This window comes from Hymenobacter sp. UYCo722, assembly GCF_040547115.1.
GTDB lineage: Bacteria > Bacteroidota > Bacteroidia > Cytophagales > Hymenobacteraceae > Hymenobacter.
This window is the reverse complement of sequence record NZ_JBEPPC010000002.1, coordinates 115,343-171,949: the sequence shown is the minus strand read 5'-3', so window position 1 is coordinate 171,949 and position 56,607 is coordinate 115,343. Positions and strand designations below refer to the sequence as shown.

Here is a 56,607-nt window from a genome sequence, read left to right as displayed (position 1 = left end):
GCCCGCGTACCGCCGCTACGTGGCCAGCCTCACCCAGAATGCCGTGGCCGTCGACCTGATGTACCAGAACGCTTACGCGCAGCTACCCCCGGCCAACCGTACCCGCGTACGCGACCTGAAACTCTATTACGAGGCGCTGGGCAACGATGCCACCTCGCAGGACGAGGGCATTATCTACAGCCTGCGGGGCTTGCTCGATGCCAGTGAGGTGAAGCCCGGCATCCTAGAAGGCCACGAGATGTATCACCAGCTCCAGCCCCACCGCGACTTCGGCCCCATTGCGCCCGACGACCAGGCCCTGCTTTACTTCATGACCAGTATGCGGAACGAGGGCATTGCCGACCAGATTGATAAGGCCCCGACGATGGCCCTGCCCGACGACCCGCGCGGCATCCGGGACTGGCTCATGACTCCCGCTCCGCACTTCATCCACTGCCTGGATTCTGCCATTCAGGTGCGCGCGCGCGGGGGAGCCGCGGCCTCACTTCGGTGGTACCGGCAGCTGTCCAACGGCTCGAACGGCCATTTGCCGGGTTTCTTCATGTCGAGTGCCATCGTGCGCAACGGCTACGGCCGGCAGATGATTGCGCAGTCCGACAACCCCTTTGCCTTCGTGCTCCTTTATCAGAAAGCGGCTAAGAAGGACAAAACCCAACTCCCCCGTTTTTCCGAAACGGCTATTCGTTACCTCAAAGAGCTGGAGCGTAAGTACATCAAATCCCAGGCTGCCAAAGCTGCCGCTTGAGTTTAGCTGATTTGCGCTACTCCTCCGGTACCACTCCGTCCGCGTATTCCACCCGGCTCAGGAACAGGCCCCGGGCCGGGGCCGCGCCGCCGGCATCCACGCGCCGCTGGGCCCAGAGCAGCTCCTGAAACTGGCGGGGCGTCAGCTTGCCCCGGCCCACGTCAAGCAGGGTGCCCACCACCAGCCGCACCATGCCCCGCACGAAGCGGTTGGCCCGGATGCGGAATACCCAGCCGCCCGGCGCGGGGTGCCAGCCGGCGGCGGTGCAGTAGCAAACGTAGTGGTTTTCGCCACCTTTTACTTTCGAGAAGGACGTGAAATCGAACTGGCCCACGAGGTAGCCGGCGGCCTCGTTCATGGCAGCGATGTCCAAGGGCCGGTCTACGTACAGGGCCTGGTCGCGGCGGAAAGGGTCGGGCTGCGTCACCACGAAGTACTCGTAGTTGCGCTCCTCGGCCGAGAAGCGGGCGTGGGCATCGGCCGGTACGGGGTGCAGGTGCAGGGCCCCGATGTCGGGCGGCAGGGCCCGGCGCAGGCGATAGAGCAGCACGTCGAGCGGCAGAGTATCGGGCAGGTCGGCATCGAAGTGGGCCACCTGGTGGCTGGCGTGCACGCCGCTGTCGGTGCGGCCGCTACCCAGGCACCAGGTGGGCTGGCGCAGTATCTGCGTCAGGCAGCGGTCGAGGGCCGCCTGCACGGTGGGCATGCCCGGCTGAATCTGCCAGCCGCAGTAGGAGGTGCCGTCGTAGGCTAGGTGCAGGAAATAGCGCATGGTCCGCAAAAGTACGGCCGGAGTGCGCCGGCCGACCAATAAAAAGCCCCCGCTGCCTAATGGCAACGGGGGCTTAGCGGACATTGTCCGTCGTTGGGAACCAGCAAGCGGCTACTTCTGGCGGCGCTGCCGGAGACGGCGCAGGCCGTAGGCAACACCGCCGGCCAGCAGCAGCGAAGCCCCGCCGTCGAGCGGGATGGCCGTGGGACCAGTGGGCGAAGGGCCGCCGTCGGCTGGAGCCTGGGCAAAAGCCAGTCCTCCAATCAGCAGCAGGGCTAGGGTCAGGAAAATCGGTTTCAGGGACTTGTTCATATTAGTAAAAAGCAGGAGCAAGCAATGCGCGACGGGCGGGGCCCGCCACGCACCACTCAGCGTTATTGAATGACGACGCGCTTGGTCAGGGTGGTGGGTCCAGCCAGCAGGCGCAGCGTGTACACGCCAGCCGCCAACTCGCCCGTTTCCACGGTGAGCGTAGCACCGCTGGCGGGCAGCGCCGCCGACTGGCGGCGCACTACCTGGCCCAGGCTGTTCACCAACTCGGCCTGCACGGTCGAAGCGCCGCTCACGCCGGGCATGAGCACTGCGAAGCGGGCGTGGACCGGGTTGGGGTACAGTTCCACTTGCGCGGCCGTCAGGGCAGGAGCCGTGGCCAGGGCCGAAGCCGTGAAGCGCAGCGCGAAGCGGCCCACGAGTAGGGCAGTGGCCTGGGTGGCCGTTACGCTAAAGATATAGCTGGGCTGGGTGCGCAGGTTCACGGTCTGCCCGGTCTGAGCATCGCTCAGGAAGGCGTCGAGGCCAGCGGGCATGTTGTTCAGGGCCACGGCGGCAAAGGTGTAGGTGCCGGCGGCGGGCACACCCACGTTCAAGGTCAGCACGGTGGCGGCGTTGAACACGGAGCGGCCATCAATCGAGAGCGTCTCACCAGTGCTGGCCACGCTGGCCAAGTTCAAGCCGGTGGAGTTGGGCAGCTTACGGGCATCAAACGCGGCATCGAAAGCGGACGAGGCACCGGTTTCGGCATATGCGTAGAACGCGTCAGCCGTACCGGTGGTGCCGCGCAGGTCGAGCTGCACCAGGGAGCGGGAATCGGCCGTGCCGCGGCTGAAGGGCACCTGCGTCGTGGGGTCGGTCACGCGCTGATTGTTCTGGAAGTTGAGCGTGCCGCTGGTCTGGCCGGTCATCACCCGCACAAAAAAGCCCTGGCTGCTGGCCACGAAGCGGTTGGTAGCCGGGATGCCGTTGACGTAGTTGCGGTACGTGCCGGTGTACTGGTCGGCGCTTTCGAACACGTACATGGCGTTTTCCAGGTTGGTATTGGCCGGGGCCACCAGCGAGTAGTCAATCGGCGCGGGGTAGGGATTGCCCACTAGGTGCCAGCCGGCCTCGCTTTCGTTGACGCTGCCAGCCGCGTTGCGGGCTAGTGTGAGCGTACGGTTGCCGGTATTGAGCGTGCCAACAAAATCGACCAGCTCGGTGCCGGCAATGTTGACGGCGTAGCCGCGGCCCACGGCCAAGTTCAGGTCAATCTGGGGATTGCTGGCGCTGGGCACCACGAAGCCGCGGTCGAAGGGCGTGAAGGCATTGGTCAGGGCCACGCGGGCCTGGTCGTAGGCAAACACGGTAGGGAAGGGCATCACGGTGCCTGGCATGGCCGAGGCGTTGTACGTGTCGCCTTGGCTAGTTTGGGGAGTAAAGCCGGCCGTGGCCAGGTCGGCCACCGTCGAGCCGCTCACCGGGGCGCTGTAGTGGCGGTAGCCCAGCCCCGTGTTGGCCGAGCTGATGTAACGCTGCACGGTGGCCGTGTTGCCGCTCACCACGCCCGTACTGGAGTTCACAACCAGGGCCGTACCCGCAGCCGAAGAAAGCAAGGTTAGGGCCTGACTACCAAGCACCATGTTGCCGGTGCCGCCCACGGCCAAAACCTGCGTTACGCTAGTGGGCGCAGTCAAAATCAGGGCGTTGGCGTTGGTGGTAGTTAGGTTGCGCACCTGGGTGGGCAGGCCATTGCCAGTGGCCTGGGCCGCTGTGCCGTTGTATATGTATGTTGCGTCGTTGGAAAACGTGCGGCCACCCAGGGTTTGCACCGCGCCGGTAGCGCCGCTGGCCGTGATGCCCGCCGCGTCGCAGATGCTGAGCGTAGCACCGGCTGCCAGCGAGAAGGTGCCGGGGCCGGTTAGGGCTAGGCAGTTAGTGTTCAGCACGCCGCCCGAAGCCACGGTCAGTGCATTGTTAATCTGCACAGCGCCGGTGAGGGTGGCTACGCCTGTGCCAGTCACGGTAATGTTGTTGTACACGCCCTGCGGCACGTTCTGAGGAGTGGAAATCACCAGGTCGTTGGCACCAGGCAGAATGTTGCCGTATACGGTACTGAATACGCCACTGGGAGTGGTGTACACCGATACTACGTCCTGAAATGAAGGGTTACGGGCCAAATTCTGGCTCGTCGCAGTAGCAACCGTTACGGCGGGCTGGAAGGTGTTGCCTTGGTTATAACTGACGCGGAAACCCACACTGCCGCCATTGTAATAGCCGTCCACGAAGTTGCCAAATTCGTCCGATACCAACGTGCGACCCTGGGCATCGGAATTATTGGCCAGCACAATGCTAGGTGCCGTGCCGTTGGCAACGTTTATTTTATACCCCGTGTTGCCATTGTCTGAATTGCCGCCCCCAAAAATGAAGCTGCCCATCGGTCCGACAGATAGTGTGTAAGAAGAATAATAGATAAGCGCTGTAGCCGGGTTTATCGCAACGCTTGCAAAACTGGCCCCTGCGTTGGTGCTTTTAAGTAGGTAAAGAGTTGGGTCGTCGGCAACAACGTACACATCCCCGGTTTGCGGATGTGCGAAAACATCCGCATAAACATAGCTTCTGCTCATGGTCGTCGTCGAGAACGCGCCCATACCATTGCTGCCATTGCGGAAGAGCACACTCCCGCCCTGAGGCAGTACATATACGTTGCTACCGAAGCTGGAAATGTGTGCCGGGCCACCGCTACCCAGCGTCACCGGTGCCGAGAAGCTGGCCCCCGCAGTGGTGCTGTAAGAAAACCCTACGGTTGTACCATTGGACCACGCTACGTAGATGGTGCCGTTGCTGGCAGCGTGAATTTCGGCTTCTGAGTTTTGGGTTGTTATCAGCACCGAAGCCGAGTAGGACTGGCCGCGGGTCGTACTCTTGGCCACGCGAATGCCCGTCGAGCCCGAGAACACCACGTAGATGGCACCCGTATTGTCCACAGCCACGTTGCGGCTGGTGTTAGCCTGGCCAATGTTGTTGCCAGTACCGGCGTCGCTGACGGCCACTGCGGAATAGAGCGGTGCCTGTGCCGCGGAGGGCTTGGCAAAGAGGGCTACCAGCGAGCACACCATAAGGCCTCTACTGATGATGCGTTGTAGCTTTTTGGTCATAAAGGGGTACTGAGAAATGAAGGTGAATGGGGGAGAACTAAAATGGAAAAGGAAAAAGTAGCGACGTAAAAAAGCAGCGCTGCTCACTGGTAACGAACTCCGTCAACCCATAAAGCAGGAGAACAATAGCTGGCCGGTGATAACAGCCGTTAGGTAAAGGCGTCCAGCTTTCTCAGGCAGCCTTCCAGAAGAGTGTGCCGTGTCGAAAAAGCGAGAGCAGAATACTAAAACCTAGCAGTGGGATTATTACCACAAAGCACGGTGTAAAATCACGGCTATGCTACGATATGAACATGTTTATTTGGGGGCGGGTTGCGTGCGATTCGTGCTGCACTGATGCTATACTTGTCGGGAAGTAAAATGCGAGAACGATGTAGCGACGCGGCCCTTCGCGGCTCCCGTACGCGCCGTTGGATACTCGTTCGACGCGAAAGGTTGCGTCGCTACATCGTTCTCGCATTTTACTTCCCGACAAGTATAAATACCTGACATTCTTACGCTCGTTGCGGCGGTGAGCAGATTTGGCGCAACGGGTGTAGCAGCGGGCACGCCCGCTACCAGTGCCAAGTCTGAGGGTTACTAGGCTTGGTTTGTACCGGCCACCCCCGAGCGCGCGGCTCCCTACGCCCCAGTTGGTCGGGCGCAACTCGCAGCGCAGCATCAGGCGCGTGGAAAGGAAAGGCAGCCAGCAAGACCAAAACGCAAAATGCCCCACTGCCTACCCGGCAGCGGGGACTCACCCGAAAGGCGGCTCAGCACCGGCTACTCCACTACCACGCGCCGGGCCAACGTTGCACTGCTGGTTTGCAGCCACAACGTGTAGAGTCCCGGGGCCAGCCCGGCGGTTTAGACGCGGAAGCTGGCGGTCCCGCCCACGGCCGAGCAGCGCACCACTTGACCCAAGCTATTTAGTAGCTCGGCCGGGCCAGAAGCGAGCCCGGCCGGCAGCTGCACCGTGAAGCCGTCGTGGGCGGGGTTGGGTGAAACGACTACATCGGCGGCGGCGGGGCGGGCGGTGGCCAGGGGCGTATAGGTGCCGGTGTTAAGGAGCACACTTGCCGAACTGGTGCCATAGTTTGCCGTGATGATATCGAGTCGACGGTCCCCATTTAAATAAGCTAGGGGGTGTTTACAGTTAGGGACAACCTTTGGGCGTGAATAAAGACCGCAGTTTGTTGACCGATTCGCAATGGGAGGGGCTTTCGCCGCTCTTGCCTGGGCAAGCCCAATCGCCGGGCACGACGGCCCGCGATACGCGTTTGTTTGTGGAGGCAGTGCTGTGGCGGGCCCACTGCGGCGTGTCGTGGCGCGACTTGCCGGCCGAGCGGTTTAGGCCCTGGCACACGGTGTACGCCCGGTTTTGGCGCTGGCGCCAAGCCGGGGTGTGGCCCCGGGTGCTGGCCCAGGTGCAAAACGCGGCGGGTTTGCACCGGCTCATGGTCGACTCGACGGCCGTACGGGCGCACCAGGTAGCTGGCGGCGCGAAAAAAAAGACAGCCCCGTTGGCCAGGCGCTCGGCCGCAGCCGGGGCGGTTTCACGAGCAAGCTCCATCTCAGTTGCGACGTCTACGGCCGGATTTGCGCCCTGGCCTTGACGGGCGGGCAAGCCGGTGACTGCCCACAAGCCCCGGGCATGCTCGTGGGCCACTTACGGGCCGGGCAAGCCGTGTTGGCTGACCGGGCTTACGACGCGGATTATGTGCGCAACCGAATCGCGCAGGCTGGAGCTGAGGGCGTGATTCCAAGCAAGAAAAACCGGACAATCGCGGTCGCACACGATGCGGAGATTTATAAGGAACGAAACCAGATTGAACGCGCCATCAACGGCTTGAGACGCTTTCGAGCCGTGGCAACCCGCTTTGATAAGCGGGCCGCCAACTATTTTGCTGCCTGCTGCCTGCTGCCTGATTGCCGCCCTAACCTAGCTTTAATTGTTAACACTCCTTAGTTTTCAGTCTTAAAAAAAGTCAGAAGAAAGGAATAGAGCTAGTAGCCCTTCTCCTCTTCGGAGAAGTGGTTAGGCAATGAGGCGCACCTAGAGGGCAACAAAACAAGCACGCATCAACTCTGAGGCCGGGGGTGAGGCGACCGCCAGACCGCTCCTACAGCTTCTCGTAAATCACGGCTGCGCCCTGGCCCACGCCTACGCACATCACGGCCAAGCCGTAGCGCATGCCTTCGCCGCGGCGGTGCATCTCGTGCAGCAGCGTGGCCGTGATGCGCGCGCCCGAGCTACCCAGCGGGTGGCCCATGGCAATGCTGCCGCCGTTCACGTTCACTTTGGCCATGTCGAGGCCCAACTCGCGCACGCAGGCAATGCTCTGGGCGGCGAAGGCTTCGTTGAGCTCAATCAGGTCGATGTCGGCGATGGTGAGGCCGGCGCGCTCCAGCACCTTTTGCGTGGCGGGAATTGGCCCCAGGCCCATCACCGAGGGGTCGACGCCGGCCACGGCCGAGGCGACTACCCGCGCCAGGGGCTTCAGGTTGTAACGCTTCAGGGCTTCCTCGCTCACCATCAGTACGGCGGCCGCGCCGTCGTTGATGCCGGCCGAGTTGCCAGCCGTCACGGTGCCGCCCTCGGGCTGGAAGGCGGGCTTGAGGGTGGCCAACTTCTCCAAGGGCGAGAAGCGGGGCTGCTCGTCGGCATCGAACAGGGCGGTGTCGCCCTTGGGCCGGGGAATGAACACGGGCACGATTTCCTTGCGGAAGCGGCCTTTTTCGAGAGCGCGGGCGTATTTGCGCTGGCTTTCGAAGGCGAAGAAATCCTGCTCCTCGCGGGTCACATTGTACTGCTTGGCCACGTTCTCGGCCGTCTGGCCCATGGCGAAGGGGTAGTGCAGCTTGCTCAGCTTGGCATTGATGAAGCGCCAGCCCAGCGTGGTGTCGTGGGCCGTGAGCTCGCGCCCGAAGGCCGACTCCGACTTGGCCATCACGAACGGCGCGCGGGTCATGCTCTCGGCTCCGCCGGCCAGGTACACGTCGCCCTCGCCGCACTTTATGGCGCGGGCGGCGTCCATGATGCTCTGCAGGCCAGAGGCGCACAGGCGGTTCACGGTGTTGCCGGGCACGGTTACGGGCAGGCCGGCCAGCAGGGCGGCCATGCGGGCCACGTTGCGGTTGTCTTCACCGGCTTGGTTGGCGGCGCCGATAATCACGTCCTCAATGGCATTTTTATCAACGGATGGGTTGCGGCGCATGAGCTCGCGGAGCACATGGGCGGCTAAATCGTCGGGGCGGACGCTGCTGAGCGCGCCGCCAAATTTTCCAATCGGGGTGCGCACGGCATCCACGATATAAGCATTCGGCATTAGAGGGTATCAATAGCGGCGCAAGCGCCGGATGGGACTAAATTTGTGGCCCCGGCACAAGCCCGGGCCTTTTCTTTCACGACAACAAAGATGATACAAAGAATCCAAAGCGTGTTTTTACTGCTGCTGGCCCTGGCCATGCTGAGCCTGCTGGCGTTGCCGCTGTGGCACAAAATAGACCCCCTCACCGGCCAGGAGCTAACCCTCACGGCCTTCGGCTACGTGAGCAAGGGGGTGAACCTGCCCGCCAACCCCGGCCCGGTGTGGCTGATTGGCACGCTGGCCGCCGCCTCGGCCGCGCTGGCGGTTTATGAGATTTTCCAGTTCCGCCATCGGCTGCGCCAGCTGCTGCTGGGCACCGTCAACCTGCTGCTCATTACGGCCACGCTCGGGGCCGAATTCCTGTTCTACACCAAGGGCGAGCAGCTGCTCAACATCAAGCTCGAAGGCCAGATTATGATTGCCTTCTACCTGCCCACCCTGGCGCTGGTGCTAAACCTGCTGGCCAACCGCTTCATTCGCCGCGACGAGCAGCTGGTGCGCAGCGCCGACCGCCTGCGCTAAACTAGTCGTTCCTTGTGCCACTTGATGCGTGGAATGCAGGCAAACACAAAGGAGGGCCGCTGTCGTGACGACAGCGGCCCTCCTTTGTGTTTGCCTGCGGCGAGCTGGCCTAGCGTTGGGAGCTGCCGCGCATGGCGGCTTCCACCGTGCGGGGGCCGCTTTCGGTTTCGAAGGCAGTATACACGCGGTTGAAATTCTCCGGGTCGCTGACGTGCGAATAGGCGAACGTGGCCAGGTCTATCCGGCAGGCTTCGGAGTTGATGCTGCGCAGCAGGCGGCTCAGGTCATCGGCCCGCAGGCTGCGCTGGGCCAGGCCGTCCTTAGCGGCGGTCAGCTTGCTGGCTTCCGCGATGCGGCCCTGCACGGTGCTTACCAGCGCATCCACGTCGGGCGGGGCCAGCCGGCGGTAGCTGCTCGTGGCCGTGCCGGGATAGCTGCCGAGCGTGGGGCCGTTGTTGTAGCCGCCAGTGGGATTGTGAGGGTAGTTGCCGTAGCCGCCGTTCGGGTTGTTTGGGGTGCCGTAGCCGGGGCCGCCGTTGGGGGCCGGGGCGTTGTTGTAGCTGCCGTTGGGCGCGTTCGGGTTGTTGCCGTAGCCGCCGTTGGGGGCCGTGGCATTGTCGTCGCCGTCGTCGTCCTCATCGTCGTAACCAGTATTGCCGTTGTTGTACGGGTCGGTGGTGCCGTAGCCGTACTGGCTGCCGTAGCTACCGCCCTGGCCGTAGGGCGCGGGACTGTTGTAGCGCCCGCTGCCGTTGTAGTAGCCATTGCCGCCGCCGTAGCCGGGGCCGCACAGCGGCACGGCGTTCACCTGCTGCAGGCTGAGGGGCCAGCCGGGCCGGGCCACCAGCACAAACGAGGTTTCGAGGCCGGGCTGCAGCCACACGCGGCTGCGGAAGCGCACGGCCCCGCCGTAGGGCGTGAGCAGCGTGAAGTCGGCCCAGTGCGCGCCGGGCAGCAGCTGGTCGACGTGTACCTGCCGGGCCACGCCCCGCGTGAGGGGCCGCCCATCGAGCACCAGCCCAAAGGCCACGCCGCGCTCCGAAGTAAAGTTGACATTGGCCGGCACCGGCGGGTGAGCCAGCACGGGGGCGGCCAGCAGCCAGCCCACCAGACCCAGAAGTAGCGCTTTTTTCATGGCTTTCAACGAGAATTCCCGGCCGGAACTTCCGGCCGGGAATCCATTTCCAAAACCTGTGCCACGTTCGCGGGCGCTATTGCCCGAAGTGCGTCGCGTCGGCCCGATGGAAACCGAAACCGTTGCCCGTGGTCAGGCTCAGCTCGAAAACCGGTTGCCGCGTGGCGTAGTCGACTTCGATGATTTTGCCGCCCGTGCCGGTGGCCGTGGGTACCTGGTAGCCGGGGCAAAAGCGCACGTGGTTTACCTCGGGCAGGAATTCAACGCGCGACACGATGGACGAATACGTTTCGGCACCCCGGTCCTTGCCGTAAGTCCAGACCTGCTGCACGGTGTGCCGCACCGGGTCGATGCGGTAGGCTACGGCGCGGCTGTAGGTGCCGGGGTTGGGGTCGAAGTTGCGATGGGTGCCGTTGTCGAACAGCAGCCAGTCGCCGTTGGGCATGCGCCAGGGCGAATGCTGGTACCAGTTCCACTCGAAGCTGGCGTGGTTGGTAGTGCCCAGGGCCACGTCGGCGGCGGCAATGGGCTGGCCGCTGGCATCGAGCGGCGTGAGCAGAAACTTGTTCAGGTCTTCGCCCCGGCGGTTGCTGCCCCATTCCTTGTGGGGGGCCAGTATCCAGACAATGCGGTCGTCATAGCCTAGCTTCACCACCCCCTGAAAGCGGGCCGAAACGACTATCGTGTTGTCGGCCGGGTCGTAGGCCACGGCGTTGGTATGGGCCCAGTCCACGGGGTCGGGCTCCAGCGCATGGCGGTTTTCGTCGAGCAGTTGCTTCAGGTCCCACTCGTGCGTCACGCTGCCCGAGGTGCGGCTCAGCTCAATTATTACGTCTTCCACCGTTGGGCTGCCGTCGGGGTGCGTGCTGCCGGTTTTGTTCACGTTCACCAGAAAGTTGCCGTCGGGCTTTTCCACAACTTCGTGATGAAAGGTATAGCCGGGCATTTTCCAGGTGTTCAGCAGCTCACCCAGCGCGGTCACTTCGTACAGTTGGCTGGTCGTTTTATCGCCGAACAAGTAGTTGCCGTTGCGCAGGTGGCTGATGCCGCAGTCGTACGACAAGCGCTGCAGCACGGGGTGGGCGCGGAAGTCGAGCACCCAGCGAATATCGCCGTAGTTATCCACCACCAGCGGTATTTGCGGGCTGTTGGCGCTGAAGTTGCTCACCAGCGTGAGGGCGCTGCCCAGGCCGGCGGGGGCAGCGTGGTTGGGGCAATGGCGGTGGGTAGGTTGGGTGGCAAGGCCCCGGTCGTGATTTCCAGCGAGGTGGTCTCTACCCGCCAGCCATCTTCGGAGGCAAAGGTGACGTCGACGGTATTGGTGTAGTCGGGGTACAGGCCCAGCACGGGTATCTCGTGCGTGGTGCCGGTATCGCGGTAGCGCTGCACCACATCGGAAGCCTCGCCGTGCTTGCCGTGCACTACCACCGTGGTGGTGCCGGCCGCCGCGGTCTGGAAGGTCAGCTCTGCCGCCAGCGGGGCGTAGCCGGTGGGGTTGAGCACGAGGCTGTTGGTGGTGAGCACCAACGGGCGAACGGTGGGGGTGGGTGTCACCACCACATCGTCGTGGCGGCAACTGTTGAGCAGGCCCATAAAGGCCAGGCCGAGGTGTAAGACCCGGAAGCGCATGCAAGCAGAAATAAAGGAGAAAAGGGAAAATTCGGCGCGGCTGTCGGGGCCGCTCGCTGGTAGCTAGACTGCCGGTCGGCAGGCAGGTTTATTGCCCGTAGTAAAAAATATAGCGTTGGTGGAAAAGGGATGCAAAGCTATACTGCATTTGCGGCTTATTACCGCAAAATCGCCCAAAAAAGTAGTTAAACTGCCTGTTTGCCGGGTTCACCCATCTGCTCACCCCAACGCAAAACGCCCCCGCAACTAAAGTCGCGGGGGCGTTGCAGTCAGTATGGGCGAAGCCGTTTAGTTGGCTACCCTGGTCACCTTGAACTCGGTACGGCGGTTGCGCTGGTACTCCTCCTCACTGGTCGGCTTCAGTACGATGGGGCGGGTTTCGCCGTAGCCCCTCGCCGTGATGCGCGCCTTGTCGACGCCCTTGCTCACAATGTAGTCGACGGCGGCCTGGGCGCGCTGCTGCGAGAGCTTGAGGTTGTAGGCATCCTTGCCGCGCTGGTCGGTGTGCGAGCTCAGCTCGATGCTGATTTTGGGGTTGTCCACCAGCGTCTGCACCAGCGTATCGAGGCGAATGGCGGCATCGGGCCGGATATCGAACTTGTTGTAGTCGTAGAGAATGTCTTTGACTTCAATGGCTTTGGCCAGGATAATTTTGTTGAGCGTGAGCGAAACCGGCAGCCTCACGTCGTTCATCGGGTTGGGCAGCTGGGCCTGGCTGGGCTTGCGGCCGTTGGTGCTCAGGCTGGCGCGGGCAGCGAAGTCGCCGGGCCGCTCGGCCACGAGCGAGTAGTTCGTCACCGAATCCAGCATCACGCTGAACTTGCCGTCGGGGCCGCTTACGGCGGTCTGGCGCTGGCCGTTGGCACTGGTTACCGTCACGTTGGCACCGGCGATGGGCAGGGTGGTTTTGGCCTTGTCGTCGTGCTCCAGCACGGTGCCGTCGGCGTAAAAAGTCACCAGTTTCAGCGACTTCTTCTTGAACATGTACTCGTCGTCGGACCCCTTGCCGCCGGCCCGGTTCGAGCTGAACAGGCCGGTTTCGTTGGTGAGGGGTACCGGGGCAAAGTCGTCGGCGGGGCTGTTCACGTCGGCCCCCAGGTTCACGGGCTGGCCGTTTTTCACCATAAAGATGTCGAGCTTGCCCACGCCGGGCCGCCCATCCGAAGCAAAATACAGGGTGCCATCGGGGGCCACGCCGGGGAAGTTGTCGTTGCCGGCCGAGTTGATGGTTTCACCCAGGTTTTCGGCCGGCGAGAAGCGCCCGTTCGGGCCCAGGGTGGCGCGGTACAGGTCGTTGCCGCCCTGCCCGCCCTTGCGCCCCGAGGCGAAGTAAAGCGTGGTGCCATCGGGGGCGAACGCCGGCGAGAAATCGTCGGCCGTGCGGTCGTTGATGTTGGCCAGCATGGGCTCGCTCCAGGTCCCGGCCTTGTAGTACGAAATCCACAGGTCGACGCTCTGCAGCGTGGTTTTGCTGCCATCGGGGCCCTGGTAGTCGTTTTTCCGGCCGGTATTCGAGCGGGCAAATACCATGGTGTGGCCATCCGGCGTGTAGGTGGCGCTGGCTTCGAGCCGGGTTTCGGAGTTAAACGGGCCTTCGAGCTTGCGGGCGGTGCCGCCGGTCATGGCAGCCGCGTTGTCGAACTTGATGGCGTATAGGTCGGTGTAGCTTTCGCCATTGCCCAGAAATTTCTTCTGGTTGTCGCGGCCCGAGGCGAAGACCAGCTCGCCGGTGCTGGCCATCATGCTGCCGCCAAAGTCGGAGCTCGGTGAATTGAGGGCATCCACCGGCATCACCTCGTAGGCGTTTTTGATGGCGGCTACCTCCTTGCTGGCCAGCGCGTTTTTGCCCTCGGCCTCGGCCCGGGCGGCCAGGGTGCGGTTGCCGCCGCTAGCGGCGTAGGCGGCGAATTGGGCCGCCGCTTCGTCGTACTTCCCATTGGCGCGCAGGGCCTCAGCGTAGTAGAAGCCCGCGTCTGCATTCTTTACCTTGCCACCGAGCGCCTCTTTGTAGAAAGGCTCGGCCAACTCGACGCGGTTCGAGAGCCGGTAGGACTCGCCGATGCGGTAGTTGGCAATAGCGGCGTTCTGGCCCTTAGCTACTTCGGCTTTGTAGAGCGGAATGGCCAACTCGTATTGGCCCCGGGCAAACGGCTTGTCGCCCTTGATACCGCCCGAAGTGGCGCAGCTGCTTAGCAGCGCGACCGAGCCGGCCGCGACGCAGGTAAATAATAGCTTACTCATAGGTGGTCGGAGGGAAGGAAAGAAAGCAATCAGGGAAGGCAGTTCGAGGCCAACCCTTTGGGTTAGCAATAATACTACGTTTAGGTAGGATTCAAGTAAGCGCTGGCGTTTGAACTACCGGCCCGAAGTATCGAGCCAGCCAGGTAGTACCAGCCGGGCAGGGCCAATGCTGGTTCAGCGCACCTTTCGTAGCTAAGGTATTGTCGAAATATAAGGTTTCGGGCGTTATGGCTCCACTGGCTACGGCGTCTTTTAGCATTCGCCGGTCGAGTAGTTGAACCTGGCCGTGCTGCAAAAAAGCCAGCCGCGACTTCTCCAGCAGTTCCAGGCCCAGGTGCTGTTCGAGCTGGGCCACAAACCGTACCGACGCGTCGATGGAGCAGCCGCTGGCCCCGGCCACGGCCTCATCGAGCCCCAGCACCAGAAAATGCTGATGCAGCACTTCGGCCGATGCCAGCAGGTTGCGGCCGTGGCTGGTCCATTCCTCGGCAAACCGGGCCAGGGCGGGTAAAGTACCGATGGTTTCGGTACTGGTCAGCGGGCGGCTGGCCTGGTAAATCCACACGCGGGCGGTGGCGGGCAACTGGTCAAAAGCAACGTACATATGTCTGAGCTGCAGATTTATCGGATTGAGCGGGTTAGTCGGGTTTTGTGAGATTCCTGGCCTCACACCTCAGCGGAGCCGCCACATTACCCAACAAAAATGCCGCATAAAAATTGCGCCGCCGACCCGCCAATTGGCAGGTCGGCGGCGCAAGGTCGGCCACAAAATCCGAGCAATCCGCTCAGTCCGATAAATCCGCGGTTAGCTACGCCTTCCTTCGGGTCAGACTACGCGTTGATGCCTTCGGCCGAAGCCACCAGCTCGGCCAGGTCGAACACCTGCACCTTGCTTTCCTGCTCCTTGTTCTTCACGCCGTCGCTCATCATCGTCATGCAGAAGGGGCACGATACGGCAATGATGCTGCCCTGCAAATCATGCGGGCCGGGGGCACTGGTTTCAGTTTCCACGCCGCCGAGGTTGGCCAGCGCCTCGGCCTTGCCGCTGAGCGTGGCCAGCGCTTCCTCGGTGCGCTCGATGTTAATTTCCTTCTTGCCCGGCTCGGCTTCTTTCCACATCTGGGCCCCGCCCGCGCCGCAGCACAGGCCGTTGGCGCGGCTGCGCTTCATCTCCACCAGGTCGGCGTCGAGGGCAGCCAGCACATCGCGCGGGGCTTCGTAGATGTTGTTGGCGCGGCCCAAGTAGCAGCTGTCGTGGAAAGTGATGCGGCGGCCTTTGAAGCTCTCGCCGCCGGTCACGCCTACCTTGCCCTCGTTGATGAGCTGCTGCAAATACGTGCTGTGATGAATCACCTCGTAATCGCCGCCCAGCGCCGGGTATTCGTTCTTGATGGTGTTGAAGCAGTGGGGGCAGGCCGTCACGATTTTCTTGATGCCGTAACCGTTCATCGTGGTGATGTTCTGCATGGCCTGCATCTGGAACAAAAACTCGTTGCCGGCGCGCTTGGCGGGGTCGCCGGTGCAGCTTTCCTCCAGGCCAAGTACGGCGTAGTTGGTGCCCACGTGGTCGAGAATGCGCACGAAGGCGCGGGTCACGCGCTTGTAGCGGTCATCGAAAGCGCCGGCGCAGCCCACCCAGAACAAGATTTCGGGCGACTCGTTGCGGGCCGCCAAATCGGCCATAACGGGAACGTTGATTTGCTTTTTGGAGGGAGCTTCAGGAGTGGTTGGGGACATGGTAGGGATGGACAACACGACTGTCATCCTGAGCGCAGCGAAGGACCTTATCACGTCCGAGCAGCAGTGAGTAATAAATCAGACAAAAGCAGCGGTGATAAGATGCTTCCTTCGTCAGCATGACAGGCAGGCTAGGCCAATGCGGGCTGGCCTGATTTCTCCGTCGCAAACAACTCATCGGCCCAGTTGAACCGGTCCGAGGGCGAGAAAGCCCACGGCGCGCCGTTGTTCTCAATGTTGGAGAACATGACGTTGAGCGAGTTGGGCGCGGCCGACTCTTCCAGGACCAGGAAACGGCGCATTTCAATAATGCTCTCCAGCGGGTTGATGTTCACGGGGCAGCTTTCGACGCAGGCGTTGCAGGTGGTGCAGGCCCAGAGCTCCTCGGGGGTTACTTTGCCGCGCAGCAGCGTCGCGTTGGCCAGGTCGGTAATGGGCTCGTGCTTGGCCTCGGCTCCGTACACATTCGGCCGGTAAATGAGGGGCGAGTTGTACTTCTCCTCCATCCGGTCGCGCGTGTCCATGATGATTTTGCGCGGCGACAGCAGCTTGCCCGTCAGGTTGGCCGGGCACACCGAGGTGCAGCGGCCGCACTCGGTGCAGGAGTAGGCATTCATCAGGTTGGTCCAGGGCAGGTCGTCCACGTCCTTGGCCCCGAAAGGCGTGGGGGCCAGGGCCGAGCCGTCGGGGGCCGTGGGGGCGGGCGGCACCACGAAGCTGGGGTCCATCATGGCCTTCACCTCGTTGGTGATGCTTTCCACGTTCGAAAACTGCCCCTGTGGCACCAGGCGCGAGTACCACACGTTCGGAAACGCCATGATGATGTGGAAGTGCTTCGAGCTGGGCAGGTAGTTGAGGAACAGAAAGATACCGATGATGTGAAGCCACCAGCCCAGACGTTCCAACACTTCGAGCGTACCCACATTGGTCGGTAGCAGGCCCACCAGCAGGTTGCTGATGGGGAAAGTGCCGGCCATGGGCTCGCCTTCCATCTGGTGCAATTTCAGGTCGGCCGTGTTCATAAAGAACAAGGCCACCATCAGCACCACTTCGACGTAGAGAATGATGTTGGCATCGAGCTTGGGCCACAGGCGTAGCTCAGGGCCGGTGAAACGCTTGAGGGGTGGGTTGCTGTTGCGGCGCCACCAGAACGCGGCTACTGCCACAATCACGAGCGCGGCCAGAATTTCGTTGGTCGCCATCAGTACATCGTACACCGGCCCCAAGAACTTGAGGGCGCGGTGGAAGCCGAAGATGTTGCCAAAAAGGCCATCGATGACAATCTCAATCACCTCGATGTTGATGACCAGAAAGCCCACGTACACCACCAGGTGCAACAGGGCCGGCGTCAGGCGCTTGAACATTTTCTGCTGCCCAAACGCTACCAGCAGGGTTTTCTGAAACCGTTCGGCGGCGTTGCCGCTCATGTCGCGGTCGCGCCCGACGAGGATGTTGGCCCGGATTTTCCGGACCTGCCAGGCGAAAAAGCCAAAAGCCGCTACCAGCAGCAGTAGAAAGAGGATGGATTGCAACATGGCGTAAAGGTAAGGAGGCGGGAACGTTTGGGGGTGCAATATACTCGGCATGCCGAGTACTTTTCGAAAAATCCTCGTCTGTCCAACACTTTTTTTTGACCAGTTGTTGCACCATTGCGTTGGATTCGTACCTTTGCGGTCCCCAAAGCGCCTTCGGGAGCAGCGGGGAAACGGCAACATAGCTCAGTTGGTAGAGCACAGCACTGAAAATGCTGGTGTCGTTGGTTCGATTCCAACTGTTGCCACGAAAAACCCCTTTACGGCTTGTAGAGGGGTTTTTTGTTTGCCGGGGTAGATGTCCGCCCTGTGTTCTCTGCTATTTGGGGTGGTGAGGCGGAGGCGGGGCAAAAATTGCAGTAGTTCGGCTTTGTGACAGCCCGAAAAGTTGTATTTGCCAGCTCCGCCTGACACATAGAATCCCCGCGTTCCTCCGTAGAGGGCGCGGTTTTTTTATTGGTGGGGCAGGGCCAGGGCGCTTCGCACTAACGTACCGAAAACCGGTTGTTTAGGCAGCGCGTGTCGCGTGGGCGTGTTCCAAGCGCCTTAAGGTTTCCTTATAATGTAGCCGTAGCCCCGGCGACTGCGTTTAATCTGGACCGCAGTTGATGAACTCGCTTACGAAGGAGTACGTGCCATTTGGCTGCATCGGTAGCCAGGCAACCGCAGTTGCGATTTTTGACCCGTAGCAATCCAAAGCGCTGCCGTTTGGTTATTGATTGGTGCGCTGCTTACGGCTTGCCCAAATTTGAAAATCTTAGAGGAAACCACAATTAATAACATGAGCCACGACAAGACCGACACCAAAACATTCGAAATGGCCGGCAAATGTCCCTTCGGCGGCGACCGCATTGGCGGCGCAGAAGGAGCGTCGCCTACTCTCTCCGACTGGTATCCCAACCGGCTGCGGGTGGAGCTTTTGCACCACAATGCCCCGGGTGCCAATCCACTCGGTGAGGACTTCAACTATGCCGAGGCGTTCAATGCGATTGACCTGCCCGCGCTGAAGGAAGAAATTAAGGGTTTCCTGAACTCTTCGGTTGATTGGTGGCCGTCGGACTACCATAACTACGGGCCGCAGATGGTCCGCATGGCCTGGCACTCGGCTGGCACCTACCGCATTGCCGACGGCCGGGGCGGGGCGGGGGAGGCGCTTCAGCGCTTCGCGCCTATCAACAGCTGGTGGGACAATGGCAACACCGACAAGTCGCGCCGCCTCATCTGGCCCATCAAGCAGAAGTACGGCAGCTCCCTGTCCTGGGCCGACCTTATCGTGCTGACCGGCAACTGCGCGCTGGAAATCATGGGCTTCCCCACCTACGGTTTCGCCGGCGGCCGCCACGATGCCTGGGAGGCCGACGACAGTACCTACTGGGGCCCCGAGGTGTGGGACGGCCATCAGAAACACACGCCCGATGAGATGGTGACGCGCGACAAGCGCTGGCGCGGCCAGAACGGCGATGCCGACTACGACCTCGAAAACCCGCTGGCAGCTTCTTTCCAATCCCTGATTTATGTGAACCCCGAAGGCCCCTACGGCAAGGGCGACCCGATGGGCTCGGCCCGTGATATCCGGATTACGTTCTCCCGCATGGCCATGAACGACGAGGAGACCGTGGCCCTCATTGCTGGTGGCCACGCCTTCGGCAAGAGCCACGGCATGGTGCCGGCGGCCGAAATCGGGGCACAGCCCGAGATTGCCCCGATTGAGGAGATGGGCATGGGCTGGCACAATCCCAAGGGTACGGGCAACGCCGAGTTCACGATGACCAATGGCATTGAAGGCAGCTGGACGCCGAACCCGACCCAGTGGGACAACGACTACCTCGTCAACCTGTTTAAATTCGAATGGGAGCAGACCAAGAGCCCGGCCGGTGCCCTGCAGTGGACCCCGATTGACAAGAACGCACCCAAGACGCCCGACGCCCACATCCCCGGCCAGATGAACGCCCTGATGATGATGACCACCGACATCGCCCTGAAGGAGGACCCCGAGTACCGCAAGGTGTGTGAGAAATTCCTTAACGACTTCGACGCGTTTACCCAGGCTTTCTCCAAGGCTTGGTACAAGCTGACCCACCGCGACATGGGCCCGCGCGAGCGCTACCTCGGTCCCGAGAAGGTGAACGAGAATGACCTGCTCTGGCAGGACCCCATTCCGGTGGCCGATTACGCCCTGGTGGAAGCGGCCGATATCTCGGCGCTTAAGAAGTCCATCCTGGCTGCGGGTGTTTCGGCTTCTGACCTGGTATACACCGCCTTTTCTGCCGCGGTTACGCATCGCAGCAGCGACAAGCGGGGTGGTGCCAATGGCGGGCGGCTCGCGCTGGCCCCGCAAAAGGACTGGGCGGTGAATCGCCGGACGGTGCCGGTTATCGCGGCCTTGCGCCCGGTAATGGAGGCGTTCAACGGCCCGCAGAAGGGTGGCAAAAAGGTGTCGCTCGCCGACCTCATCGTGCTGGGCGGTTGCGCCGCGCTCGAAAAAGCGGCCGCCGATGCGGGCGTCGCGACCGAGGTGCCCTTCACGCCGGGCCGGCGCGATACGACGCAGGAACTCACCGACATTGAGATGTTCACGTGGCTAAAGCCCGTGGCCGACGGATTCCGCAACTACCTCGACGAGGGGTTAGAGCAGATTTCGCAGGGCGTGGCCCCGGAGGAGCTATTTCTCGATAAGGCGCAGCTGCTTTCGCTCACCTCCCCCGAGTGGGTAGCACTGGCGGGCGGCCTGAAGGCGATGAACGCCAACTACGACGGCTCGGCTCACGGCATTTTTACCGACCGCGTTGGGGTGCTGACCAACGACTTCTTTACGGTGCTCACGAGCATGGACTTCGAGTGGAAGAAAACGGACGAGAAGGGCATGACATTCTCGCTCGACGACCGCAAAACGGGGGCTCGGCGCTTCACCGCGACGCGTGCCGACCTCATTTTTGGCTCCAACAGCCAGCTGCGGGCAGTTGCGGAAGTGTACGCCGGCAGCGATGGCCATAAGCGCTTCGTGAAAGCCTTCGTGAAAGCGTGGGATAAGGTGATGATGCTCGACCGTTACGACGTGAAAGTCTGAGGCCGAGCCATTTTGCAATGAGCCTCTCGCGGGAACGTCTGCGGCCTGCGGGATAATTGCTTTTACGTCCCGCGCCCCGGTGCGGCAGGCGCGGGCATTGGGCTTGAGGATGCGGACCAGCGGATACTTCCTTTTCCGCTTCGTCAGATTGGAGCATCGGCTTTCGACTTACCTGAGTCGAAAACCGATGCCCGAGCTGAAGCGTTACTTCTTCTCACTAGTTGGGGTCGGTTCCGTTTCGGGAGCGGCCCTTTTTTTGGGCGGAAGCGGCTGTTTCAGCGGCTGGGTGCAGCGAAGGAGCATTCATTCGTGTTCGGGCCACGCTTCAGGGCCGGCTGGCTGTGCTGGTTTTGGTTGTGGGCCTGCGGCTGCGAAGCCCGCCCGACGTGCAAACGGTGCGGCCGATGAGCGGCAAAATATTACGTCTATACCGCAGGCTGAATACCGCAAACTGCTTCTCAGCGTTTGTGATGGCCGTGCGTTGCCCGTGCATGTGGCCTTTCTGGCCCTTATTTTTAATGAAATAAACCGATTTGCGTCAGCACGAGCGGTTTGCGGCGCGGGTATTTGCCCAATACGTAGCCAAGTGCCAGCAAACAACAAGTAATTGTTTTGGTTCGTATTGAAATTGTTTTATAATCCCTGTAAATGGCCCCAACTTTGGCGGCCTGGCACTTGCATCGGGGCCCGCCCGCTGGCCCGCCTGGCTTTCTCCCGCACCTATGATGAACGCAACTACTCTCAACGAAGAAAATACGATGCAGGCGGAAATAGCCGAGTTTGCCGTCCTGCTGCATCAGCAGGGGGCGCACGCGGCATTGGGCTACCTGAACCGCCGCACGCCCCACCGCTACACGGGCGTGTGGCGTTTCGACGGGGACATGCTGCGCAGCGAGGTACTGTTTGACCGGAAAATGCCCGACGTGCGGCAGGGAGCCGATGCTCCGATGGCCGCTACGTACTGCTCGCTGGTGGGCCGCTACGAGGCCCCGGTGCAGATTCTGGACGCCACCGTGGACCCGCAGGCACTGGGCATCGAAACGCCGGTTATTTCCTATTGCGGCGCACTCATGCGCGATGGGCAAGGCAAGGCCTTTGGCACGTTGTGCCACTACGACTTGCAGCGCTGCCAGGAGCGCACCACCGACCAACCCTTGCTGGCGGCCGCCGAGCAGCTGCTGTACGAGCAGCTGTATCCGGACAACGTGCAGTAAGTCAGGGCGCTGCTCGATGAATTCCGCGGTATTTGGGTGATTGCAGGTGCGTTTTGCCGTTCGTGAAACTTAGCTCCACTAGTCATCCGTATTACCTGAATTCTCCTGCTGTGGGGGGCACTGCTCCCTCACTGCGCCCGCCTACCATTCGTTATGTCTGATTCCTTTTCGGCTTCGGCCACGCCGGTGGCTGCGCCGGGTTTGCTGGCCGGCAGCGGCCAGATGGCCGCGCTGGTAGCCGCCAAAGACTGGTCGACTACCCCGCTGGGGCCCTTTGCGCAGTGGCCGCAGAGCCTGCGCACCACGGTGAGCCTGTGCCTGGCGTCAAACTTCCCCATCAACATTGCCTGGGGCCCCGAGCGGGTGCAGATTTACAACGACGGCTATTGGCCGCTATGCGGCGACAAGCATCCTACTTCCCTGGGCCAGGATTACAAGGAGTGCTGGGCTTCGGCCTGGGAGGTGTTGGGCGAAGCCTTTGAGGAAGCCTCGGCCGGACAAACGCGCTTTCTGGAAAACCAGCGCATGTTTCTGGACCGTTTCGGCTATCTGGAAGAAACGTTTTTTACTTTTTCCTTCAGCCCCATTCTCGACGAGTCGGGCGGGGTGGGCGGGCTGTTTCACCCCGTAACCGAGCTCACGCAACAAACCCTGGCCGAGCGGCGCCTCAACATTCTGCGCACCGTGGCCGAGCGCACGGCGGGAGCCCCCACCGAGCCCGAAACCGTCGGCTTGCTGCTGGAGGCCTTTCGGGCGGCGGCGTTGGACATACCCTTCGCAGCGCTTTATTCATTGGCCCCTTCGGCGGAACAGGCCCAGTTGGAAGGCCAGATGGGCCTGGACCAGGCAGCGGCGCTGGTGCCAGCCACCATTGCCCTGGGTGAGGAGCTGGCTGGCCCCTGGCCGCTGGCCGCCGCTGCGCGCGCCGGCACTGCCCAACGGGTGGAGAAGCTGGCGGCCAGGTTCGGCCCCTTTGCCAGCGGCCCCTACCCCGAGGCCCCGCACACGGCCCTGGTGTACCCCCTGCCGCTGGGCGGAGCGGCACAGCCCGCCTATTTTCTGGTGCTGGGTGTGAGTGCGCGCCGGGCGCTGGATGCCGAGTATATCCTCTTTTTTGACTTGCTGGTGGGGGCCACTACCACGGCCCTGGCCAAGGCCCGCACGCTGGCCGAAGAGCGCCAGCGGACCGAGGCGCTGGCCGCGCTGGACCGCGCCAAAACTACTTTTTTCAGCAACATCAGCCACGAGTTTCGGACGCCGCTCACGCTGATGCTCGGGCCGCTGGAAGACGCACTGACCGACGACACCCACCCGCTGCCCGCCCCGCAGCAGGAGCGCCTGGTGCTGGTGCAGCGCAACACCCTGCGCCTGCAGCGGCTGGTGAACAGCTTATTGGATTTCGCGCGCATCGAGGCCGGCCGCCTGCAGGCCGATTTCGTGCCCCTCGACCTGGCAGCCTACACCGCCGAGCTGGCCAGCGTGTTCCGGGCGGCCCTGGAAAAAGTCGGGCTGGCCCTGGAAGTAGACTGCCCCCCGCTGGGCGCACCCGTGTACGTGGACGCGGGCATGTGGGAGAAAGTCGTGTTCAACCTGCTATCTAATGCTTTTAAGTTCACCTTCGCGGGGAGCATTCGGGTGAGCCTGCGCGAGGAAGATGGGCAGGCCGTGCTGCGGGTGGCAGACACCGGCGAGGGCATTGCGGCGGCCGAACTGCCAAAGCTGTTTACCCGCTTCTACCGCGCCGAAGGCACCCGGTCCCGTTCCCACGAGGGGTCGGGCATCGGGCTGGCGTTCGTGCAGGAGTTGGTGCAGCTCCACGGCGGGGCGATAACGGCCGACAGCCAAGCCGGGCGGGGCAGCACCTTTACCGTGCGCCTGCCGCTGGGCGCGGCGCACCTGCCGGCCGAATTGGTGCGGGATGTCCGCCCGGCTGCTTCGCAATTTGGCTACGGCATGGCACTCGTGGAGGAGGCGCAGCGGTGGCTGGCGGAAACGCCGGCGGGCCCCGGGCCTATCCCGGATGCGCTGCCGACGGACATTGCCGCGGCGACCATTCTGGTGGTAGACGATAACGCCGATATGCGCGGCTACGTGCAGCGCATCCTGGCCCGGCAGCCGCAGTGGACCGTGCGCACGGCCATCGATGGCGCGGAAGCGCTGGAAATAGTGGCGGCCCACCGGCCCGACCTGATTCTCTCCGACGTGATGATGCCGCGCCTCGACGGCTTCGGCCTGCTGCAGGCCCTGAAGCAGCATCCCGACACAGCCCGGATTCCGGTGGTGCTGCTCTCGGCCCGCGCCGGCGAGGAAGCTATCCTGGAAGGCCTTGATAAGGGAGCCGATGATTACCTGGTGAAGCCCTTCTCGGCCCGGGAGCTGCTGGCCCGCGTGCGTACCCAGCTCGACATCACCCGCACCCGCCAGGACAATACCCGGCTGCGGGCCGTCGAAGAAGAGCTGCGTAAGTTCAAGGTGCTGAGCGACCACGCGTTCGATGCCTTCATTCTGATGCGTGCCGACGGCTCGTTTGCCTACCTCAACAAGCTGGCCCGGCAGCGCTGGGGCTACACCGCCGAGGAAGCCACCCAGCTGCGGGTGCCGGACGTGGACCCCATCTACCAGGAAGACAAGTTTCGGGAGGCCTTTGCGCAGGCGCAGCAGCTCGGTGCCTTGCTTCCCTTCGAAACCCTGCACCGCCGCAAAGATGGCAGCACGTTTCCCGTGGAAATCAGCATGGGGGGCATTACCCTGGACGGGCAGCCGCACATGTTTGCCATTGCCCGCGACATCACGGCGCAAAAAAACTACACCGAGGCGCTGCACGAAAGCGAAGCCCGCTTCCGCATCCTGGCCGACGCGGCCCCCAACCTGGTGTGGGCCGTGAATCCGGATTCCACCATTCGCTACGTCAACCAGGCCTTTACCGACTTTGTGGGGGTAAGCGCCGCGCAGTACGAGGCAACGGGCTGGGAGCAGTACATGCACCCCAACGAGTTGGAAAACGCCCAGCGCACCCTCACCGAAGCCATGAATTCGCGCACCCGCTACGTGCTGGAGCACCGCATGCGGCACCACGACGGGCAGTACCGTTGGCTACTGGCGCAGGGTGCGCCGAGCTACTTCCCCAACGGGGAGCTGTACGGCTACGTGGGCTCGGCCATCGACATCACCGCGCTAAAGGAAACCAACGAGCAGCTGGTGCGCACCAACCGCGACCTGGACAATTTCGTGTACACGGCCTCGCACGACCTCAAAGCGCCCATCAGCAACATCGAGGGGCTGCTGCGGCTGCTGGAGGACCTGCTGCCCGCCGAGCTGCGCACCGACGACACCCTGCTGGCCGTGCTCGCGCGCATGCAGGACGCGGTGGAGCGCTTCACCCGCACCATTGGCCACCTCACCAACGTGAGCAAGCTGCAGGAAGAGTTTGCCCATCTGGTCACGCCGACCGCCCTGGCCCCCCTCATCGAGGACGTGCGCCAGGACTTGCAGCCGCTGCTGGCCAAAACCGGCGGCCGGCTGGAAGTGAACGTCGTGGAATGTCCCACGCTCATGGTTTCGGAGAAGAACCTGCGCAGCGTGCTCTACAACCTGGTGAGCAATGCGCTGAAGTACCACCACCCGCACCGGCCGCCGGTGGTGCGCATCGGCTGCCGCCTCGAAGGCGACCACCGGGTGCTGCGGGTGCAGGACAATGGCCTGGGCCTAGCCGAGGGGCAGCAGGCCAAGCTGTTCGGGCTGTTTGAGCGCCTGCATACCCATGTGGAAGGCACGGGCGTGGGGCTGTACATGGTGAAGAAGATGGTTGAAAACGCGGGTGGTACCATCGCGGTGCACAGCCGGGAGGGCGAAGGCTCCACGTTTGCCGTGTGGTTTCCGGCGTAGGGGGCGTAACTACCGGTGGCCTCGGCCGTACAATTCGCTAACCGGCTTACCACGGCCGTTCTTCCCGCCATGGCTCAACTTTCCAGCATTATGCTGGTGGACGACGATACGACCACCAACTTTCTCAACGAAATGCTCATTAAGCGCATGGGCGTGGCCGAGCACCTGCACATTGCCGAAAACGGAGCCGAGGCCTTAGAAGCGCTGCAGCAGGCCTGCGTGCCTGTGAGCGCGAGCTGCCCCGACCTGATATTGCTGGATATGAAAATGCCTATTATGAATGGCATCGAATTTCTGGAAGCTTATGCCCAGCTGCCGCTGGCTCGGCAGCAGGGGGTCGTCATCGTAATGCTCACCACCTCCCTGTTGCTGAGCGACCTGGAGCGGGTGCAGCAGTTGCCCGTGGCGGGGGTGCTGAACAAGCCGCTGACCAAGGAGAAGCTCCAGGCGCTGGTTGAAGAGCATTTTGGGGCGGTGCCGGTTGGCTAGCCGCAACTTGCCAATGATGATGCAGCTATTCTTTCGGGGGCGATTCCTAGCGCGGGGGCTGCCTGTTGCGCCCCGCGCACGGCGGTAGCTCCACAAAGCTTACGACCCGGCAGCACGCGGCTAGGCCGCGAACAATGATGGGCGCGTGCCAAGCCGCTGCAGCACGGCAACCAGCTCCTCGCCAACCTTATCGATGCGGGTAAGGCCCTGGCGGGCTTCGTCAATTTGGCCGTGGCGGTACTGGGTGGCCAGCTCGCGGCCAGTGCTCAACAGCTGCTGGAGCAGGCGCTCCGCCTCGCGCACTTCGGGGTGGCCGGGGTAGCGGGGCTTCACCTCATTGCTCAGCCACTGGCCCAGGGCGCTGCTCTGCACCGAGAACAGGGCTTCGTCGGCCTCGCGCACGCCATAAAGCACCGAGCGCAGCTGCGACTTAAACAGAATCTGCTTAATGCGGGCTTGCTGAAAATCGAGGGTAGTAAGGTCCATGGGTGAGCGAGTGGGCAAAGTCAGAAAGCAGACTTTCTGGCTTAAGAAGCAGCCGGGGGCGGCACGATGAGGGCCGCTAACTTTTGCTGCGTTTCTACTAGCTCCGTGACGTCAAAGGCAAAGGCGAGCACACCCACAATCTGGCTATTTTCGCGAAAAGCCTGGTAGGTAAAATCGAAGTACCGCTCATCGACTTTGCCGGTGGCGCGGCGGTGGAGCTTCAGCGGCATCTGCTTGCCATAGAAAGGCTCGCCGGTCTGGTAAACGTGGTCGAGAAGGGTGATAAAGCCCTGTTCGGCGGCTTCGGGGGCTACATCGGGCACGGTGCGGCCAAGCACGTCGTCGGTAGCGAACAGCTCGTAGTAGGGCGGGTTCACAAACTCGAATACATGCTGCGGGCCCCGAGTGATGCCAATGAGGGCCGGGGCCTGCTGAAACATGGCGTAGAAAGTTTCGCGCTGGGACTGGGCCAGCTGGTAGGCCTGGTAGGCCTGGTCGGAGAGGACGGCCTGCTCTTCGCTAGCGTGCAGGAGCTCCTGCACCATCAGCTTCTGCTCGTGGATGTCGATGCTGCAGCCCACCCACATGGTTACTTCGCCGGCGGCACTATGGCGCGGGATGCCACGGGCCAGCACCCAGCGGTAATCGCCATTGGCGCAGTGCAGGCGGTATTCGGTCTGGTAAGAATGCCCCGATTCGTAGGCTCCGCGCCAGGCTGCTGCCGCCCCCGCGCGGTCGTCGGGGTGTACGCCGTCGAGCCAGCCGGACTCGATTTCGGCCTCCATGGGTTTGCCCGTAAAGGTGAGCCAGCGCTGGTTGAAGTAGTCGGCCGAGCCATCGGCACGGGTGGTCCAGACCATCACGGGCAACGACTCGAGGATGAAGTGGGAACGTTCCTGGCTTTCGAGCAGGTCGTGCTGCATAGCGGCGGCCTGCTGCGCGGCGCGGTGCTGCGCGGTTACGTCCTCGGTTTTGAGCAGGATGGCCTGCAACTGGCCCTGCGGGCCAAACTGAGGGTAGTTGGTGGTTTGCCAGTACCGCTCTTCCAGGCCGCCGCCCTGCTCGGCGGGGCGCTGCATGTCGTAGCGGATGCGGGGCATGGTGTGGGGCGTAGCGTGCTGCCGCACGTGCTCGAGGGAGTCGAAAAATACCTGCCAGTCGTTCTGCTCTTCGCGGGGAAAAACGTCGAACACGTTGCGGCCTGCAATGGCTTCGCGCTGCTTGAGCGTGGCGGCCAGGTACTGGTTGCTGGCGTCGAGAATGGTGTAGTCGGGTGCCATCAGCAGGTAATGCTCAGGCATTTGCCACAGAGAATAGTACGTGCCGGGGGCGGAGGGCGAAGGAGTCATGGTACGGAAAAACAAGGCGGGCCAGCAGCCCTTACATACTGCGGAGCCACTCGGCGGCGGGGCCCAGGTCATCGAACGCCATAAAAATGATGCCGGCGTTAGTCTGCTGCATGGCCAGCTCGGCCGAGAGCTGGCTGTAGCGCTCGGGCGAATGCACCCACGAAAAGTAGCGGCAGCCGGCCGCGTATAGCTGCGGAAAAAATACATCGCCGCCCCACTTAGCGGCGTCGGCCCACAGGCCGGAAACGCGGGTATTATCGTTGAGTATTTTGGTGCAGTGTTCCTGCTGCAGCAGCTCGAGTAACTTAATTGCCCCATCCATAACGACTTCGTCGTCGAGCTTGCCGTGCCAGTCGAGGTACAGCCATTCGTCGGTGTAGTTATAGGAGATGGTGAGGAAGGGAGCCTCGTGGAGGATGCGCTGGGCCATAGCAGTAAGTAACTCGGCGGGTTTACGACTTTGCCGACGCGAGAGTTGGGAAGGCGGTAAGTTAAGCAGCGGCTTGCTGAAAATGCGGAAAATAGCGGGCGAAAATTACCCTTATGCTGCAGCAAAGCCACCACCTTCTGCCAGCGATGGGTATGTGCACAGCTGTAACGAGCGTAGTACTTCTTTCTCGGGCAACTGCCTGCCGAGGCTTTTCGACTGAGCAGTTCTGCCCCCATGAAGCGGTGGAGCTGCTTGGCAATGCTAGCCTGTTTCACGACACAGAAAAACCTGGTATAGTCCTCATAAGCAAGCTTCTTTCATCAGCCTGCCCGCACTGGCCGCTGCTGGCCAATGTCCGTATTGGGGTGCAAATCCAACTTCGCTTCAACATTCAAACGTAAACTTGGAGCCGTCTTTGCCGAAGCATCATCATGAAGAAAATCCCCGAAGTCACTCTGCTGTTCTGGATAACAAAAATTTGCGCTACCACGCTGGGCGAAACGGCCGGCGACCAGCTGGCCCAGACCATGAAGGTGGGCTACGCCGTGAGCTCGCTCATTCTCATTGGTTTTTTCTTCGCCACGCTGGCCGGGCAGCTGGCGGCCAAGCGCTACATTCCGGCCCTGTACTGGGCCGTGATTCTGGCGACGAGTACGGCCGGCACCACCATGTCGGACTACATGGACCGCACCCTTGGGCTGGGCTACGCCACCGGTTCGGCTATTCTGGTAGCCATCCTGCTCGTCATTCTGGGCTGGTGGTGGCTGAGCGAAAAGTCGTTGTCGGTAACCGATGTGCAGTCGCGCCGGGCCGAGCTGTTTTACTGGGCGGCAATTCTGTTTTCGAACACGCTGGGCACGGCTCTGGGCGACTTCCTGGCCGATGACTCGGGGCTGGGTTTCGGCGGCGGGGCGCTGCTGATTGGTGCCGCGCTGGCCGTGGTGGTGGCTCTGTACTACTTCACCAGTATTTCGCGGGTGCTCCTGTTCTGGGTGGCATTCGTGCTCACCCGTCCGTTTGGGGCCACGTTTGGCGACTTGCTCACCAAGTCGCCCGAAAAGAATGGACTGGGATTCGGCACGCAGGGCTCGTCGCTGATTTTGCTCGGGCTGCTGGTGGCCTTGGTCATCTACGATTCGGTGCGGCAGCGCCCGGCGGCCTTGCGGGCCGATGACCTGATTTAGTATTCCTTCTTAAAACTCCACGATAAACCCAACCGTGGGCACTACCAGCGCATCGCTGTCGGGCAACAGAATGGGCACCGCGTTGCGGCCGTCGGGGCGCAGGGGCTGGCCGTCGGTGGTGGTGTAGCCCGAGTTGTCGGCCAGGCGCTCGAAGGTGTAGGTGGGCACCGATACCGGCTTGGCCAGCAGCGCGTTCTGCACGTCGATATAGAAATCGAAGCTCAGGCGGCGCAGGTTCAATTTTTTGTCGAGGCGCAGGTCGAGCTGCTGGAAGGAGCGCAGGCGCTGGGTGTTCAGCTGCGCGTAGTCGAGAATGCCCTGGCCCACGGCCTGGTAGCTGGCGCGGCTGGCAACCGCGTCGTAGGGCGTGTAGGGCGCGCCGCCGCCCACGCGGTACTTGGCTCCCAGCTCCCAGCCCCGGCCCAGCTTGTAGCCCAGCAGGGCCGAGCCCAGAAAGCGCGTGTCCCAGGCGGTGGGCCGGTACACCCCGTCGGCCCCGCTGAACTCGGAGCGGAAGGCGGTGAGCGACACAATGGCGAAGAGCTTGCCACTGAGCTTCTGCTGAAAAAAGGCCTCGGTTCCGTAAGCGCGGCCGTCGCCGGTGCTGGTGATGGCCTCGTTGCCGATGGCGTTGAAGTCGCCGCCCAGGTTGGCCAGGCTGATGCCATCGCGCGCGCTCACCGGGTAGTAGGCGTACTTCTTATAAAATCCTTCCAGGGTGAAGCGGGTGCCCGCGCCGGGCAACCACTCCAGCCCCGCCACGGCGTGGTCGGACCGGATGTAGCGGCTGCCCTCGTTCGTGAGGCGGCCGGCCGGGTCGCGGTAGCCCAGAATGGTGCTGGGCGGAATTTTGTAGTAGCGACCCAGGCTGGCGTTCAGGTTCAGCGTTGGCAGCAGGGCGTAGCTCAGCGCCACGCGCGGCGACAGCGTACGGTCGAGCCGGTAGCCTTGCAGCAGGGCGCTGGTACCATCGGCTCGCACGCCCGCCGATACCGTGAGGCGGCCTTCGGGCCCGTAGGTGCGGGTGGCCTGGGCAAACAGGCCGTAGCGCACGAAGTCGAGGGCGGTGGTAAAATTCACAACCACGGCCGGGCTTACCAGCGCGCCGCTGCCGTCGCGCACTTCGGCCCGCAGGCGGTTGCGCAGGTTGTTGTCGTAGTGCACCAGCTGGCCCACCACGCCGTAGCTGTACTGCCAGCGGCCCACGCGCTTGTTCACGTCGGCGCGCAGCTTGTTTTCGGTTTCGTTGCTACGGGCAAATAGCTTGCGGTAAGCTTCCTGGCCGACGTAGCCAAACTGGAACTGGTCGGCGGCGCTGTGCTGCTGGGTGCGGCTCAGGGCCAGGTTTAGGTAGCCGTTGTCCACGAGGTGGCGCAGGTTCAGGCCCACGGTGTAGTTCCACTGGTTGATGGTGGGGTTGTTGCGCAGAATGAACTCCTTGCTCGGCGAGCTCTTCTTCGGCGGCACAATCTCAAAGTGGTCAATCGCACCCAGCCCCAGGGTGGTGAGCGTGGTTTTAGGCGAAATCTTCGTGGTCGTCTTGAACTGGAAGTCGTAGAAATCGGGCCGGATGGGCAAGTCAATCAGCTTGAAGAGCAGCTGCAGATAGCTGCGCCGGGCCGAGGCCAGAAAGGTCGTGTTCTTCGTCAGCGGCCCTTCGAGCGTAGCGGCTACTTCGGTGCCCGAGGTGCGCAGGTTGCCCTGCAGGCGCTCCGAGTTGCCATCGCGCTGCCGGAACTGCAGCACCGCGCTCAGGGCGTTGTCGTAACGCGCCTGGAAGGCCGAGGAGCTCAGCGTCACGTCCTCAATAAAGCTCACGTTGAGGATACCGGCCGGCCCGCCCGCGCTGCCCTGGGTGGGAAAGTGGTTGATGACGGGCACCTCGATGCCGTCGAGGTAGTACACGTTTTCGTTGGGCGCGCCGCCCCGGATGATGATGTCGTTGCGAAAGCCGGCCGTGCCGCCCGAGCCGCCGCCGCCCACGCCGGGCAGGCTCTGCACCACCCGCGAAATATCGAAGTTGCCGCCCGGGTTGCTCTTAATTTCCTCGGTGGTGAGGCGCTGCACGCTCAGCGGCGTTTCGGCCGTGGCCACCCGAATGGCGCGGTTGGCCGTCACGGTTACCTCGCCCAGCGCCTGGGGGCTTTTGTTGATTTCGAGGTTGAGGGTGTTCACGTTGCCGCTGCTGATGGCTACGTCGGCGCGCAGCAGCACATCGTAGCCCACGAAGCTGGCGCGCAGGTTGTAGGCCCCGGCCGGCACGCCAGTCAGGCGGTAGCGCCCCTCGGCATCGGTGGCAGTGCCGAAGGTGGTGCCTTCCAGCGTGATACTCACGCCGGGCAGGGCCTCCTGGGTGGTGCGGTCGCGCACGGTGCCGGCCAGCGTGCCGGGGTTTTGGGCGTGGGCCAGGGTGGCAAGCAGCAGGAAAAAGAGGAGGGTAGCTATTCTCATGCAGCAGCAAGAATCGGAAAAGGAAAATGTTTGGCAAGGCCGGGCCGCGAAGTTCGGCCAATCCGGCCGGTTGCGGCATTAGCCGCGAATCAGCAGAATCTCCAGTTTCCTAAAAGGCTTCACTGGCTGCTGCAAATGAGTGTTTTATCTTCAAAACCAGCCAGAATTTCTCAGTAGCTCCTGGAAATATTTATGCGCAGGCAATCCGCTCCAAACAGTCGGGGCGTAGGTGGGTTATCATTCAAAATATCCAAGCATTTTTCTATTAAGATGAAGAAGTCCCTGTTTTCCCTCGCCATCGTTGCCCTGTTCAGCGTTGCTACCACCACTGCCGTTTCGGCCCAGAAAATGGCCAAGACCGTCATGGTAGGCGGTGCCGCCATGTACCCCACGAAAAATATCGTGGAAAACGCCGTTAATTCGAAAGACCACACCACCCTGGTAGCTGCCGTGAAGGCCGCTGGCCTGGTCGAGACGCTGAGCAGCGCCGGTCCTTTCACCGTGTTCGCTCCTACCAACGAAGCCTTCAACAAGCTGCCCGCCGGCACGGTTGAAACCCTGGTGAAGCCCGAGAACAAGGCTACCCTCACCAAAATCCTGACCTATCACGTGGTAGCCGGTCGCATGACCTCGGGTGACCTGGTGAAGGCCATCAAAGCCGGCAAAGGCATGGCAACCCTCAAAACCGTAAGCGGCGGTACCCTGACGGCCATGATGAAAGGCAAAACCATTCAGTTGAAAGACGAGAAAGGTGGCATCTCGACGGTAACCATTGCCGACGTAATGCAGAGCAACGGCGTGATTCACGTAGTGAACACGGTGTTGTTGCCCATGTAAGGCTTCCCGAGCTTTTGAACCAACTGCGGCAACCGCCGTCGGCCCCCGGGCCGGCGGCGGTTGTTTGCGTTAGGAGCATTTATTGTTTTCGCGCTCCCCGGTAGCTTATGCCCCTACTTACACCCTTCCCGGGCCATTTCCGCAAAGGCGTACCCCAGTGCCACGGCCCGGCGATAGAACTCGCAGGCGGCGGTAGAGTCGCCGGTATGGGCCGCGAGCTTGCCGAGCAAAAAGTGCGTGCGTCCATCATTCGGATTAGCCCGAATGACGTCGAAATAGTCGTTGCGCGCGTCGGCGTAGCGGTGCAGGGCGGTGCGGGCCAGGCCGCGCAGCTGCAGGTAGTGCCAGGGTAGCAGCCGGCCCGCCCGCTGGCGCTGGGCCAGGCCGGCCGTGAAGTCGGCCTCGGCCGGCGCGGGCTGGTGCAGGTCGAGCAGCCGCACTTCGCCCCGGGCCAGGCGGGCGGTGCTAAGCGTACTGTCGAGTGCCAGGCACTTCGTGAAGCTTAGCACTGCCGCTGCGGGCTGGGCCAGCCGGGCCTCGCTGCGGCCCAGGTAATAGTAGGTTGTGGCTTTGGCCCGCACCGATAGGTCAGCCGCATCCAGAGCTGCTCTAAAATCGGACCGGGCCGCCTGCGGGTCGCGCTGCAATAGCAGTTCCAGCTCGCCGTGGCGGCGCAGGGCCGGGGCGTAGCCGGGCCGGAAATGCAGGGTTTCTTCCAGAAAGCTGTAGGCCGCGCCAAGGTCGCCGCGGGCGTAGGCACGCAGGCCGTTTTCGTAGTTGCTGCGGGCCGAAACCCGGTCCATGGTCGTTTTCACCGTCAGGGCAATCAGCACGATACCGCCAACGAAGAGCAGCGTCAGCAGCCAGTCGCGGCCGTTGAAGCGGGGCGGCTCCGCAGGAATGCGCTGGTAGTGGCGCTCGCGGCTGCCGGCGGGTGGGCGGGTGCGCAGGGGCGCGGGGGGCGGCATGGGCACGCCGTATACATGCTGGCTGGCGGGCCGATGCTGCTGGCGGCGGCGCTCCTCGTCGAGGCGGCGGGCGGCCTGGGTTAGCTGAAAATCATAGGTGGCGCGCTTGTCGGGGTCGCCGAGCACGCCGTAGGCCACGGCCACGGCTTTAAACTGTTCTTCGTAGCGAACATCACCGCCGTGCTTATCGGGGTGGTACTGGACTACTAAGCGGCGGTAGGCGCGTTTGATGTCGGCCGCCGAAGCGGTGGCGGCCACGCCCAGGATTTGATAATGATTCTGACTCACGCTGGGCTGCAAACACGAACGACCCCACAAAAGTCAGCCGCGCCGCGCAATTTTCCGTAAACCCGGCACAAGCGGCCGTGCGCTGGTGCCTTGCACCGGCGGCGGCCGCCCCGCTTGTTTTTTTCCGCCACTTCTATTTCGCGCCGTATGTTTTCCGACGACGACTCTTCTAAAACGCCCCGCAACGACAGCCTGATTGGCAACCTGACCGGCTATCTCGACACCCGCATCGACCTAGTTCGCCTCGAACTTCAGCAGAAAGCTTCCTCCGTGCTGGTGAGCGCCGTACACGGCGCGGCCCTGGCCATGCTGGGCCTGCTGTTCATCATTTTCGTAAGCATTTTCGCCGGTCTGGCCCTCAATTCGGCCCTCGACAGCTCGTATTGGGGCTTCGGCATCGTGGCCGGCGTGTACCTTGTGCTGCTGGTGCTCGTGCTGGTCGGGGTCGATAAAGCCGCGTTCCAGGGCATCGCCAACAAAGCGCTCAAGGACACTATCTATAAATCCGACAAACGTCAAGCCTAAGCCCACCTGCTATGAGTGAGTTGCAAAATCCCCTCTTCGACGAAGAAAAAGAATTTCTGGAGCGTAAAAAGCTCGAGTACGAGCGCGCCCTGCGTGGCGATGTCGACCACATTAAGGAGCAAACGGCCACGGTAGGCAAGGTGGCGCTGGTTGGCGCGGGCCTGGCCGGCACCGTCTGGCTCATCAGTAAGGCTTTTGGTGGTAAGAAGCGCCGCCCCGATGGCAAGCATCAGCCCGATGGCAAGCCCAAAGGCAAAGAAAAAGCCCAGCCCAAAGACAAGCGCAAATCAGCGGCCGCCTCGGCCATGGTTTTTATGGACCATTTTGAGGATGGCGACCACGAGTTCGGCGGCGGTGTAGCCCGGCCGAATACTCCCTCGTCGTCGGCTCCTATCGCCGCCCAACCAGTTGGTGCCCTGGCTAATTCGCCCTCGCGCCCAGCCGATAAGGACTCAGCTCCCAAGTCCGCTGCTCCGGCTCCGGCAGCTAAGGCGGCCGATAAGCCTGCTCCACCTAAGCCTACCCAAGCCAGGCAGGCTGGCAGCGACGACGACCCGTTTCAGGATTTGCCCTACGACGACAGCCGCCGCCTGCCCGCTTCGTCGTCTTTCGACAAAAAAGCGAAAGATACTAAGGACGCCAAAGGGGTACCCACGCCGGCCATGGCCGCAACCACCCACAATTCCATGGCTCGCGTAGTCGGCTCGGTGTTGCAGCAGTTCTTGCAGTCGGATACCGGCAAGGTGCTGGCGGCCCAGGCGGGGGCGCTGGCGCTGGCCGCCGTGACAAAAAAGGCGGGTGAGTTTTTCCCGGCCGACAAAAATGCCGACCTTGCAGCCTCCTCCGACGTGACCAAGGCCCCGGCGGCCGCGTCGCCCGTTGCTTCGTCTGCTCCTTCTGCTTCCCCGGATGCGTCCAAACCACCCCAGTCTGTATGATGCGCTGCTAACCCGTCGGGCGCACGGCCGCAAGGCGCTGGCCGTACTGCTCGACCCTGATAACCTGGATGAAGCCAGCCTGTTGCACCTGCTCGCGCTGAGCCAGGCGCATCCGGTCGACTACTTTTTCGTGGGGGGCAGCCTGGTGCTAAGCGAGCATCAGGCTGCCCTCATTACGTTAATTAAGGCCCACTCCGAGGTGCCGGTGCTGCTCTTCCCCAGCCACAGCATGCACCTCGACGGCCCGGCCGATGGCCTGCTGCTGCTCTCGCTCATCTCGGGCCGCAATCCCGATTTTCTTATCGGCCAGCACGTCGTAGCCGCGCCGCGCCTGCGTGCCAGCGGTCTGCAACTGCTGCCCACCGGCTACATGCTCGTCGATTCGGGCCGGCAAACCACGGCCTCGTACATGAGCGGCACTACGCCGCTGCCCCACAACAAGCCCGGCATCGCGGCCTGCACTGCTCTGGCCGGCGAGCAGCTGGGGTTGAAGTTGATGTACCTTGATGGCGGTAGCGGGGCACAAAATCCGGTTTCCGCCGCCATGATTGCCGCCGTCCGCGCCGCCGTTGAAACCCCCATCATCGTGGGTGGCGGGCTGAACTCGGGCGAGAAAGTGTATGCCGCCCTGGCTGCCGGGGCCGATGTGGTGGTGGTGGGCAATCACATCGAAGCCGAGCCCGAGTTTCTGGGCGAAGTGGCTGGCGTGGTGGCTTCGTTTAACCGGGAAGCGGTAATACGGAGCTAGCCGGATAACGCCAGGAATTGAAAACAGCATCAAAGCAAAAATCCCCGAAAGTGCCTAGGCGCTTTCGGGGATTTTCAATTACAAGAGCCGATTATTGGACTCGAACCAACGACCTGCTCATTACGAATGAGCTGCTCTACCAACTGAGCTAAATCGGCTTTTTCCCAACCAACAGTTTTAGAAGGGGGTGCAAAGATAAGCACCACGCCGGAAGCCACGCAACCGCATCCACAGAAAAAATTTATCCCTCAGCCGGTCATGGCTGGTGGGCTGAACGATTAGTGAGCGGGCGCGCCCTGGCAGCTATTGTAGCGCCGTACCAGCTGCGGCAGGTCGCGCGCGTGGTAGCGTTTGGCTTGCAGGTCGAGTGCCAGCGCGGGGCAGTCGGCAAAGTAGGTCATGGCATCAGTGGGGAAATTCCACCAGGTAGTTTCGGTGAAACCGGGCTGCCCGTGGCGGCGCAGCAGCAGCGAAATGCCGGTGCCGGCGCGGGCGCTGGTCGCGCTCAAGGGCGGAAAAACCAGCAGGCTGGCGGGAACCGGCGTGAAACGGGAAACGGCCACCGGCGGGTGCGCAGTATTGACCGGGATTGTGAGGTTGGGCGTTCGGCTCACCTCCGTGGCGATGCGGGACGGCTGGGCGAAGTAGTCGCGAGAGTACCGGTATTGGTACAGCTCGGCCGGGCCGGCCAGGAGCTGGCGCAGAAAAAGCCGCTCGGTCTTCCCACCATCCCGCCCCAGGTTCATGCTCACGGCTATGTAGCGCACAGTGTCCTGCTCCGTGGTGTAGCCGTAGGCCTTGAGCTGGTAGGCATCGAGCCGCTGGCGCTGGTTGCCCCGGGCCGTGATGAAATCGACCTGCTTTTGCTGGGCGGCTTCCTCGTGGATGACGATGGCCCCGCGCAGGCTGTCCTGCCCAGCGGTAACGATGTAACCGGGGGTGATTTTTTGGCTGAAACCAGCCCGGCCAGCCAGCAGCAAAATCAATAAACCTGAACTACGGGCGAGTAGCATAGGAACGAAATAAGGGGTGAGCGGTTTGGAGAAAGGAACGGGCTGCCAAGCTAAGGAAGAAATTGTTCCGGGGCGGTTGCCGCGCCAGCCACCGGGCGCGGGGCCGCCGTAAAGCAATTATCCGACTTCAGCGTCAGCCGGCCCGGGCCGTACTTTGCGGCCGTGTTCACGTTTTCCGACATATGAAATTCTGGCTCATCTTCATTCTGATTTTCTTCGCCGTGCGCTACGTGTTGCCTATTGTGCTGCGCATGGCACTGGGCACCTTCGTGCGCAAGCAAATGCGCAATGGGGGCTTCGTGGTGCCACCTCAGTCCCCGCCGGCTGGCGGCGGCACGGCCTCGCGCCCCGGCGAGGTCCACGTCGATTACGTGCCGCCCACGTCGCCCGAGCGCGACCAGCCCAGCGGCTTCAAGGGCGGTGAATACGTTGATTTTGAAGAAGTGAAGTAGGCCCGCAAGTTTTCGCCGAGCAGCATGAGGTTTCGCAGGGTTGACGTTGATTCAACCTCGCGAAACCTCTTTTCACCTCGCGCAACCTTGCGCGAACTGGTTCTACTGTACCTTCGGGGCCATTTTCATTTTCCCCCGAATTGCCCTGATGGCCGCTGTTGTTCCTGTTGCTTCTGTTTCGCCCGTGCCGTTGTGGCAGCGGGCCGTGCCGCACGTGCTGGCGGTGCTGTTTTTCGTGCTGCTGGCCTGCCTGTACTTTTCGCCCATCGTGTTTGAGGGTAAAACGCTGGCCCAGCACGATATTACCCAGTTTCAGGGCGGCGCGCACGAGGCCCAGCAATACGCGGCCGTGATGGGCAAAGAAGCCCTCTGGACGAACTCCATGTTCTCGGGCATGCCCACCTACCTCATCAGCCTGCACTTCCCGGGCGACTGGTCGGGCTACTTGCAAAAGGCCCTCACGCTGGGCCTGCCGGCCGTGGTGGCTAACCTGTTTCTGGCGCTGCTGTGCGGCTATATTTTGCTGGTGGCGCTGGGCCTGCGGCCCCTGGTTGCAGTAGCGGGCGCGGTGGCGCTGGGCTTTTCGAGCTACAACCTCGCCATTCTGGCCGCCGGCCACAACACCAAGAGCATCGCCCTGGCCTACGCGCCGCTGGTACTGGGCGGCCTGCTCGTGACGTACCGCCGCGACAAGTGGCTGGGCGCGGTGCTTTTCGCCGTGGGCCTCACCCTTAATATCCACGTCAACCACCTGCAAATCACCTACTACCTGCTGCTGCTGGCTGCGATTTTTGTGGTGATTGAGCTGGTGGCGGCCGCCCGCGCCGGCCGGTTGCCCGAGTTTGCCAAACGCACCGTGCTGCTGGGCCTGGGCGCGGCCCTGGCCGTGGGCGTGAGCTTCGGCCGCCTCTACACCACCGCTGAATACAGCAAATACAGCAACCGCGGCCCGAGCGAGCTGAAGTCGACCGCCCCCACCGCGCCCGGCCAAGCTGCGGGCCCCAAAACCGAGGACGAAAGCACCGGCGTCGACCGCGACTACGCCTTTCAGTACAGCTACGGGGTGGGCGAAACCATTACCCTGCTTATTCCGAATTTCTACGGCGGGGCCAGCTCCATGCCGCTAAGCAGCAGCTCGAATCTGGCCAAGGCCGGTTTGCCGCAGGAATATCTTGCTTCGATGCCCACTTACTGGGGACAGCAGAGCTACACGGCCGGCCCGGTGTACATGGGTGCGGTGGTGTGCTTTCTGTTTATTCTGGGGCTGTTTGTGGTGGAAAAGCGCACGCGCTACTGGCTGTTGGCGGGCACGGTGCTGAGCATTCTGCTGGCCTGGGGCAAGAACTTTGAAACCTTCAACTACCTGATTTTCGACCTGCTGCCGGGCTACAACAAGTTCCGCGCCGTGAGCATGGCGCTGGTGATTGCGCAGTTGGCCATGCCCATCCTGGGCGCTCTGGCCCTGAGCCGCGTGCTGCGGCCCCAGCCCGCGCCGGCCCCGGTGCTGCCCGGCACCAAAGCTCCGCTGTCGGCCGATGCTACGGCGCTGTTAACTAAAGTACTGTATGCTGGGGCCATTACGGCCGGGCTGTGCGGGCTAGCTTACCTGGCCAGCTTCAGCTTCGATTTCGCCGCGCCGATTGATGGGGAGCTCACCAAGCAGGGCTTCACCCCCGAGCTGCTGAGTGCCCTGCGTGCCGACCGCGCCGACCTGCTCCGCAACGACGTGTGGCGCGGGCTGCTCTTCATCGGGGCGGCGCTGGGCGTGCTGTATTTCCACCTGAAAGGCCAGCTGAAAGTAATGCCCGCCGCGGCCATCATGGTGCTGCTGGTGCTGGTCGATTTGTGGGGCGTGGACAAGCGCTACCTGGGCGAAAACAAGTTCCAGACCCAGACCATCGCCGAGGAATTTCAGCCCACCCAGGCCGACCAGATTATCCTTCAGGACAAGGGGCTGAGCTACCGCGTGCTCAACATCCAGAATCCTTTCAATGAAGCCCAGACTTCGTATTTTCACAAGAGCATCGGCGGCTACCACGGAGCCAAGCTGCGCCGCTACCAGGACCTGATTGAGCGCCAGATTTCAAACAACAACCAGCAGGTGCTCAACATGCTGAACATGCGCTACCTCATTACCGGCGATGCCAAGCAGCCAGTGCAGCGCAACCCCGGCGCGCTGGGCAACGCCTGGTTTGTGAGCACCCTGAAAACGGTGGCCAGCCCCGATGCCGAGATGGCTGCCCTCAGCACCCTGAGCCCCGCTACCGAGGCCGTGGTGGATGCTGGTAAATTCCCGCAGCAGAAGGCCGCCACCTACGATATCGCCGGTTCCAGCATCAGCCTCGCCGCCTACAGCCCCGACGAGCTGAAGTACCGGGCCACCGCCGCCCGCGATGGCCTGGTGGTGTTTTCCGAAATCTACTACGCCGATGGCTGGCAGGCTTACCTCGACGGCAAGCCCGTGCCGCATTTCCGGGTCGACTACGTGCTGCGGGCGCTGCCCGTGCCGGCCGGCTCGCACAGCATTATGTTTAAATTCGAGCCCAAATCCTACGCCGTGGGCAATGGCGTGTCGCTGGCTGCCAGCGTGGTGCTACTGCTCGTGCTGATAGGAGCCGTGGTTTACGTGGTGCGCCGCAAGGACCGTAGCGGCGACGAGCTGCTGGACGTGCCGGTGTTGGCGTAACGCCTTCGCTGTAAGGAATAAGGAAAAGGGGATGGGGGAAACGGTCGTTTCCTCGGTCCCCTTTTCCTTTTTTGTCGTTGGCCTTATGACTGTTTCGCCCCTTCTGCAGTTGCTCGATGAGCCCATTGCCGCCGCTCGTGGTGTGCGGCTACTGCTGTGGCGCGACGACCTGGCCCACCCCGACCTGCCCGGCAACAAGGCCCGCAAGCTGAAGTATAACCTCGCCGCCGCCCGGCAGCAGGGCCACCGTACGCTGCTCACCTTTGGCGGGGCGTATTCCAACCACATTGCTGCCGTGGCGGCGGCCGGCCGCTTGTTCGGTTTCCAGACCATTGGCCTGATTCGGGGCGACGAACTCCCGGCCGGTACCGCGCTTAATCCCACACTGGCCCGGGCCGTGGCCGACGGAATGGCGCTGCACTACCTCGACCGCAGCACCTACCGCCGTCGGGCCGAACCGGAATTCCTGGTTGAAATGCTCGCTAAATTCGGCCCGGCCTACGTGCTGCCCGAGGGCGGTACCAACGCGCTGGCCCTGCCCGGCTGCGCCGAGCTGGTGGCCGAAATCCGGCAACAGGTGGCTTTCGATGCGCTGGCGGTGGCCGTGGGCACGGGCGGCACCCTGGCGGGGCTACTGCTGGGGCTGGCCGGGCCGGAACAAGCCGTGGGCGTGGCGGCCCTGAAAAACGGGAGCTTCCTGCGCGGCGAAGTTGATGCGTTGACGCAGTCGGCAGCCGGAAGAACGTACGCCAGCTACTCCCTGCAAACCGATTACCACTTCGGCGGCTACGCTAAGTATTCGAACGATTTATTGACCTTTATCCGGCAATTCCGGCAGCGGCACGGCGTACTGCTCGACCCGATTTACACCGGCAAGCTTCTGTATGGAGTGCTCGATTTAATTGTGCAGGGCTACTTTGCACGGGGTAGCACGGTGGTAGCCATCCATACCGGCGGGCAGCAGGCTTGGGCGGGCTGGGAGGCCCGCTTTGGTGGCATGCCCGCCTGATGGCAGCCCGCGCAAATGCTACTGAGTATCGGTGGCGGCATAATGGGCCGCGCCGGCGGCCAGCGACTTGCGCGTCCAGTAGGCATTCACCTGTTGCAGGCTGCGGCGGTGGGGCAGGGCCTCCAAGGCACCACCGAAGATAACCAGGTTGCCATACTGGCTGGTGGTGAGCACCCGCGCCAGCTGCCGGTGGTAGCGTGCGGCCACGGTGCTCGCGGCTGCTTCAGCCGCGGGGCGGCTGGTGGGAGCCGTCTGAATAGCATACAGCTGCCGCAGCTGCAGTCGGGTGGGCTGAGCCAGCTGGCGCTGTTGCGTGGGGGTGAGACTGAGCAGGTCGGTGAGGTAGGCCGTGTAGGCCACCACCGCTTGCTCTACGGCATCGGTCGAGTCGGCTGGCGCAATGCTGCGATGCTGCACCACCACCGGTACTGGCGTCAGCACGGGGCCAGGGCCGGCCGGGAGGTGCAATAAATGGGCGGTAACCAGGGTAAGGAGGTGATGCATAGTATACAAAGCTAATCAGAAAGGATATATTGATAGCAGAATGCTGGTAAACCTGAGCAAAGGTGCCCCGGCTCGCCTTTCTGACCGCAGAAACCAACGCAATTACTCGGCCAAACGGTCTGATAGCCGACGGCGGTATGGTGGTCGCCCCTGGCTGGTCGGCAGCCGCTGGCCGGGCGCGTTCACCCGGTTGGCTAGCTCCAGGATAGCCAGTACGAACACCGCCGGCAGCACCGGGGCCAGAAACCGCACGTCCCAGTCATCGACCGTGAGCATGATGATGGCCGTTTGCAGCAGGAACACGCCGGCCAGAAACACCCGCGCCGGCCGCCAGATGCCGCGCCGCCGCGCCCCGCACGCCGCCAGCCAGTAAGCCGGCCATAGCACCAACACGCCAAGCACGCGGTGCGCCAACGAGTAGTGCGGCTTGAGGTAGCTAACGAATACAAACAGCTTGCCCAGCATCAGTCGGCCCAGGTAGAGGGGATTGTGCACCCCGAAATACAGCACCCGGGCGGCCGGGCCGGTGCCGGGGGGTGGCATATCCAGCGGCGCGGTCTGGTGCACGGCCCACAGCTGATAGCGGAAAATCAGCTCGCCGCGCTGGTAGGTATCCATCAAATAAAACGTGGCCAGCTGGTGGTTGAGGGCCGCCCAGAGCAGCGGGGCCAGCAGCACCAGCCCAAGCAGCGCCGCCCGCCACGGCCGGCGGTCAGAGCGACGGCGCAGGGCATCGAGGCCAGCCAGAGCGGCGGCCAGGCCTACCACAAAGCCGTTGGGCCGGGCCAGGGCCGCCAGGGCCAGCACCAGCAGCAGCAGGGCCCAAGCGCGCGGCCGGCCGGTTTTCACGCTGGTGAAAGTGCCAAACGACAAGGCCACCAAGCTGATGAACAGCGACTCGGTGAGCAGAAAAACGTTGAACTGCTGGATGTCGGGCCAGGCGATGAAGGCCAGCGCGGCCAGCGCCGCCGCGCCGCGCCCGCCCCGTGCCAGCCGGCGCGTGCCCCGGTAAATGGCCCGCGTGGCCAGGGCCGACACGGCCATTTGGCCCGCTACGATGCCCGGCCAGCCCAAACCCAGCCGCAGCCACCCGCTTTGAAACAGCGGGTAGAGCACGTAGCGCAGGTTGTGGCCGGGCTCGAAATAGCCGCGCTCGGCAATGCCGTGGGCGTATTCGAGGTAGCGGGCGCTGTCGTTTGCGAAGTGTGGCCCGCCAAACTTGCGCCAGAACAGCAGCTGCATCAGTACCCACAGCCCCGCCAGCAGCGCCCGGTGGTGGGGCCAGAGCCGCAGGGCCAGCGAGCGAATGGGGGAGGGGATGCGCATGAGCCCGCAAAGCTAGGACGGCCGCCTTCGTTAGCGGCACGACATTCTTTTGCTTCTGCCTTTCTCCTTTGCCGCGACTACCACGTATTCCCACTATATGAATTTAGTACGCCTCGTCCGTCGCCTGTTGCCGCTGTTGTTTCTGGTTGCCCTGGGGTGGTTTTTGTGGCGCAAAGTCGGTCCCGCGCTCAGCGAGCTCAACCCGCTCAATACCGAACCCAAAGTCACCGTCACGCACAACACCGTGCTCACCCAGATTGAGGGACTTGGCAAGCTGGAGCTGGTGCGCTACAAGTTCAAGGACATTGTGGAGTACCGCCGGGCCAGCCGCTACCCGCTGCTGCCCGATGCCAAAGTAGCGCTCGTGGTGGGCGGCGAGGCCGTGGGCTGCCTCGACCTGCGCAAAATTCGCCCGCAGGATGTGGTGTTCGACGGCGACTCCATTGTGCGCATCACCCTGCCCGCGCCCGAGCTGTGCTCGTTTCAGGTGCGGCACGACCAAAGCCGCGTCTTCAGCACCGAAAACGGCTTTTTTCAGGATGCCGACCTAGTGGACCAGGGCTACAAATATGCCGAAGTGCAGGTGCGCAACGCCGCCCTGCAAGCCGGAATACTGGCCCAGACGCAGCGCAATGCCGAGCAGATTCTGGTGCCCATGCTGCGCACCCTCACCGGCCGCCGCGTGATTGTAGGCCAGCCGCTGGTGCTGCCGCAAGTAGGCCCGAAGCAGTAGTAAAAAGAGTAAAAAGCACGTCATGCTGAGCTTGCCGAAGCATCTCTACCGCAATAGTAAAATGAATGGCTTGCGCGGTAGAGATGCTTCGGCAAGCTCAGCATGACGTTCCTTTTTCGTTCATGCGTCGTCGTCTTCCGGCGCTTTGCCCAAATCATCGAGCGCCATTTTAATTAAGTCATGCTCGTAGCCTTTGCCCGTTAGGTACTGCGAAATCTTCATGCGGCGCACGCGCGGGTTCTTCTCCTTTTCCTGGCGGTCCTTCTTCTCCATCAACGCCACCAGGTTCTGGTAGTACTCTTCGCCGTCGATTTCTTTCAGGCCGGCTTTGATGCAGTATTCACTGATGCCTTTTTGCTTGAGCTCCTGCACAATGCGGCGGCGGCCCCACTTCTTTTGGCGGTAGTGGCCGCGTACGAAGGACTGGGCGAAGCGCTGCTCGTCGAGCAGTTTCTCGCGGCTGAGGCGAATGATGATTTCGCCGGCTTCGTCCTCGTCGAGGCCGTAGGATTTCAGCTTCTGCTCCACCTCTTTCTGATGGCGCTCCTGGTAGGCGCAGAAGGCGGCAATTTTTTGCAGAGCTTCGCCGGGCGTGTACTGCTTGGGCGCTTTGTCGGGGTTTTTGAACATCGGAAAAAAGGAACGGTAGCAGCCGAAAATTACGCCCGCCCGGGTTGTCGACGCAGCCTTGGGAGCGGGGCTGGGTCATTGAAAGAATTAGGGCTTGGGGCGGGGGTCGCCTTCTCCTAACCATTCCCGCCGGTACTTCGTTGCCGGCAGCGCCGCGGGGCCGTTTCTGGCTCGCCCGGCCGCTGCTGTTTTTCATGCACGCTTTCTTCACGCCCGGTATTCGCAACATGCTGCTCAGCACCCTGCTGTTTGCGGGCATGAACGCCTGCGTGAAGCAGCTGCATCACCTGCCCGCGCTGGAAGTGGTGTTTTTTCGCTCGTTATTTTCGGCGGTGGCCAGCTACGGGCTGCTGCGGCGGGCGGGCGTGGCCCCATTCGGACACAACTACCGGCTGCTCATCAGCCGGGGCTGCACCGGGGCGCTGTCGCTGATGTGCTACTTCGTGTCGTTGCAGCACCTGCCGCTGGCCACGGCGGTTACGGTGCAGTACCTGGCCCCGGTGTTCACGGCGGTGCTGGGCATCTGGCTGGTGAGCGAAAGTGTGCGGCCTTGGCAGTGGCTGTTTTTCGGGCTGAGCCTGGGCGGGGTGCTGCTGGTGCAGCAGGGCAGCCCACCGGCCGAAGTGACTGCCGGCGCGGCGGGGGCCGGCCTGTTCTACCTGGGCATTGGGGTGGTGAGCGCGCTGGTATCGGGTTTCAGCTACAACGCCATCCGGCAACTGCGCGGGCGCGAGCATCCGCTGGTCATCGTGTTCTACTTCCCCCTCATTTCGCTGCCCCTGGCCGCCGTGGCCTGCCTGTTCAGCTGGCAAACGCCGCACGGAGCCGACTGGGCCTGGTTGCTGGCCTGCGGGCTCTTTACCCAGGCGGCGCAGGTAGCCATGACCCGCGCCTACCAGCTCGAACGCCTCAGCCGGGTGGCCCCGCTCAGCTACCTGGGCTTGTTTTATGCGCTGGGCATGGGCTACTGGCTGTTCGGCGAAGTGTATGGCCTGCTGGCCTACGTCGGTATGGTGCTGGTGCTGCTGAGCGTGGGCCTGAACGCCTGGTACACGGCCCGGGTTGATGCCCGCGATGCCGCCCCGGCCCAGCCCGCCGAGGAGGCCGTGGCCTGAACCGCGCCGCCGAGGCAACGTTTTGGTCGCCGCCGGCATCAACACCCCGGCCGCCGTACCTTGGACTGGCCTTTCCTGCCCTTTACTTTGCCCATGTTGTTGAACGCGCGCCGCTGGTTGTTTTTGTTGTTGTTGTTGAGTGGGCTGAGCCGCCCGGGGTACGCCGGCACCGTACGGGGCATCGTGAGCGGCACCGACCAGAAGCCGCTGGCTTTCGCCAACGTGGCTGTGCGCGGGGCCACCACCAGTACCGGGGCCAACGAGCAGGGCCGCTACCAGCTGCGCCTGCCGGCTGGCCAGTACGAGCTGGTGTTCCAGTACGTGGGCTACAAGCCGCGCATCGAGGCTGTGCGCGTGCCGGGCGGCGATTCGGTGCTGACCCTGAACGTGAGCCTGCAAGCGGAGAACTATAACCTGGGCGAGGTGCTGGTGCGCTCCTCCGACCGCGACCCGGCCTACGCCATCATTCAGCAGGCGCAGCAGTGGCGGGCCTACCACCGGCGCGAGGTGGCCGCCTACCGGGCCCGCATCTACCTCAAAAGCGTGCTGCGCGTGATTGACACGCCGGCCAAAATAATGGGCCTGTTCAAAATCGGCCCCGACATCAAGAAGGGCATTCTGTACCTGTCCGAAAGCCTGTCCGATATCAGCTTCACGCAGCCCAACCAGGTGAAGGAGCGCATGATTTCGAGCCGGGTGAGCGGCGACTCGCGCGGGCTGAGCTTCAACCGGGCCAGCGCTGGCCGCAACCTCACTTTCTACGAAAACCTGGTGAAGCCGGGCTTTGCCGAGCGCGGCTTCGTGTCGCCCATCGCGGCCAATGCTATGCTCTTTTACAAGTACGAGCTGGTGGGCAGCTCGACGCAGAACGGCGTGGTGGTGCACAAAATTCGGGTGGTGCCGCGCCGCCGCACCGACCCCGTTTTTTTCGGCTACATCTACATCGTCGACGGCTCGTGGCGCATTCATTCCGTCGATTTGAACCTCGGCAAGGAAGCTCAGATTGACTACACCGACGACGTGCACATCACCCAGCAGTACGCGCCCATGCCGGGCAACCCCAACGTGTGGCTCATGCAGTCGCAGCAGGCGCGGGCCAACCTGTCGGGCCTGGGTTTCAAGGGGGCTTTTGATATCACGGCGGTGCTTTCGAACTACAGCGGTGTGGTGGCTACCTACCCCACGCCGCCCGAGCCCCAGGCCGCGCCGCCCGTAATAGCCGAAGGCAAAGACGCCCCCGTGGGCCAGGAAACCGCCGCCCAAATCCGCAAGCGGAAGCCCGATTTGCGCGGCCTGAATGCCCAGGTGCGCCGGCAGGTGAAGCAGGCCCAGCGCGACTCCATCAAAAACGACCCGTTTGCCCGCATGCCGCGCGGCGAAGTGCAGCTGGTGGAGAAGGGCGTGAACGAGCGCGATTCCAGCTACTGGGACCAGGTGCGCCCTGTGCCCCTCACCGCCGAAGAGAAGACGGACTACCACGTGAAGGACAGCACCGAGGTTATCCGCCGCTCGCGCCCCTACCAGGATTCGATGGACCGCAAGCGCAACGAGTTTCAGCCGGCCAGCCTGCTCCTCGGCGGCTACACGCACCTGAATAGCTTTAAGAAGCAGTCGTTTTCGGTGCAGCCGCTGACGCAGATTTTCCAGTACAACACCGTGGAGGGGGCCGTCCTCAACGCCCAGGCCAGTTTCAGCCAGCGGACGGACGACCGGCGGTTCGTTACGCTCACCCCCACTTTGCGCTACGGATTCAGCAGCCGGCAGCTCAACCCCAGCCTGGAGCTGGCCTGGCAGCTCGACCCGGCCAAGCGCCGGCAAGTGGGCCTCATCGCGGGCCGCACCGTCGAGAATTTCGATAAGAACTCGCAGCTCACGCCCCTCATCAACACGGTGTACACGCTGCTGGCCAATTACAACTACGCCAAGCTCTACCGCCGCGACGGCCTGGAGCTCAGCTACCTCTCGGAGGCCCTGAACGGCCTGACGCTACGCGCCACCGCCGGCTACTTCGACCGCCGCGAATTGTTCAACACCACCGACCGGCTCATCCGCGACTCGCCCGAGCGGCTCTTCACCCCCAACCTGCCCCTGAGCGACGAACTGGCCAACACCAGCTTCGGCCGCAGCCAGATTCTGACGGTGAGCCTGTCGGCCGATTTCAAGCCCGGCCAGCACTACATCAACCGGCCCGATGGCAAGTTCAACCTCGGCTCGAAGTGGCCCACGTTCAACGTGCAGGGCCGGTTGGCCGTGCCCGGCGTGCTGGGGAGCGATGTGCGCTACCTGCTGCTGCAAGGCGGCGTGCGCCACAACGTGTCGCTGGGGCTGCTGGGGGCCAGTGCCTTCCGGGTGAGCGTGGGCGGCTTCGTGGGCCGGCAGGCGGGGATGACGTTCATCGACTACCGCCACTTCGCCGGCAACCAGACCATTTTGGCCGGCAACTTCAGCAACTTTCAACTGCTCGATTACTACCGCTTCAGCACCAACAACACCTACCTCGAAGCCCACTACGACCATCACTTCAACGGCTTCATTTTCAATAAAGTCCCACTCTTTCGCAAGCTGAAATGGCAGGAAGTGGCCTCGCTCAACTATTTGCACACGGCTCAGGCCGGCCACTACGTAGAGTTGGGCGCGGGCATCGAGCACATTTTCAAATTGGTGCGGGTGGATTTCTATACCGCCCTGCAAAGCGGGCAGCGCCTGGGCACGGGCCTGCGGGTGGGCCTTGGGTTTTAGCAGCTACTGCAGCGGCTGGCCCGGGGTTGCTGCCGTGCGAACCCGGCAAAGGCGCGATTTTTTACTGGGCGGGCGGCTGGTTTTTATTGATGTAAGCCAGCCGGCCATCGGTAAACAGGTTGTGGAAATACACCACTGCAATGGCAAAAAGCACCGAAAACAAGCTCAGCAGGGCATTGTAGTACACCGGGGCCAGCAGCGAAAACCGGATGAAAACCGTGACCAGCACGAAGGCCGAATAGCGGAAAATATCGGGGTAGTGCAGCGTATAGCGAAACGCGACGAGCATCAGCAGCAGGTCGGCAAAAATCAGAATCAGGTAGAACTGGTCGACTGACTGCACCCAGACGCCGCTGCGCAGCAGGTGCAGCAGGTCGTGGCCCGAAAGCACGAGCAGGGTGGCCAGCACCAGCAGCGCTACAAACTGCTTCAGGGCTACAAACTGCTGCCGGTCGCCCTCCTTGGTAACGGCACGGTGGCGCTGTACGCCGTAGTAAAAGGAGAGCAAGAGGAACACCAACAGCGCGCCCACGCCGTCCGACACCATTTTGTACACCGATTCGAGCTGGCTTTGCAGCGGCAGTTGAAACTGGTAGTGCGAGAATTCTTTGAACGACGAGCGTAGCAGCACCAGGCTCAGAATCTCAATCTGCTTGCCGATGGAGTTAGCAATGGACTGCGGAATGACGAACACCAAGCCTACCATTTCGAAAAACAGCAGCAGGGTAAACGATATTTCCACCGCTTGCAGGAAATGCAGCCGGCCCAGCAGGCCGCCCACCGGCAGCCAGCCGAGGTAATTGACCAGCGCCACCACCATGCACAGCACGAAAACGCCAACCAGCACCCCACTCAGGAAGTAGTTGGTGCGGCGGCTTTCCCAGAATTCCTGCAACGGGTGGTAGGCTTGCTGCACAAGGTCCAGGAGCTTCATCGGGGGGATAGTTTGCCGCCCATAAAGCACCGGGCTGGCGTGAATATTCAGCGGTTGGCCACCCTGAAAGTTGCTGCTGAAGTGGGCGGGTCCTGCCCAGCGGCTAGGGGCTGCGCCGCCACTGGGCGGCATCCATGCCCAGCGTAACGAGCAGGGCGTGCGGCAGCGTCACGATAGAAGCGGCCAGCAGTGCCAGGCTCACCAATACGGTGCCGCTGGCTGCCCGCGCCCAAGCCAGGCCGAATACCACCGCCAGCGCGGCCACGCTAATAAGCAGCAGTGGCGCAGAGCGCCGCAGAAAGAAGCTCAACTCGGCCCACAGACTGCGCCGGTCAACGACCGAAGCACGGTCTATCAACTGGTTCATGCGCAGCACGTGCTGCAGGCTGTGCCAGAACACGAAATACGCGCCTGCGGCCAGTACCGGCGGCAGCACCAGCAGCAGGGCCAGTAGCAGTAGCACCTCCAACGCGTCGGTGCGCGCCAAGTCATGCTGCCCCTGCCGCGCATAGGCGAGCCAGAGTGCCCCGTGGCCCAGCGCAATGGCCAGTGCCAGTCCTGCGGCAGCTGGGCCTAAAAAGGCCAGCCCCACCGGGGCAGTACCCGTCAGGGCGAGTAGTCCGTTCACAATGGCCTGGGTTTCGGTGGGCCAGTGCCACAGCGGCACGGCAAACAGCAGGCTGCCGCGCAACAGGCTGTGGGCCAGCCATTGGTTGCGCGTCACGCTTTGCTGCGGCGCATCGCCTGAACCCCAGTGCCAGGCCGTGAGCCCAAAAAACAGCACCAGCGTCAGCCCTGGTTGTTGCCACCATAGCAGGCCCACCACCGCAGCCAGCCCCAAGTAGCCACCCAGAAAGGCAGCCCAATATCGCCCCCGCCCCTGGGCCAGTGCCGGGTGCGTGGCTGGTACCACAAACTGGTCGCAGGCACCATGCGCCACGCCCAGCAGCACCATGCCGACCAGCAGCGCGGGCCCCAATAGCCAGTTGGCATAGTTGGGGGCTATCAGGCCTATGGTTACGGCACCCAGCACCGCCACGTAGGAGTAGCGCCGGGGCGCAGCAGCGGAGCGCGCCGAGACGGTGTTTAAAGAAATCAGCGGGAGCATGGTTGTAGCGGGAGCATTCCCAGACGCATAGCCGGTGAAAAAACAGTAGTCAGGCCCAAAAAGCTCATTCCCGCCCCCCGCGCAGCGCTAGCGGAGAACGGGAATGAGGTGACTAATGGAGTAGCGCCGGCCCGAAGCAGTGGGCCACAGGCCGGCCCTACGGAGAGTTAGGCCGGTACGGTGGTCCGCGACGGAGCCGTGGGCATGGTTTCGTGCACGGCAGCGGCGCTCTTGCCCGATACGGCAATGCCGTACACTACCAGGCCAAAGCCGATTTTATTGATAGCATCGGCAATGTTGTAGAACAAGTCGACGCTCGAAGGCTGCATACCGAAAATGGTGTTCAGGAAGTTGCCCGGCATGCACATGTAGCCGATGGGATAGATGGCCCAGCCCACGAGCACGAACCACCCCAGCGAGCGGATGCCTTTGATAACGGCCACGTCGCCACTGGCCTGGGCTAGCTTCGCCACCTCGCCGAACCAAGCCGTGTAAACGATGTAGATGTAGCCCAGCGTCGAGAGCGAGCCCCAGATGATGGAATGCATGCCGTTGCCGTACGAGAACGCCTCGCCGATGTAGCCCGTCACGAGCATGAACACCGAGGCAAAAATGAGTTTCCACAGCAGCCCGATTTTAGCCCCGGCGGCTTTGGTGAGCAGGTAAAACTCGACGCACATCAGCGGCACGGTCAGCGTCCAGTCGATGTAGCGCAGGGCGGTAGGGGTTGAGTGGGTAGCCAGGTAGTAGTCGCGCATATAGTAATAGTGCACCGCCGCGATGCCCGTAATCAGGGCCGATACCAGCATCGAAAGCTTCCACTTGCCTTCCACTACGCCGCGCTCGGCAAAGAAGAAAATTGAGGCGGCCAGCATGGCCATGTAGCCGGTAAAAAAGGTGAAGGCAATGGGGTCGTCGACCTTAATGTCGAGCATGTTTACGAGTAGGGTTGGGGTTATCATGGGTACTACAGAATTAAAGGGTGAGAAGTGGTTGTTTGATACTTTGACACCCATAGTTAAACAAATGTTTTGATACTTTTTAATAACCAATCAAAAAAAATGTAATTATCACTAGATACCGCAAGCGCTACCTCAAAATATATCCAGCCCAAGCTTATTCTGTTTTCACCTAACTTCTTGACGAAGAATGACCTTGCCTTGTCCGGGAACTAGTCAGACCGTCGTGCTTTATCTTGGCCGCTTGTCGACGAATCTTGCCCGCCAAAGTAGGGCAGACTGTGCCCGCGCCAGAAATGGCCGCCCGCAGAACGCCATACGAAGCATGCCATGCCCGATGGTTCTGGAGTTAGGCTATCACCCGTGATACAAAAAAGGACGCTGGTCCAAAGCGGCCGTTACCGGTTCCGTACTCCCCGCAGCAGGTTTTGCAGCGAGGCCCGCGGATAGGCCTTGCCCCGCGAAATCACCGTGTCGATGCGCTTAACATTGGCGATGTTGTCGAGCGGGTTGGCGGTGAGCAGCAGCAGGTCGGCATCCTTGCCCGGGGCGATGGCGGCAGTATGGTCGGCCACGCCCATAAACTCGGCACCGTTGACGGTGGCCGTTTGCAGCGCCTGCAGCGGCGTGAGTCCTGCCTGCACCAGCAGAATCAACTCTTCCTGCAGCGAGGCCCCGGGATACACGAAAGAATTGAACGGGCCGCTGTCGGACCCCGCCAGCAGGCGCACGCCCGCGGCCTGCATGGGTGCAATCATGCCCAAAAACCGGGTTTCGAGCTGGCGGCTGAGCGCCTGGGCGGCCGGCGATTGCTGCCGGGCGCTAGCCAGGCGGCGCTGGTAGGTGGCCTGAATCTTCGGGTCGATGTAGGCCAGAAGCGAGTCGCGGGCGTGGTCGCTGGTGGGTAGGCCGGCCAGCGTCTGGCCAATGTAGAGGGTGGGCACGGCGGCAGTGTGCCGCTTGGCCATGAGGGCGAAAATGCGGTCTGCCGCCGCCGGGCTGTAAGTGGCATTCACGGCGGGCAGCGTGGCAAACAGGCCCAATGGCCGGGTGGTGCCCTGGCTGGCGCGCACCAGCGCCGTGAGGCTGTCTTCCTTGCTCGAGCAGGCCTTGAGCACGTAGTACAGGTGCTCAGTGGCATCGAGCCCGCGCCCGATGGCTTCGGCCAGCGTCACGGAGTAGGGCATGTGGCCGGTGGTTTTCAGGCCGCGCCGCTGGGCCAGCCGGATGGTTTCGAGGTAGGCACGGCCTGAAATCTTGCTGTCGTAAATCTTCACGTAGTCCACCTTCAGCTTTTGCAGCGAGTCGAGGGCGTGGCGAATCTGGGCCGTGGTTTCCACCTCCAGCGAGCCGGGCCAGGTAGCGCCGGGACCGTCGATTTTTGGGCCCGAAGTGAAAATGCGCGGGCCCGCCAAGCGGCCGGCCTCCATTTCGCGCCGCCACTCGAAAATGCGGGGGGTGAGGTCGCCGCCCGCGTCGCGCACCGTTGTGATGCCGTGGGCCAGGTACAGCGTCAGGCTTTTTTTGTTGGCTTCGGCCAGGCTGTCACCGCCCCGAAAATGCACGTGCATGTCCCACAGGCCCGGTATCAGGTAGCGGCCGTTGCCGTTCACGTACTGCTTGGCGGCGTAGCTGTCCTTGTCGGCCTCCTGCACCTCCACGATTTTACCTTTCGCGATGGCCACCACTTGGTTGGGTGTGAGGCGGCCCGTGCGCACGTCCACCAGCGTCACGTGGTTGATAACGACGTCGAAAATCTCCAGCTTGGTGGGCCGGGGCTTGCGGGTGCAGGTGGTAAGGAGCACGGCCAGGCTCAGGCCAAAAAGAAGGCGTAATAATTTCATGCAGTGGCAGCAAAAGCGGGCAAGTCCACCAATAACGGGACTGGTAAGCAATTCAACTTTTCGGATGGTAGTCGTTCTGAGCTTGCAAAGGGCTTCATTCGGGCTGTAATGCTCCCGAATAAGGTTATTCGGCCTTGATTAGGTCCTTTGTAAATCCAAAATGAAAGATTTTTTGAGCTTCCGAATGGCTTCAAAGTTAACCCGGCAACGGCTGGGCGGGCAGCGCCGCATTTTTGCCGGACCTTTATAGTATCATGCCGTTCCCTGCGTTTCTCACCCTGCCGGCCCTGCTGGGCGGCCACCTGCTACAAGCCCCTGCCGATGCCACGGCCCAGGCCCGCCACCTGCTGCTCGACAGCCGCCGCGTAGGCCTGCCAACTGGCGCGGTGTTCTTTGCCCTGCGCGGCCCCAGCCACGACGGCCACCGCTATCTGCCTGAGCTCTATGCTCAGGGCGTGCGCCAGTTTGTGGTAGAAAATGCGGCCCTCTTGCCCGGCGGCCTCGCCGCCTATCCCGGGGCCGGGCTATTGGCCGTGGCCAGCCCGCTGGGAGCTTTGCAGGCCCTGGCCGCCGCCCACCGGGCCGACTTTTCCGGCCCGGTGCTGGCCATTACCGGCTCCAACGGCAAAACCATCGTGAAGGAATGGCTGGCCCAGCTGCTGAGCCCCGACGAGGATATTTGCCGCTCGCCGCGCTCCTACAACTCGCAGGTGGGCGTGCCCCTCAGCGTGTGGGAACTGAACCCGGCGCGCCATACGCTGGGTATTTTTGAGGCCGGTATTTCGGAAGTGGGGGAGATGGCCCGGCTGGCAGCCATTATTCAACCCACCGAAGGCCTGTTCACCAACCTCGGCACCGCCCATGATGCCGGTTTTACCTCGCCGGAGCAGAAGCTGCGCGAGAAGCTCCACCTTTTCATTGGCCCGCATTTCCAGCGCCTGTTTTATTGCGCCGACCAGCCCTTGGTGCGCGCCGCCGTAGCCCAACTGGCGCTGCCCGGTTTTAGCTGGACGCGCCAGCCCGCCCAGCCCGCCGACCTGCGCTTCACGGCCGAGCCTGCCGCCACTGGTACCACCCACGTGCGCGCCACGTACCCGGCCACCGGCCTCACGGCCGAGTTCACGCTGCCCTTCGCCGACGAGCCTTCGCTCGAAAACGCCCTGCACTGCCTGGCCGTGCTGCTGCACCGGCAGGTCGAGCCCGCCGAAATTCAGCGCCGGCTGCTGCGCCTGCATCCGGTGGCCATGCGCCTCGAAATGAAGCCTGGCCGCCACGGCTCCTACCTGCTCGACGACACGTATAATAACGACTTGGCCGGCCTGGCCCTCGCCCTCAACGCCCTGGCCCGCCAGAGCCGCCCCGGCCGCCGTACCCTCATCCTCAGCGACGTGCTCGAATCGGGCCTCAGCCGGGCCGAGCTCTACGCCCGCGTAACGGCCATGCTCCCCGCCGCCGGCGTCACGCGGCTGGTGGGCATTGGCGAGGAGATTGGGCAGGAATTGAATATTAAAAATGAAGAATTAAAAATTGATTCTGAATCAGATAAAGCAAAGGCTAAACATTTGTCGGATTCATTTTTAATTTTTAATCCTCCATTTTTAATTCAAACCTACCCCAGCACCGAAGCCTTTCTGGCCCAGCTCAGTCCGACTGATTTCGCCCAGGAAACCATTCTGATTAAGGGCGCGCGGCGTTTTGGGTTCGAGCGAATTGTGGCGGCGCTCCAGGCCCAGCAGCACGGCACGGTGCTCGAAGTCAACCTCGACGCCCTCAGCCACAACCTCCGCTACTACCGCCGGCAGCTGCGGCCCGGCACCAAGCTCATGGTGATGGTGAAGGCGTTTGCCTACGGGGCGGGCTCCTACGAAGTGGCCAGCCTGCTCGAATTTCAGCGCGCCGACTACCTGGCCGTGGCCTATGCCGACGAAGGAATTGCCCTGCGCGAAGCCGGTATCAGCCTGCCTATTATGGTGATGAATGCCGCGCCCGACTCGTTCGACCTGCTGCGCCGCTATCGCCTGGAGCCCGAAATATATTCCTTCGAGCTGCTCGATGAATACCTGGCTATTTGTGTGGCCGCCGCGTCGGCCGAAGGCCCGCTTCCCCGCGCTGCGCTTTCCGCCCCTAAAATTCACCTCAAGCTCGACACCGGCATGCGCCGCCTCGGTTTCGACGAAGCCGATTTGCCGGCGCTGCTGGCCCGCCTGCGTACCCATGCCGCTCACCTGCCCGTGGCCAGCCTGATGACCCACCTGGCCGCCGCCGACGAGCCCGCTCACGACGCGTTCACCCGCGACCAGCTGGCGGCCTTCCGCCGCATGGCCGCCGCTATTGAGGCGGCTCTGGGCCACCTCGTGCTCAAACACACGCTTAACTCGGCCGGCATCCTGCGCTTTCCCGAGGCCCAGTTCGACATGGTGCGCCTTGGCATCGGCCTCTACGGCGTCGATGCCAGCAACACGGCCGACCCCGCCGCCCTGCGCCCCGTAAGCCAGCTGCGCACCACCATCTCGCAGATAAAAACGTTGCCCGCTGGCCATACCGTGGGCTACGGCCGGCGCGGTGCCGCCACCGATGGCGAGCGGCGCATCGCCACGCTGGCCATTGGCTATGCCGACGGTTACGACCGGCGCTTTGGCAACGGCGCGGGCACCGTGCTCATCCATGGGCAGCCGGCCCCACTGGTGGGCTCGGTGTGCATGGATATGTGCATGGTCGACGTGACCGAAATTCCGCGGGCCCGGGCCGGCGACGTGGCCCTGCTGTTTGGCGAGGGCCTGCCGCTGCCCGCGCTGGCTGCCCGCATCGGTACCATCGCCTACGAGCTGCTCACGAATGTGAGCGAGCGGGTGAAGCGGGTGTTTGTGAGCGAATAGGGGTTGGGGCCAGAGCAGCCACCGGCTGCGGCCACCCGGAAAGGCCGTTGGCTTTACCCCGCACCCGAGCAAATTCAACCGGCAACGGCGGCGTTTGGTCGGCGGCAGGCTGGGTGTTTTTTTAGAATTTGTCGGCGCTCCTAATGTTGGCAAGGTATTTATTTTGCTACTTTACAGTTGGCTTAGCCCGTCCGGATTAGTCGGATACTCTAGCATGAGCCTTTGTATCTCTTTTCATATATGAAAATCAATAGTTTACCTATGTCTCGTTTGTTGATGGTCTGCGGGTTGCTGTTGCTGGTAGCCATGCCAGGCCGCGCGGTTATTGCGCAGGTTGTGCCAGCCGGTATCACCGCCGACCAGCCCGCACTCGACGGCCTCTGGAAAGGCCCCCTGAAAGTGCCCGGCGGTCAGCTCGAAGTCATCTTCCGCCTCATGAAGCTGACGGACGGCTATTTCTGCACCCTCGATGTGCCGCTCCAAAAAGTGAGCCGCATGAACGTAAAGGCCGATGTAAAAGGCGATTCCATTCGCCTCTTTGCCGAAGAAGCCGCCAGCCGCTTTATCGGCCGCATCATGCCCGGCGGCAAGGAAATGGTTGGTGTTTGGCAGGCCCCGGGCTACAAAACGCCCATGACGCTGACATTCAGCGCCCAGCCAGCCTTCAATGCCAAGAATGTGCGCCTCACTCCGCCCTACCGCGAGGAAGAAGCGACCTTTAGCAATCTGGTCGTCAACGCCCGTCTC

General features: G+C 62.5%; 45 protein-coding genes, 2 tRNA genes and 1 pseudogene (2 of these 48 only partly in view). 22 read left to right on the top strand and 26 right to left on the bottom strand.

Going from position 1 to position 56,607, the window contains the following annotated elements; genetic code table 11:
• Positions 1–745, top strand: the 3' portion of a protein-coding gene (locus tag ABIB44_RS06550; RefSeq protein WP_354583832.1) for a DUF5700 domain-containing putative Zn-dependent protease. 344 nt of this gene lie to the left of the window's left edge; the window shows 745 of its 1,089 coding nt (coding positions 345–1,089); its start codon lies off the left edge, out of view; it ends in the stop codon at positions 743–745.
• A gap of 16 nt (positions 746–761) precedes the next feature.
• On the opposite strand, the gene truA is transcribed toward ABIB44_RS06550, so the two are convergent.
• The 4 genes from truA to ABIB44_RS06530 all read right to left on the bottom strand — a co-directional run bounded on the left by truA (position 762) and on the right by ABIB44_RS06530 (position 5,980).
• Positions 762–1,517 (bottom strand): tRNA pseudouridine(38-40) synthase TruA, encoded by a 756-nt coding sequence (gene truA, locus ABIB44_RS06545; RefSeq protein ID WP_354583831.1) that lies wholly within the window; start codon positions 1,515–1,517, stop codon positions 762–764.
• Between the two features lie 111 nt (positions 1,518–1,628).
• Entirely contained in the window at positions 1,629–1,829 is a 201-nt protein-coding gene (locus ABIB44_RS06540) for a PID-CTERM protein-sorting domain-containing protein (RefSeq protein WP_354583830.1), read from the bottom strand.
• Between the two features lie 62 nt (positions 1,830–1,891).
• Positions 1,892–4,927 (bottom strand): DUF8693 domain-containing protein, encoded by a 3,036-nt coding sequence (locus tag ABIB44_RS06535; protein WP_354583829.1) that lies wholly within the window; start codon positions 4,925–4,927, stop codon positions 1,892–1,894.
• Between the two features lie 846 nt (positions 4,928–5,773).
• Complete coding sequence (locus ABIB44_RS06530) at positions 5,774–5,980, bottom strand: hypothetical protein (protein ID WP_354583828.1); 207 nt, start codon at positions 5,978–5,980, stop codon at positions 5,774–5,776.
• Between the two features lie 101 nt (positions 5,981–6,081).
• Here ABIB44_RS06530 and ABIB44_RS06525 point away from each other — a divergent pair.
• Together ABIB44_RS06525 and ABIB44_RS06520 are read left to right on the top strand one after the other, a co-directional pair.
• Positions 6,082–6,312: pseudogene (locus ABIB44_RS06525) on the top strand (transposase); the annotation flags it as partial.
• Entirely contained in the window at positions 6,312–6,875 is a 564-nt protein-coding gene (locus ABIB44_RS06520; RefSeq protein WP_354583827.1) for an IS5 family transposase, read from the top strand. The pseudogene ABIB44_RS06525 and the gene ABIB44_RS06520, both read left to right, overlap by 1 nt.
• A 154-nt stretch (positions 6,876–7,029) precedes the next feature.
• Here the strand turns inward: ABIB44_RS06520 and ABIB44_RS06515 are convergent, their stop codons facing one another.
• A complete protein-coding gene (locus tag ABIB44_RS06515; RefSeq protein WP_354583826.1) occupies positions 7,030–8,235 on the bottom strand; it encodes a thiolase family protein in 1,206 nt (401 codons plus the stop codon).
• 90 nt (positions 8,236–8,325) lie between these two features.
• Between ABIB44_RS06515 and ABIB44_RS06510 the strand changes: the two genes are divergently transcribed.
• Positions 8,326–8,799, top strand: a complete 474-nt coding sequence (locus tag ABIB44_RS06510) for a DUF4293 family protein (RefSeq protein WP_354583825.1) — start codon at positions 8,326–8,328, stop codon at positions 8,797–8,799.
• A gap of 109 nt (positions 8,800–8,908) precedes the next feature.
• Here ABIB44_RS06510 and ABIB44_RS06505 read toward each other — a convergent pair whose 3' ends face one another.
• From ABIB44_RS06505 to ABIB44_RS06475, 7 genes are all read right to left on the bottom strand, one after another.
• On the bottom strand, positions 8,909–9,934 hold the full coding sequence (locus tag ABIB44_RS06505; RefSeq protein ID WP_354583824.1) for a proline and serine-rich protein 1 family protein: 1,026 nt from the start codon (positions 9,932–9,934) through the stop codon (positions 8,909–8,911).
• A gap of 76 nt (positions 9,935–10,010) precedes the next feature.
• The gene (locus ABIB44_RS06500; RefSeq protein WP_354583823.1) at positions 10,011–11,102 is read right to left on the bottom strand and encodes an aryl-sulfate sulfotransferase; all 1,092 of its coding nucleotides are present in this window, start codon (positions 11,100–11,102) and stop codon (positions 10,011–10,013) included.
• Positions 11,099–11,563, bottom strand: coding sequence for an aryl-sulfate sulfotransferase N-terminal domain-containing protein (locus ABIB44_RS06495; protein ID WP_354583822.1), 465 nt, complete (start codon positions 11,561–11,563; stop codon positions 11,099–11,101). The genes ABIB44_RS06500 and ABIB44_RS06495 overlap by 4 nt, the downstream gene beginning before the upstream one ends.
• Before the next feature lie 288 nt (positions 11,564–11,851).
• Positions 11,852–13,804 carry a CHU_0125 family OmpA-like outer membrane integrity protein gene (locus ABIB44_RS06490; RefSeq protein ID WP_354583821.1) on the bottom strand — a complete coding sequence of 651 codons (1,953 nt, stop codon included), beginning with the start codon at positions 13,802–13,804 and terminating at the stop codon, positions 11,852–11,854.
• Between the two features lie 91 nt (positions 13,805–13,895).
• Positions 13,896–14,408, bottom strand: a complete 513-nt coding sequence (locus ABIB44_RS06485) for a hypothetical protein (protein WP_354583820.1) — start codon at positions 14,406–14,408, stop codon at positions 13,896–13,898.
• A 227-nt stretch (positions 14,409–14,635) separates the two neighbouring features.
• Positions 14,636–15,487, bottom strand: coding sequence for a (Fe-S)-binding protein (locus ABIB44_RS06480; protein WP_354584427.1), 852 nt, complete (start codon positions 15,485–15,487; stop codon positions 14,636–14,638).
• A gap of 185 nt (positions 15,488–15,672) precedes the next feature.
• Positions 15,673–17,076, bottom strand: coding sequence for a 4Fe-4S dicluster domain-containing protein (locus tag ABIB44_RS06475; protein WP_354583819.1), 1,404 nt, complete (start codon positions 17,074–17,076; stop codon positions 15,673–15,675).
• A gap of 172 nt (positions 17,077–17,248) precedes the next feature.
• On the opposite strand from ABIB44_RS06475, the gene ABIB44_RS06470 reads away from it, so the two are divergent.
• The 5 genes from ABIB44_RS06470 (at position 17,249) to ABIB44_RS06450 (ending at position 25,728) form a co-directional block, all read left to right on the top strand.
• A tRNA-Phe gene (locus ABIB44_RS06470) sits at positions 17,249–17,321 on the top strand.
• Between the two features lie 500 nt (positions 17,322–17,821).
• A complete protein-coding gene (katG, locus tag ABIB44_RS06465) occupies positions 17,822–20,140 on the top strand; it encodes a catalase/peroxidase HPI (RefSeq protein WP_354583818.1) in 2,319 nt (772 codons plus the stop codon).
• A gap of 722 nt (positions 20,141–20,862) precedes the next feature.
• Positions 20,863–21,354: a hypothetical protein gene (locus tag ABIB44_RS06460; RefSeq protein ID WP_354583817.1), complete on the top strand. Its 492-nt coding sequence runs from the start codon at positions 20,863–20,865 to the stop codon at positions 21,352–21,354.
• Positions 21,355–21,507: 153 nt separating this feature from the next.
• Positions 21,508–25,239, top strand: a complete 3,732-nt coding sequence (locus ABIB44_RS06455; RefSeq protein WP_354583816.1) for an ATP-binding protein — start codon at positions 21,508–21,510, stop codon at positions 25,237–25,239.
• A 69-nt stretch (positions 25,240–25,308) separates the two neighbouring features.
• Positions 25,309–25,728, top strand: a complete 420-nt coding sequence (locus ABIB44_RS06450) for a response regulator (RefSeq protein WP_354583815.1) — start codon at positions 25,309–25,311, stop codon at positions 25,726–25,728.
• Between the two features lie 120 nt (positions 25,729–25,848).
• Here the strand turns inward: ABIB44_RS06450 and ABIB44_RS06445 are convergent, their stop codons facing one another.
• The 3 genes from ABIB44_RS06445 to ABIB44_RS06435 form a co-directional block, all read right to left on the bottom strand.
• A complete protein-coding gene (locus ABIB44_RS06445; protein ID WP_354583814.1) occupies positions 25,849–26,214 on the bottom strand; it encodes a hypothetical protein in 366 nt (121 codons plus the stop codon).
• A gap of 41 nt (positions 26,215–26,255) precedes the next feature.
• Complete coding sequence (locus tag ABIB44_RS06440; RefSeq protein WP_354583813.1) at positions 26,256–27,515, bottom strand: PAS domain-containing protein; 1,260 nt, start codon at positions 27,513–27,515, stop codon at positions 26,256–26,258.
• 79 nt (positions 27,516–27,594) lie between these two features.
• On the bottom strand, positions 27,595–27,993 hold the full coding sequence (locus ABIB44_RS06435) for a hypothetical protein (protein ID WP_354583812.1): 399 nt from the start codon (positions 27,991–27,993) through the stop codon (positions 27,595–27,597).
• A gap of 431 nt (positions 27,994–28,424) precedes the next feature.
• Between ABIB44_RS06435 and ABIB44_RS06430 the strand changes: the two genes are divergently transcribed.
• The gene (locus ABIB44_RS06430; protein ID WP_354583811.1) at positions 28,425–29,177 is read left to right on the top strand and encodes a COG4705 family protein; all 753 of its coding nucleotides are present in this window, start codon (positions 28,425–28,427) and stop codon (positions 29,175–29,177) included.
• A 9-nt stretch (positions 29,178–29,186) separates the two neighbouring features.
• Here the strand turns inward: ABIB44_RS06430 and ABIB44_RS06425 are convergent, their stop codons facing one another.
• On the bottom strand, positions 29,187–31,628 hold the full coding sequence (locus ABIB44_RS06425) for a TonB-dependent receptor (RefSeq protein ID WP_354583810.1): 2,442 nt from the start codon (positions 31,626–31,628) through the stop codon (positions 29,187–29,189).
• A 270-nt stretch (positions 31,629–31,898) separates the two neighbouring features.
• On the opposite strand from ABIB44_RS06425, the gene ABIB44_RS06420 reads away from it, so the two are divergent.
• Positions 31,899–32,465, top strand: a complete 567-nt coding sequence (locus ABIB44_RS06420; protein WP_354583809.1) for a fasciclin domain-containing protein — start codon at positions 31,899–31,901, stop codon at positions 32,463–32,465.
• Positions 32,466–32,578: 113 nt separating this feature from the next.
• On the opposite strand, the gene ABIB44_RS06415 is transcribed toward ABIB44_RS06420, so the two are convergent.
• Complete coding sequence (locus ABIB44_RS06415) at positions 32,579–33,721, bottom strand: J domain-containing protein (RefSeq protein WP_354583808.1); 1,143 nt, start codon at positions 33,719–33,721, stop codon at positions 32,579–32,581.
• 147 nt (positions 33,722–33,868) lie between these two features.
• Between ABIB44_RS06415 and ABIB44_RS06410 the strand changes: the two genes are divergently transcribed.
• Genes ABIB44_RS06410 through ABIB44_RS06400 form a run of 3 tightly spaced genes read left to right on the top strand, consistent with a single transcriptional unit; the run spans position 33,869 to position 35,932 of the window.
• Entirely contained in the window at positions 33,869–34,246 is a 378-nt protein-coding gene (locus tag ABIB44_RS06410) for a phage holin family protein (RefSeq protein ID WP_354583807.1), read from the top strand.
• 20 nt (positions 34,247–34,266) lie between these two features.
• A complete protein-coding gene (locus ABIB44_RS06405) occupies positions 34,267–35,184 on the top strand; it encodes a hypothetical protein (RefSeq protein ID WP_354583806.1) in 918 nt (305 codons plus the stop codon).
• Positions 35,156–35,932, top strand: a complete 777-nt coding sequence (locus ABIB44_RS06400) for a geranylgeranylglyceryl/heptaprenylglyceryl phosphate synthase (protein ID WP_354583805.1) — start codon at positions 35,156–35,158, stop codon at positions 35,930–35,932. The genes ABIB44_RS06405 and ABIB44_RS06400 overlap by 29 nt, the downstream gene beginning before the upstream one ends.
• An 85-nt stretch (positions 35,933–36,017) precedes the next feature.
• Here ABIB44_RS06400 and ABIB44_RS06395 read toward each other — a convergent pair.
• A tRNA-Thr gene (locus ABIB44_RS06395) sits at positions 36,018–36,090 on the bottom strand.
• Between the two features lie 120 nt (positions 36,091–36,210).
• Positions 36,211–36,945 carry a hypothetical protein gene (locus ABIB44_RS06390; RefSeq protein ID WP_354583804.1) on the bottom strand — a complete coding sequence of 245 codons (735 nt, stop codon included), beginning with the start codon at positions 36,943–36,945 and terminating at the stop codon, positions 36,211–36,213.
• Positions 36,946–37,127: 182 nt separating this feature from the next.
• Between ABIB44_RS06390 and ABIB44_RS06385 the strand changes: the two genes are divergently transcribed.
• The 3 genes from ABIB44_RS06385 (at position 37,128) to ABIB44_RS06375 (ending at position 41,092) form a co-directional block, all read left to right on the top strand.
• A complete protein-coding gene (locus ABIB44_RS06385; protein ID WP_354583803.1) occupies positions 37,128–37,397 on the top strand; it encodes a DUF4834 family protein in 270 nt (89 codons plus the stop codon).
• Positions 37,398–37,545: 148 nt separating this feature from the next.
• Positions 37,546–40,083 carry a YfhO family protein gene (locus ABIB44_RS06380; RefSeq protein ID WP_354583802.1) on the top strand — a complete coding sequence of 846 codons (2,538 nt, stop codon included), beginning with the start codon at positions 37,546–37,548 and terminating at the stop codon, positions 40,081–40,083.
• 85 nt (positions 40,084–40,168) lie between these two features.
• Complete coding sequence (locus tag ABIB44_RS06375) at positions 40,169–41,092, top strand: 1-aminocyclopropane-1-carboxylate deaminase/D-cysteine desulfhydrase (protein ID WP_354583801.1); 924 nt, start codon at positions 40,169–40,171, stop codon at positions 41,090–41,092.
• A gap of 18 nt (positions 41,093–41,110) precedes the next feature.
• Here ABIB44_RS06375 and ABIB44_RS06370 read toward each other — a convergent pair whose 3' ends face one another.
• Together ABIB44_RS06370 and ABIB44_RS06365 are read right to left on the bottom strand one after the other, a co-directional pair.
• Positions 41,111–41,596, bottom strand: coding sequence for a hypothetical protein (locus ABIB44_RS06370; protein WP_354583800.1), 486 nt, complete (start codon positions 41,594–41,596; stop codon positions 41,111–41,113).
• 102 nt (positions 41,597–41,698) lie between these two features.
• Positions 41,699–42,922 (bottom strand): glycosyltransferase family 39 protein, encoded by a 1,224-nt coding sequence (locus ABIB44_RS06365; protein WP_354583799.1) that lies wholly within the window; start codon positions 42,920–42,922, stop codon positions 41,699–41,701.
• A gap of 97 nt (positions 42,923–43,019) precedes the next feature.
• Between ABIB44_RS06365 and ABIB44_RS06360 the strand changes: the two genes are divergently transcribed.
• Complete coding sequence (locus ABIB44_RS06360) at positions 43,020–43,655, top strand: DUF4230 domain-containing protein (RefSeq protein ID WP_354583798.1); 636 nt, start codon at positions 43,020–43,022, stop codon at positions 43,653–43,655.
• A gap of 120 nt (positions 43,656–43,775) precedes the next feature.
• Here the strand turns inward: ABIB44_RS06360 and ABIB44_RS06355 are convergent, their stop codons facing one another.
• The gene (locus ABIB44_RS06355) at positions 43,776–44,285 is read right to left on the bottom strand and encodes a regulatory protein RecX (protein WP_354583797.1); all 510 of its coding nucleotides are present in this window, start codon (positions 44,283–44,285) and stop codon (positions 43,776–43,778) included.
• Positions 44,286–44,479: 194 nt separating this feature from the next.
• Between ABIB44_RS06355 and ABIB44_RS06350 the strand changes: the two genes are divergently transcribed.
• Together ABIB44_RS06350 and ABIB44_RS06345 are read left to right on the top strand one after the other, a co-directional pair.
• The gene (locus ABIB44_RS06350; RefSeq protein ID WP_354583796.1) at positions 44,480–45,400 is read left to right on the top strand and encodes a DMT family transporter; all 921 of its coding nucleotides are present in this window, start codon (positions 44,480–44,482) and stop codon (positions 45,398–45,400) included.
• 93 nt (positions 45,401–45,493) lie between these two features.
• Complete coding sequence (locus ABIB44_RS06345; RefSeq protein WP_354583795.1) at positions 45,494–48,139, top strand: DUF5686 and carboxypeptidase regulatory-like domain-containing protein; 2,646 nt, start codon at positions 45,494–45,496, stop codon at positions 48,137–48,139.
• Positions 48,140–48,200: 61 nt separating this feature from the next.
• Here the strand turns inward: ABIB44_RS06345 and ABIB44_RS06340 are convergent, their stop codons facing one another.
• From ABIB44_RS06340 to ABIB44_RS06325, 4 genes are all read right to left on the bottom strand, one after another.
• Entirely contained in the window at positions 48,201–49,073 is an 873-nt protein-coding gene (locus ABIB44_RS06340; protein ID WP_354583794.1) for a hypothetical protein, read from the bottom strand.
• Between the two features lie 103 nt (positions 49,074–49,176).
• Positions 49,177–50,181, bottom strand: a complete 1,005-nt coding sequence (locus tag ABIB44_RS06335) for a Brp/Blh family beta-carotene 15,15'-dioxygenase (RefSeq protein WP_354583793.1) — start codon at positions 50,179–50,181, stop codon at positions 49,177–49,179.
• A 167-nt stretch (positions 50,182–50,348) separates the two neighbouring features.
• Positions 50,349–51,143: a bacteriorhodopsin gene (locus ABIB44_RS06330; RefSeq protein WP_354583792.1), complete on the bottom strand. Its 795-nt coding sequence runs from the start codon at positions 51,141–51,143 to the stop codon at positions 50,349–50,351.
• A gap of 395 nt (positions 51,144–51,538) precedes the next feature.
• Entirely contained in the window at positions 51,539–52,984 is a 1,446-nt protein-coding gene (locus ABIB44_RS06325) for an amidohydrolase family protein (protein WP_354583791.1), read from the bottom strand.
• Positions 52,985–53,238: 254 nt separating this feature from the next.
• On the opposite strand from ABIB44_RS06325, the gene ABIB44_RS06320 reads away from it, so the two are divergent.
• Entirely contained in the window at positions 53,239–55,860 is a 2,622-nt protein-coding gene (locus tag ABIB44_RS06320; protein ID WP_354583790.1) for a bifunctional UDP-N-acetylmuramoyl-tripeptide:D-alanyl-D-alanine ligase/alanine racemase, read from the top strand.
• A gap of 261 nt (positions 55,861–56,121) precedes the next feature.
• Positions 56,122–56,607, top strand: partial view of an alpha/beta hydrolase family protein gene (locus ABIB44_RS06315; RefSeq protein ID WP_354583789.1) — the beginning only. 918 nt of this gene lie beyond the right edge of the window; the window shows 486 of its 1,404 coding nt (coding positions 1–486); it begins with the start codon at positions 56,122–56,124; its stop codon lies beyond the right edge, outside the window.

Bases quoted from the DNA above. Each gene is read 5' to 3' on its own strand.
- ABIB44_RS06325 (WP_354583791.1), bottom strand. From the start codon at position 52,984: ATGAAATTATTACGCCTTCTTTTTGGCCTGAGCCTGGCCGTGCTCCTT.
- ABIB44_RS06495 (WP_354583822.1), bottom strand. From the start codon at position 11,563: ATGCGCTTCCGGGTCTTACACCTCGGCCTGGCCTTTATGGGCCTGCTC.
- ABIB44_RS06420 (WP_354583809.1), top strand. From the start codon at position 31,899: ATGAAGAAGTCCCTGTTTTCCCTCGCCATCGTTGCCCTGTTCAGCGTT.
- ABIB44_RS06350 (WP_354583796.1), top strand. From the start codon at position 44,480: ATGCACGCTTTCTTCACGCCCGGTATTCGCAACATGCTGCTCAGCACC.
- ABIB44_RS06435 (WP_354583812.1), bottom strand. From the start codon at position 27,993: ATGGCCCAGCGCATCCTCCACGAGGCTCCCTTCCTCACCATCTCCTAT.
- ABIB44_RS06450 (WP_354583815.1), top strand. From the start codon at position 25,309: ATGGCTCAACTTTCCAGCATTATGCTGGTGGACGACGATACGACCACC.
- ABIB44_RS06375 (WP_354583801.1), top strand. From the start codon at position 40,169: ATGACTGTTTCGCCCCTTCTGCAGTTGCTCGATGAGCCCATTGCCGCC.
- ABIB44_RS06335 (WP_354583793.1), bottom strand. From the start codon at position 50,181: ATGCTCCCGCTGATTTCTTTAAACACCGTCTCGGCGCGCTCCGCTGCT.
- ABIB44_RS06355 (WP_354583797.1), bottom strand. From the start codon at position 44,285: ATGTTCAAAAACCCCGACAAAGCGCCCAAGCAGTACACGCCCGGCGAA.
- ABIB44_RS06330 (WP_354583792.1), bottom strand. From the start codon at position 51,143: ATGATAACCCCAACCCTACTCGTAAACATGCTCGACATTAAGGTCGAC.
- ABIB44_RS06490 (WP_354583821.1), bottom strand. From the start codon at position 13,804: ATGAGTAAGCTATTATTTACCTGCGTCGCGGCCGGCTCGGTCGCGCTG.
- ABIB44_RS06380 (WP_354583802.1), top strand. From the start codon at position 37,546: ATGGCCGCTGTTGTTCCTGTTGCTTCTGTTTCGCCCGTGCCGTTGTGG.
- ABIB44_RS06340 (WP_354583794.1), bottom strand. From the start codon at position 49,073: ATGAAGCTCCTGGACCTTGTGCAGCAAGCCTACCACCCGTTGCAGGAA.
- ABIB44_RS06410 (WP_354583807.1), top strand. From the start codon at position 33,869: ATGTTTTCCGACGACGACTCTTCTAAAACGCCCCGCAACGACAGCCTG.
- ABIB44_RS06440 (WP_354583813.1), bottom strand. From the start codon at position 27,515: ATGCCTGAGCATTACCTGCTGATGGCACCCGACTACACCATTCTCGAC.
- truA (WP_354583831.1), bottom strand. From the start codon at position 1,517: ATGCGCTATTTCCTGCACCTAGCCTACGACGGCACCTCCTACTGCGGC.
- ABIB44_RS06445 (WP_354583814.1), bottom strand. From the start codon at position 26,214: ATGGACCTTACTACCCTCGATTTTCAGCAAGCCCGCATTAAGCAGATT.
- ABIB44_RS06460 (WP_354583817.1), top strand. From the start codon at position 20,863: ATGATGAACGCAACTACTCTCAACGAAGAAAATACGATGCAGGCGGAA.
- ABIB44_RS06485 (WP_354583820.1), bottom strand. From the start codon at position 14,408: ATGTACGTTGCTTTTGACCAGTTGCCCGCCACCGCCCGCGTGTGGATT.
- ABIB44_RS06515 (WP_354583826.1), bottom strand. From the start codon at position 8,235: ATGCCGAATGCTTATATCGTGGATGCCGTGCGCACCCCGATTGGAAAA.
- ABIB44_RS06400 (WP_354583805.1), top strand. From the start codon at position 35,156: ATGCGTCCAAACCACCCCAGTCTGTATGATGCGCTGCTAACCCGTCGG.
- ABIB44_RS06535 (WP_354583829.1), bottom strand. From the start codon at position 4,927: ATGACCAAAAAGCTACAACGCATCATCAGTAGAGGCCTTATGGTGTGC.
- ABIB44_RS06385 (WP_354583803.1), top strand. From the start codon at position 37,128: ATGAAATTCTGGCTCATCTTCATTCTGATTTTCTTCGCCGTGCGCTAC.
- ABIB44_RS06365 (WP_354583799.1), bottom strand. From the start codon at position 42,922: ATGCGCATCCCCTCCCCCATTCGCTCGCTGGCCCTGCGGCTCTGGCCC.
- ABIB44_RS06425 (WP_354583810.1), bottom strand. From the start codon at position 31,628: ATGAGAATAGCTACCCTCCTCTTTTTCCTGCTGCTTGCCACCCTGGCC.
- ABIB44_RS06430 (WP_354583811.1), top strand. From the start codon at position 28,425: ATGAAGAAAATCCCCGAAGTCACTCTGCTGTTCTGGATAACAAAAATT.
- ABIB44_RS06480 (WP_354584427.1), bottom strand. From the start codon at position 15,487: ATGGCCGATTTGGCGGCCCGCAACGAGTCGCCCGAAATCTTGTTCTGG.
- ABIB44_RS06540 (WP_354583830.1), bottom strand. From the start codon at position 1,829: ATGAACAAGTCCCTGAAACCGATTTTCCTGACCCTAGCCCTGCTGCTG.
- ABIB44_RS06475 (WP_354583819.1), bottom strand. From the start codon at position 17,076: ATGTTGCAATCCATCCTCTTTCTACTGCTGCTGGTAGCGGCTTTTGGC.
- ABIB44_RS06320 (WP_354583790.1), top strand. From the start codon at position 53,239: ATGCCGTTCCCTGCGTTTCTCACCCTGCCGGCCCTGCTGGGCGGCCAC.
- ABIB44_RS06370 (WP_354583800.1), bottom strand. From the start codon at position 41,596: ATGCATCACCTCCTTACCCTGGTTACCGCCCATTTATTGCACCTCCCG.
- ABIB44_RS06360 (WP_354583798.1), top strand. From the start codon at position 43,020: ATGAATTTAGTACGCCTCGTCCGTCGCCTGTTGCCGCTGTTGTTTCTG.
- ABIB44_RS06390 (WP_354583804.1), bottom strand. From the start codon at position 36,945: ATGCTACTCGCCCGTAGTTCAGGTTTATTGATTTTGCTGCTGGCTGGC.
- ABIB44_RS06505 (WP_354583824.1), bottom strand. From the start codon at position 9,934: ATGAAAAAAGCGCTACTTCTGGGTCTGGTGGGCTGGCTGCTGGCCGCC.
- ABIB44_RS06455 (WP_354583816.1), top strand. From the start codon at position 21,508: ATGTCTGATTCCTTTTCGGCTTCGGCCACGCCGGTGGCTGCGCCGGGT.
- ABIB44_RS06345 (WP_354583795.1), top strand. From the start codon at position 45,494: ATGTTGTTGAACGCGCGCCGCTGGTTGTTTTTGTTGTTGTTGTTGAGT.
- ABIB44_RS06510 (WP_354583825.1), top strand. From the start codon at position 8,326: ATGATACAAAGAATCCAAAGCGTGTTTTTACTGCTGCTGGCCCTGGCC.